General features: G+C 40.5%; 58 protein-coding genes and 6 pseudogenes (1 of these 64 running past the window's edge). 40 read left to right on the top strand and 24 right to left on the bottom strand.

Going from position 1 to position 57,671, the window contains the following annotated elements; all coding sequences use genetic code 11:
• Together V7K56_RS21655 and V7K56_RS21650 are read right to left on the bottom strand one after the other, a co-directional pair.
• On the bottom strand, positions 1-131 hold the 5' end (the start) of the coding sequence (locus V7K56_RS21655) for an ArnT family glycosyltransferase (RefSeq protein ID WP_334913428.1). The gene continues 1,843 nt to the left of window position 1, outside the view; 131 of the gene's 1,974 nt are visible here — the first part of the coding sequence; its start codon is at positions 129-131; the stop codon falls past the left edge of the window.
• Positions 132-342: 211 nt separating this feature from the next.
• A complete protein-coding gene (locus V7K56_RS21650; RefSeq protein ID WP_334913426.1) occupies positions 343-981 on the bottom strand; it encodes a hypothetical protein in 639 nt (212 codons plus the stop codon).
• Between the two features lie 409 nt (positions 982-1,390).
• Here V7K56_RS21650 and V7K56_RS21645 point away from each other — a divergent pair, with 409 nt between their 5' ends.
• From V7K56_RS21645 to V7K56_RS21635, 3 genes are all read left to right on the top strand, one after another.
• Positions 1,391-1,723 (top strand): DUF565 domain-containing protein, encoded by a 333-nt coding sequence (locus V7K56_RS21645; protein ID WP_334913424.1) that lies wholly within the window; start codon positions 1,391-1,393, stop codon positions 1,721-1,723.
• Between the two features lie 15 nt (positions 1,724-1,738).
• Complete coding sequence (locus tag V7K56_RS21640; protein ID WP_334913422.1) at positions 1,739-2,782, top strand: glycerate kinase; 1,044 nt, start codon at positions 1,739-1,741, stop codon at positions 2,780-2,782.
• A gap of 79 nt (positions 2,783-2,861) precedes the next feature.
• Complete coding sequence (locus V7K56_RS21635) at positions 2,862-4,025, top strand: GUN4 domain-containing protein (RefSeq protein WP_334913420.1); 1,164 nt, start codon at positions 2,862-2,864, stop codon at positions 4,023-4,025.
• Positions 4,026-4,099: 74 nt separating this feature from the next.
• Here V7K56_RS21635 and V7K56_RS21630 read toward each other — a convergent pair whose 3' ends face one another.
• From V7K56_RS21630 to V7K56_RS21605, 6 genes and pseudogenes are all read right to left on the bottom strand, one after another.
• The gene (locus V7K56_RS21630) at positions 4,100-4,288 is read right to left on the bottom strand and encodes a hypothetical protein (protein ID WP_334913418.1); all 189 of its coding nucleotides are present in this window, start codon (positions 4,286-4,288) and stop codon (positions 4,100-4,102) included.
• 36 nt (positions 4,289-4,324) lie between these two features.
• The gene (locus V7K56_RS21625) at positions 4,325-4,948 is read right to left on the bottom strand and encodes a Uma2 family endonuclease (RefSeq protein ID WP_334913415.1); all 624 of its coding nucleotides are present in this window, start codon (positions 4,946-4,948) and stop codon (positions 4,325-4,327) included.
• Between the two features lie 44 nt (positions 4,949-4,992).
• Complete coding sequence (locus tag V7K56_RS21620) at positions 4,993-5,628, bottom strand: restriction endonuclease subunit R (protein WP_334913413.1); 636 nt, start codon at positions 5,626-5,628, stop codon at positions 4,993-4,995.
• Between the two features lie 52 nt (positions 5,629-5,680).
• The gene (locus tag V7K56_RS21615; protein WP_334913411.1) at positions 5,681-6,016 is read right to left on the bottom strand and encodes a XisI protein; all 336 of its coding nucleotides are present in this window, start codon (positions 6,014-6,016) and stop codon (positions 5,681-5,683) included.
• Positions 6,004-6,419: pseudogene (locus V7K56_RS21610) on the bottom strand (XisH family protein). Before V7K56_RS21610 ends, V7K56_RS21615 begins: the two are co-directional and overlap by 13 nt.
• 159 nt (positions 6,420-6,578) lie before the next feature.
• Positions 6,579-8,096 carry an ABC transporter permease subunit gene (locus V7K56_RS21605; protein WP_334913409.1) on the bottom strand — a complete coding sequence of 506 codons (1,518 nt, stop codon included), beginning with the start codon at positions 8,094-8,096 and terminating at the stop codon, positions 6,579-6,581.
• 88 nt (positions 8,097-8,184) lie between these two features.
• Between V7K56_RS21605 and V7K56_RS21600 the strand changes: the two genes are divergently transcribed.
• On the top strand, positions 8,185-8,940 hold the full coding sequence (locus tag V7K56_RS21600; RefSeq protein ID WP_334913407.1) for an amino acid ABC transporter ATP-binding protein: 756 nt from the start codon (positions 8,185-8,187) through the stop codon (positions 8,938-8,940).
• Positions 8,941-9,039: 99 nt separating this feature from the next.
• On the opposite strand, the gene V7K56_RS21595 is transcribed toward V7K56_RS21600, so the two are convergent.
• Positions 9,040-9,240 (bottom strand): hypothetical protein, encoded by a 201-nt coding sequence (locus V7K56_RS21595; protein WP_094348136.1) that lies wholly within the window; start codon positions 9,238-9,240, stop codon positions 9,040-9,042.
• Positions 9,241-9,517: 277 nt separating this feature from the next.
• Complete coding sequence (gene lipB, locus V7K56_RS21590; RefSeq protein WP_334913405.1) at positions 9,518-10,201, bottom strand: lipoyl(octanoyl) transferase LipB; 684 nt, start codon at positions 10,199-10,201, stop codon at positions 9,518-9,520.
• A gap of 626 nt (positions 10,202-10,827) precedes the next feature.
• On the opposite strand from lipB, the gene hpf reads away from it, so the two are divergent.
• Positions 10,828-11,475 carry a ribosome hibernation-promoting factor, HPF/YfiA family gene (gene hpf / locus V7K56_RS21585; protein ID WP_334913403.1) on the top strand — a complete coding sequence of 216 codons (648 nt, stop codon included), beginning with the start codon at positions 10,828-10,830 and terminating at the stop codon, positions 11,473-11,475.
• A 299-nt stretch (positions 11,476-11,774) separates the two neighbouring features.
• On the opposite strand, the gene V7K56_RS21580 is transcribed toward hpf, so the two are convergent.
• Positions 11,775-11,996: a hypothetical protein gene (locus V7K56_RS21580; protein WP_334913401.1), complete on the bottom strand. Its 222-nt coding sequence runs from the start codon at positions 11,994-11,996 to the stop codon at positions 11,775-11,777.
• A gap of 77 nt (positions 11,997-12,073) precedes the next feature.
• On the opposite strand from V7K56_RS21580, the gene V7K56_RS21575 reads away from it, so the two are divergent.
• A complete protein-coding gene (locus V7K56_RS21575) occupies positions 12,074-12,265 on the top strand; it encodes a hypothetical protein (RefSeq protein WP_292860261.1) in 192 nt (63 codons plus the stop codon).
• 41 nt (positions 12,266-12,306) lie between these two features.
• On the opposite strand, the gene V7K56_RS21570 is transcribed toward V7K56_RS21575, so the two are convergent.
• The 3 genes and pseudogenes from V7K56_RS21570 to V7K56_RS21560 all read right to left on the bottom strand — a co-directional run bounded on the left by V7K56_RS21570 (position 12,307) and on the right by V7K56_RS21560 (position 13,813).
• Positions 12,307-13,161 carry a sulfurtransferase gene (locus tag V7K56_RS21570; protein WP_334913399.1) on the bottom strand — a complete coding sequence of 285 codons (855 nt, stop codon included), beginning with the start codon at positions 13,159-13,161 and terminating at the stop codon, positions 12,307-12,309.
• Between the two features lie 175 nt (positions 13,162-13,336).
• Positions 13,337-13,589, bottom strand: a pseudogene (locus V7K56_RS21565) (Ni/Fe hydrogenase subunit alpha); the annotation flags it as partial.
• Positions 13,586-13,813, bottom strand: a complete 228-nt coding sequence (locus V7K56_RS21560; RefSeq protein WP_334913507.1) for a hypothetical protein — start codon at positions 13,811-13,813, stop codon at positions 13,586-13,588. The gene V7K56_RS21560 and the pseudogene V7K56_RS21565, both read right to left, overlap by 4 nt.
• 103 nt (positions 13,814-13,916) lie before the next feature.
• Here V7K56_RS21560 and V7K56_RS21555 point away from each other — a divergent pair, with 103 nt between their 5' ends.
• The 9 genes and pseudogenes from V7K56_RS21555 to V7K56_RS21520 all read left to right on the top strand — a co-directional run bounded on the left by V7K56_RS21555 (position 13,917) and on the right by V7K56_RS21520 (position 20,613).
• Positions 13,917-14,594, top strand: a complete 678-nt coding sequence (locus V7K56_RS21555; RefSeq protein WP_334913397.1) for a DUF305 domain-containing protein — start codon at positions 13,917-13,919, stop codon at positions 14,592-14,594.
• Between the two features lie 9 nt (positions 14,595-14,603).
• Positions 14,604-14,660, top strand: a pseudogene (locus V7K56_RS37185) (chaplin family protein); the annotation flags it as partial.
• A 151-nt stretch (positions 14,661-14,811) separates the two neighbouring features.
• Complete coding sequence (locus V7K56_RS21550; protein WP_334913395.1) at positions 14,812-15,135, top strand: MauE/DoxX family redox-associated membrane protein; 324 nt, start codon at positions 14,812-14,814, stop codon at positions 15,133-15,135.
• A gap of 74 nt (positions 15,136-15,209) precedes the next feature.
• On the top strand, positions 15,210-15,374 hold the full coding sequence (locus V7K56_RS21545) for a hypothetical protein (protein WP_334913393.1): 165 nt from the start codon (positions 15,210-15,212) through the stop codon (positions 15,372-15,374).
• 117 nt (positions 15,375-15,491) lie between these two features.
• Positions 15,492-16,127, top strand: a complete 636-nt coding sequence (locus V7K56_RS21540; RefSeq protein WP_334913391.1) for a hypothetical protein — start codon at positions 15,492-15,494, stop codon at positions 16,125-16,127.
• A 392-nt stretch (positions 16,128-16,519) separates the two neighbouring features.
• Positions 16,520-17,461, top strand: a complete 942-nt coding sequence (locus tag V7K56_RS21535; protein ID WP_334913389.1) for a fatty acid desaturase family protein — start codon at positions 16,520-16,522, stop codon at positions 17,459-17,461.
• Complete coding sequence (locus V7K56_RS21530; RefSeq protein ID WP_334913387.1) at positions 17,458-18,474, top strand: alpha/beta fold hydrolase; 1,017 nt, start codon at positions 17,458-17,460, stop codon at positions 18,472-18,474. The genes V7K56_RS21535 and V7K56_RS21530 overlap by 4 nt, the downstream gene beginning before the upstream one ends.
• Positions 18,475-18,529: 55 nt before the next feature.
• Positions 18,530-19,840, top strand: coding sequence for a type III glutamate--ammonia ligase (glnT, locus tag V7K56_RS21525; RefSeq protein WP_334913385.1), 1,311 nt, complete (start codon positions 18,530-18,532; stop codon positions 19,838-19,840).
• 392 nt (positions 19,841-20,232) lie between these two features.
• On the top strand, positions 20,233-20,613 hold the full coding sequence (locus tag V7K56_RS21520; protein ID WP_334913383.1) for a hypothetical protein: 381 nt from the start codon (positions 20,233-20,235) through the stop codon (positions 20,611-20,613).
• Positions 20,614-20,858: 245 nt separating this feature from the next.
• On the opposite strand, the gene V7K56_RS21515 is transcribed toward V7K56_RS21520, so the two are convergent.
• From V7K56_RS21515 to V7K56_RS21500, 4 genes are all read right to left on the bottom strand, one after another.
• The gene (locus V7K56_RS21515; RefSeq protein WP_334913381.1) at positions 20,859-22,430 is read right to left on the bottom strand and encodes a TrbI/VirB10 family protein; all 1,572 of its coding nucleotides are present in this window, start codon (positions 22,428-22,430) and stop codon (positions 20,859-20,861) included.
• 530 nt (positions 22,431-22,960) lie between these two features.
• The gene (locus V7K56_RS21510) at positions 22,961-23,710 is read right to left on the bottom strand and encodes an SDR family NAD(P)-dependent oxidoreductase (RefSeq protein WP_334913379.1); all 750 of its coding nucleotides are present in this window, start codon (positions 23,708-23,710) and stop codon (positions 22,961-22,963) included.
• Positions 23,711-23,768: 58 nt separating this feature from the next.
• The gene (locus V7K56_RS21505; RefSeq protein WP_334913503.1) at positions 23,769-23,996 is read right to left on the bottom strand and encodes a hypothetical protein; all 228 of its coding nucleotides are present in this window, start codon (positions 23,994-23,996) and stop codon (positions 23,769-23,771) included.
• Positions 23,997-24,061: 65 nt separating this feature from the next.
• A complete protein-coding gene (locus V7K56_RS21500; protein ID WP_334913377.1) occupies positions 24,062-24,460 on the bottom strand; it encodes an SDR family oxidoreductase in 399 nt (132 codons plus the stop codon).
• 42 nt (positions 24,461-24,502) lie between these two features.
• Between V7K56_RS21500 and V7K56_RS21495 the strand changes: the two are divergent.
• From V7K56_RS21495 to V7K56_RS21410, 18 genes and pseudogenes are all read left to right on the top strand, one after another.
• Positions 24,503-24,772 (top strand): annotated as a pseudogene (locus V7K56_RS21495) (4-alpha-glucanotransferase); the annotation flags it as partial.
• Positions 24,773-25,303: 531 nt separating this feature from the next.
• Positions 25,304-25,873, top strand: a complete 570-nt coding sequence (locus V7K56_RS21490) for a hypothetical protein (RefSeq protein WP_334913501.1) — start codon at positions 25,304-25,306, stop codon at positions 25,871-25,873.
• 92 nt (positions 25,874-25,965) lie between these two features.
• Positions 25,966-26,595, top strand: coding sequence for a DJ-1/PfpI family protein (locus V7K56_RS21485; protein WP_334913375.1), 630 nt, complete (start codon positions 25,966-25,968; stop codon positions 26,593-26,595).
• A 56-nt stretch (positions 26,596-26,651) separates the two neighbouring features.
• Positions 26,652-27,392, top strand: a complete 741-nt coding sequence (locus tag V7K56_RS21480; RefSeq protein WP_334913373.1) for a VOC family protein — start codon at positions 26,652-26,654, stop codon at positions 27,390-27,392.
• Between the two features lie 414 nt (positions 27,393-27,806).
• Positions 27,807-29,405: a GMC oxidoreductase gene (locus V7K56_RS21475; protein ID WP_334913371.1), complete on the top strand. Its 1,599-nt coding sequence runs from the start codon at positions 27,807-27,809 to the stop codon at positions 29,403-29,405.
• Between the two features lie 204 nt (positions 29,406-29,609).
• The gene (locus V7K56_RS21470) at positions 29,610-30,221 is read left to right on the top strand and encodes an FMN-dependent NADH-azoreductase (RefSeq protein ID WP_334913369.1); all 612 of its coding nucleotides are present in this window, start codon (positions 29,610-29,612) and stop codon (positions 30,219-30,221) included.
• A 103-nt stretch (positions 30,222-30,324) separates the two neighbouring features.
• Complete coding sequence (locus tag V7K56_RS21465) at positions 30,325-31,224, top strand: hypothetical protein (RefSeq protein WP_334913367.1); 900 nt, start codon at positions 30,325-30,327, stop codon at positions 31,222-31,224.
• A 608-nt stretch (positions 31,225-31,832) separates the two neighbouring features.
• On the top strand, positions 31,833-32,516 hold the full coding sequence (locus V7K56_RS21460) for a DJ-1/PfpI family protein (protein ID WP_334913365.1): 684 nt from the start codon (positions 31,833-31,835) through the stop codon (positions 32,514-32,516).
• Between the two features lie 37 nt (positions 32,517-32,553).
• On the top strand, positions 32,554-33,381 hold the full coding sequence (locus V7K56_RS21455; protein ID WP_334913363.1) for a type 1 glutamine amidotransferase domain-containing protein: 828 nt from the start codon (positions 32,554-32,556) through the stop codon (positions 33,379-33,381).
• Between the two features lie 32 nt (positions 33,382-33,413).
• Positions 33,414-35,123, top strand: a complete 1,710-nt coding sequence (locus V7K56_RS21450; protein ID WP_334913361.1) for a thiamine pyrophosphate-binding protein — start codon at positions 33,414-33,416, stop codon at positions 35,121-35,123.
• 38 nt (positions 35,124-35,161) lie between these two features.
• Positions 35,162-35,611 carry a hypothetical protein gene (locus V7K56_RS21445; protein ID WP_334913359.1) on the top strand — a complete coding sequence of 150 codons (450 nt, stop codon included), beginning with the start codon at positions 35,162-35,164 and terminating at the stop codon, positions 35,609-35,611.
• A 122-nt stretch (positions 35,612-35,733) separates the two neighbouring features.
• A complete protein-coding gene (locus V7K56_RS21440; RefSeq protein WP_334913357.1) occupies positions 35,734-36,108 on the top strand; it encodes a nuclear transport factor 2 family protein in 375 nt (124 codons plus the stop codon).
• A 285-nt stretch (positions 36,109-36,393) separates the two neighbouring features.
• The gene (locus V7K56_RS21435) at positions 36,394-37,215 is read left to right on the top strand and encodes a nuclear transport factor 2 family protein (protein WP_334913355.1); all 822 of its coding nucleotides are present in this window, start codon (positions 36,394-36,396) and stop codon (positions 37,213-37,215) included.
• Between the two features lie 62 nt (positions 37,216-37,277).
• The gene (locus tag V7K56_RS21430) at positions 37,278-37,691 is read left to right on the top strand and encodes a VOC family protein (RefSeq protein ID WP_334913353.1); all 414 of its coding nucleotides are present in this window, start codon (positions 37,278-37,280) and stop codon (positions 37,689-37,691) included.
• A 408-nt stretch (positions 37,692-38,099) separates the two neighbouring features.
• Positions 38,100-38,555, top strand: a complete 456-nt coding sequence (locus V7K56_RS21425; protein WP_334913351.1) for an aquaporin — start codon at positions 38,100-38,102, stop codon at positions 38,553-38,555.
• On the top strand, positions 38,552-38,914 hold the full coding sequence (locus V7K56_RS21420; protein WP_334913349.1) for an aquaporin: 363 nt from the start codon (positions 38,552-38,554) through the stop codon (positions 38,912-38,914). Before V7K56_RS21425 ends, V7K56_RS21420 begins: the two co-directional genes overlap by 4 nt.
• Positions 38,915-39,369: 455 nt before the next feature.
• A complete protein-coding gene (locus V7K56_RS21415) occupies positions 39,370-40,143 on the top strand; it encodes a glucose 1-dehydrogenase (protein WP_334913347.1) in 774 nt (257 codons plus the stop codon).
• Positions 40,144-40,482: 339 nt separating this feature from the next.
• Positions 40,483-43,143, top strand: a complete 2,661-nt coding sequence (locus tag V7K56_RS21410; RefSeq protein ID WP_334913345.1) for an MGH1-like glycoside hydrolase domain-containing protein — start codon at positions 40,483-40,485, stop codon at positions 43,141-43,143.
• 15 nt (positions 43,144-43,158) lie between these two features.
• Here V7K56_RS21410 and V7K56_RS21405 read toward each other — a convergent pair whose 3' ends face one another.
• The gene (locus V7K56_RS21405) at positions 43,159-43,584 is read right to left on the bottom strand and encodes an IS66 family transposase (RefSeq protein WP_334913343.1); all 426 of its coding nucleotides are present in this window, start codon (positions 43,582-43,584) and stop codon (positions 43,159-43,161) included.
• A 490-nt stretch (positions 43,585-44,074) separates the two neighbouring features.
• Here V7K56_RS21405 and glgX point away from each other — a divergent pair, with 490 nt between their 5' ends.
• The 5 genes from glgX (at position 44,075) to V7K56_RS21380 (ending at position 53,010) form a co-directional block, all read left to right on the top strand.
• Entirely contained in the window at positions 44,075-46,195 is a 2,121-nt protein-coding gene (gene glgX, locus V7K56_RS21400; RefSeq protein WP_334913341.1) for a glycogen debranching protein GlgX, read from the top strand.
• A gap of 37 nt (positions 46,196-46,232) precedes the next feature.
• Positions 46,233-48,404 (top strand): AGE family epimerase/isomerase, encoded by a 2,172-nt coding sequence (locus tag V7K56_RS21395; RefSeq protein WP_334913339.1) that lies wholly within the window; start codon positions 46,233-46,235, stop codon positions 48,402-48,404.
• 289 nt (positions 48,405-48,693) lie between these two features.
• Positions 48,694-50,355, top strand: a complete 1,662-nt coding sequence (locus tag V7K56_RS21390) for an FAD-dependent oxidoreductase (RefSeq protein WP_334913337.1) — start codon at positions 48,694-48,696, stop codon at positions 50,353-50,355.
• Between the two features lie 2 nt (positions 50,356-50,357).
• Positions 50,358-51,779, top strand: coding sequence for an ATP-binding protein (locus V7K56_RS21385; protein ID WP_334913335.1), 1,422 nt, complete (start codon positions 50,358-50,360; stop codon positions 51,777-51,779).
• A gap of 55 nt (positions 51,780-51,834) precedes the next feature.
• Entirely contained in the window at positions 51,835-53,010 is a 1,176-nt protein-coding gene (locus tag V7K56_RS21380; RefSeq protein WP_334913333.1) for a low temperature requirement protein A, read from the top strand.
• On the opposite strand, the gene V7K56_RS21375 is transcribed toward V7K56_RS21380, so the two are convergent.
• Together V7K56_RS21375 and V7K56_RS21370 are read right to left on the bottom strand one after the other, a co-directional pair.
• Positions 52,997-53,497: a hypothetical protein gene (locus tag V7K56_RS21375; RefSeq protein WP_442940133.1), complete on the bottom strand. Its 501-nt coding sequence runs from the start codon at positions 53,495-53,497 to the stop codon at positions 52,997-52,999. The genes V7K56_RS21380 and V7K56_RS21375 overlap by 14 nt on opposite strands.
• A gap of 31 nt (positions 53,498-53,528) precedes the next feature.
• Positions 53,529-53,693: a hypothetical protein gene (locus V7K56_RS21370; RefSeq protein WP_334913331.1), complete on the bottom strand. Its 165-nt coding sequence runs from the start codon at positions 53,691-53,693 to the stop codon at positions 53,529-53,531.
• Between the two features lie 261 nt (positions 53,694-53,954).
• Here V7K56_RS21370 and V7K56_RS21365 point away from each other — a divergent pair, with 261 nt between their 5' ends.
• The gene (locus tag V7K56_RS21365; RefSeq protein ID WP_334913499.1) at positions 53,955-54,794 is read left to right on the top strand and encodes a filamentous hemagglutinin N-terminal domain-containing protein; all 840 of its coding nucleotides are present in this window, start codon (positions 53,955-53,957) and stop codon (positions 54,792-54,794) included.
• Positions 54,784-55,278 (top strand): hypothetical protein, encoded by a 495-nt coding sequence (locus tag V7K56_RS21360; protein WP_334913329.1) that lies wholly within the window; start codon positions 54,784-54,786, stop codon positions 55,276-55,278. Before V7K56_RS21365 ends, V7K56_RS21360 begins: the two co-directional genes overlap by 11 nt.
• A 32-nt stretch (positions 55,279-55,310) precedes the next feature.
• Here V7K56_RS21360 and V7K56_RS21355 read toward each other — a convergent pair.
• From V7K56_RS21355 to V7K56_RS21345, 3 genes and pseudogenes are all read right to left on the bottom strand, one after another.
• Positions 55,311-55,418 (bottom strand): annotated as a pseudogene (locus tag V7K56_RS21355) (IS5/IS1182 family transposase); the annotation flags it as partial.
• 37 nt (positions 55,419-55,455) lie between these two features.
• Positions 55,456-55,599: pseudogene (locus V7K56_RS21350) on the bottom strand (IS701 family transposase); the annotation flags it as partial.
• Positions 55,600-56,024: 425 nt separating this feature from the next.
• Complete coding sequence (locus V7K56_RS21345) at positions 56,025-56,525, bottom strand: helix-turn-helix domain-containing protein (RefSeq protein WP_334913327.1); 501 nt, start codon at positions 56,523-56,525, stop codon at positions 56,025-56,027.
• Between the last annotated feature and the right edge of the window lie 1,146 nt (positions 56,526-57,671).

The following is a 57,671-nucleotide window of genomic DNA, read 5'->3' as shown; positions in this document are numbered from 1 at the left end:
TTCCACCCAAAAGCCACCCAGGCAACTACCATCAACCACAAAATCGACACAGTTACACTCAGGGCTGGATTTTTTGCTATTTTGTTGAACCACCGATCAACAGTGTGCTTAACACTCAATTTCATTCTCATTTAGTCAATAGTCAACAATCACTAATCAATAGTCGTTGGTTATCTATCTTTTGTTCTTGAAAGTTTTTAATTCAACGATTTTCCTCTATCCATTACTTAACGCTTTACCAACTATCGGGTAAGAATGTAAAAATAAAGCTTTGAGCAAACGCTAAACAATGCCCACCTACTACATTTGCTTCCGTACTCAATATTTACCACTTAGCAATATTTATTGACTCAGCACAAGTTGCCATTCTCTATTTTGGGAATTCCACTTAGGTAATTGAGTTTCGCCAATAATATAAGGGCCCCAGTAACGACGGGAACCATCTTGTGCAAAAGCAACTAAAACATCTCCCTTCTCTAGCTTTAAATTATTCTGAGGTAGGGATAGAACCAGTCCCTTCTCACTACCTTCTTCGGGAGCAAAATCCCAATGTGCCGGTACATCGTAGTGAGTTTGTTTTTTACTAGATCCTTTTGCTACTGACTGTCGTGCCAGTAGAACCAGCCGCACAGGCTGATTTGTTTGATTGCTCATTCGCAAAGTCCCTTGATCTTTGGCAATGCTTGCTGATTTATCACGCTCTGCCAAGACAGGATAAGTATTCTCTTTACTGCTATGTTCTACTTGATTGGTTGGGGTAGGTGCTGGAGTAGATAGATTAGCAGAAATACTTTTTTCAGGTACAACTGAGGTTGTCTGCCACTCTTGAGTTTCTGTTGGCAGTTGTGAAGATGTATCTGGGTTTGTATCTGGATTGGTGGACTCAAAAGATACACTCACTCCAAAACATCCCATCAGAGCAACAAGCAGTCCCAAGCACAAAGCTGTAATACCGACGTTACGATACACTGAGGATTTCATATTGATAGTTATTAGAAATAAATATTTTGTCTAGGCTTGACCAAATAGTAGCCTATTATTCCAAAAGGTAATCTTGGGAGATGCTACGGGTAGCTTACTTCCGTATATAAATACAAGTCAGCAAATCCGTATAACGAACTAACTCCTTTAAAAAGGGGAATTTTGAATCATTTTCCCATTTTTTAAGGCTTGAACGTGGGGATCAAACTAAATATTTATTGTTTCCAAACACCCTCTAAGAAACTGTGCTTCTGAAGAAGATGATAGAATAGTCAAATTTGAATAAATACTGAAATTCCAGTAGATATCTATAATATTAACAAACAAGCTGATGCTAAAACCAATATCCTCCTTACCCTAATAATAAATATATTTCAAGATATCTTGACTTTACCCAAAAGTCCCTTTAATGCAAAACACTCGTCTCAATAACTTGTTCGATGCCATTGCTACACGCTTTGGGCAATGGTTTTTAAATCCTTGGCGACGACTATCGTTGCTGATAATTAGTTTTTTGTTAGGTTTTTTTCTGGGAAACGCAGTTTCCACTACATCTGGACAACAAGGTGTATTGGATATTCTGGTAGCTGGTTTTTTGGTACTGTTGACAGAAATTACTAGCAGAATATTTTATAGTCGCAGCTTTTTGGAGCGGCGATCGCTCTTGGTAGACTCACTAAATCTCCTCAAAGTTGGTTTCATCTACAGCCTGTTTCTTGAAGCTTTTAAGCTGGGATCGTAATCAGATGGAGAATTTATGAATTTGTGGCTGAGTGTTTTGGCAACCAATGGGGTGGGGGAAACTTGGAAGCAGGAAGCAAGAGAAGCAGCGCTGGCAGATCGGTTAAAGGCAAAAGCTTTTGGCATCACACCGGAAAATGTTGATGAAACGATCGAAAGACGATCGCATTTACTAAAATCTGTTTTTCCAGCTTTTAGCGAATTCTGTCAAGCTACTCTCCAAGTACAACCCCAGGAAATGTTACAGGTATTGTGGGATTTGTGGCTGCCTTTGGGGATCAAACTAGCATCGCAACGCCAACAGTTGGGACGCCCCCTGATTCAAGGAATATTGGGAGTACAAGGCACTGGTAAAACCACAATGTCAAAGGTTCTGATTTTGATTCTCGACCATTTGGGATATAAGACTATAAGTTTATCTTTGGATGACTTATATAAAACTTACAGCGATCGCTTACTCCTAACGCAGCAAGATCCCCGCTTAATTTGGCGCGGCCCACCAGGAACCCACGACGTAAACTTAGGCTTAAATATACTAGATCAAATCCGCCAGTTGCAAAGCCCAGTGATGCTTCCTCGCTTTGATAAATCTGCTTTTGGAGGTGCTGGCGATCGCACTACTTCCGAAATGGTGACGGATGTAGATATTGTACTATTTGAAGGTTGGTTTGTGGGTGTGCGACCAATCGACCCAGATGTATTTGATACTGCGCCATCGCCAATTGTCACAGATGAAGATAGAGCATTTGCCCGTGATATGAATCTTCGCCTCCACGATTATTTACCACTGTGGGAGCGATTGGACAGCTTAATTGTGCTTTATCCCACCGATTACCGCTGTTCTTTGGAGTGGCGCAAACAGGCGGAACAGCAGATGATTGCTGCGGGGAAATCAGGAATGAGCGATGCAGAAATAGAGCAATTTGTCAACTATTTTTGGCGATCGCTTCACCCGGAATTATTCATCACGCCGTTGGTAAGAGATGCGACAGCGGTTGATTTAGTGATTGAGATTAATCCCGATCATAGTTTTGGTCAAGTGTATTGCGATCGCACTTAGGGCGTTAGTTCTCAAGCAAATCAGTTAAAAACACTATAATTTGCTTAAAGCGTGATTTATCCTACTCCTTAGAACAAAAATGCCAGAGGTATCGTTAAAGCTTTTCTTTTCCTACTCTCATAAAGACGAAGCTCTACGGGATGAACTAGCTAAACACCTGACTATATTAGAATGGCAGAGCGTGATTTCAAGCTGGCACGATCGCAAGATACTACCTGGAGAGGAGTGGGATCACCAAATTAATGATAATCTAAACACCGCCGACATCATTTTGTTGCTCATCAGTTCAGATTTTCTTTTTTCTAAATATTGCTGGGATGTCGAAGTTAAGAAGGCGATAGAACGTCACCATGCTGGACAGGCTTGTGTTATCCCGGTTATTCTGCGAAATGTTGATTGGAATGGCGCACCATTTGGAAAACTTCAAGCTTTGCCTAAGAATGCTGAACCTGTGGTGTCAAGGCATTGGCACAATCAAGATGAAGCCTTCACAGATGTAGCTAGAGGAATTCGGGCGGCTGCTGAGAAGCTAAAGAAGGAAAAAGAGGAACAGCAAAAACAGGAAGCAGAAAGGCTACTACTACGGGAACAACAAGAAGAAGCAGATAGGTTACGAAGACAGGAAGCAGAAAGACTGCGAAGACAACAAGAACAAGAAGAAGCAGATAGGCTGCAAAGACAACGGGAAAAAGAAGAAGCAGATAGGCTGCAAAGACAACGGGAAAAAGAAGAAGTTGATAAGCTGCAACTAGAACAGCAATTTACTGCTAATGATCTTCCGTCTGACAAAGGTGTAGACTATACGCAGTTACGCGATTTACTTAAAGCTGGGAATTGGAAGGAAGCGGATAGAGAAACTCTGGTTGTTATGCTCAAAGCCACTGGTAGAGAAGAAGAAGGCTACCTTAATTCTGAATCGATTGATAACTTTCCTTGCACTGACTTACGCACCATTGACCAACTGTGGGTAAGATGCAGCAATGGACACTTTGGGTTTAGTGTGCAAAAGCAAATTTGGGAAAGCGTGGCAAAAAACGATGAAAAGTTTGGCGATCACGTTGGATGGCGAAAAGGAATGTTTTTTAATAAATACTGGCTATCTTACTCAGACCTGACCTTCACAAAAAATTCTCCGCAGGGACATTTGCCCGCCGCCTGGGATCGCCTCTTACCGATTACGGGATATATTAATTTTATGTTTGAGAAGCGCGATCAATCTCTTTTCTCGCGTCGAGACTTGTAAACTGTAACATATAAGGCTTACAGGAAATTGTGAAGATTAACAAACAAGTCATTTCACACGAAGTATTGCGGTTTCTACGTTTTCGTCACCTGGCACTGTGGCAAAAAAACGTCTTCAAGTTGTGCTTGTAGTACAATGCTAGCTTTTTGGGTGTCATAGCAATTAGCAAAGATAAATTTGCCTGCTACTTTTTCTATTTCATGATTACTTGCTTCCCATTCATCCCAAGGTAGTCTCATATTAATTTGTAATTCGTAATTCATAATTTAGACAAGTTGTAAAAAGTTCTTTTGCTAATTTTAACTACTTGGGAAACCTCCAGCTTGAAAAATCTGTTCGGCGATTAAATTTAATTCTGGAAAAGTAGGCGAGATGATGGCATCGGTATCTCTAAATTGAGTAACTTGGTATTCACCATCGATTAATTGATAAATAGACATAGTAGGCTGTTTGGGGTTGCCAGTAAACTTTTTAGCGCCTAAACCAAGATAATCTACAATCCAATATTCAGGAATTGCAATACCCTCATACTTACCTTGTTTTGTGTAATAGTCATCATCCCAATTAGTACTAACTACCTCAACTACCAAGGGAATTGATGCCGGATATGATACAGTTGATTCTTTTTTCCATAACGGCTCATTCACTAAATTAAGACGATTTAATATCAACACATCTGGGGAATAAGCAGATACCGAACTAACAGGTTTTATCAGCACAGTTTTGGGAATTATATAAGGTAAATTTAATCGGTCAAATTCCACTGTTAGTTTTCTAGCGATAAAACCAACAACATCTTCATGGTCACCAGTTGGTTGGGGCATTTCAACAATTACGCCATCATGTAATTCGTATCTTCCGCCTTGAGGACGCCAAGCTGCAAAATCTTCAAAGCTTACTAGTTTGGGTATGGCTTGAGTCATAAATTTTTACCTTGGCTTGTATGTTATTTTAATCATCAATGCTTTTAAAGCTGACAAATTGCTTTTAAAACTTGTAACAACTGGGTTGAACGCTCTCTTTCCATTAAATTTAATTCTGGTAACAGATAATAAATAGGGGGATTTCCTTGCTCGATATAGACAAACTGATAACTTCTACCATTAGTCGTTAATCCCCAAACTGATTTTTGATTATCTAAATTTTTATAAGCGTATGTGAGTAGCTGAGGTAAACCTGTTGATATATCAATCTGACTATTTTTAGATTCAATTAACAGTACCCAAAAATATGTTTGAAGTTTTGTATGTTTAGCCTTACTAACAGCTAAAATATCAAATCTTCCTTTAATTTTGATATCTTCATCTTCAACTTCAATATCAACAATATTCTCCTCTAAAACAATCTCGATAGGATAGCGATAAAAACCAGCTAATCTTAATAAAGGGGCAACTGCAAGAAATTTTACCTGACCTTCAGAAACTTTGCCTGCTGTAAGGTAGCGTCGAAAGTCATTTCTAATTTGCAGAATTTCCTGCTGTTCTGCTTCCGTGAGAGATTCCAGAGATAAGTAGTTAGAAAATGAGTCACTGTATTGTTCTTGAAAGCCAAACAGACGATTAACTTCTTCTAAGGATAAATTACAAGCGTTGAGAATTGTCATACATTTTTGCTTGATTCAAGCGAAAAAAATTTGTCAATCAATCAATCAGATATTAACCCACAGCAAAATCTGTAAACTGTCTTTTATAAGGTGAGTGAAATCCTAAGACAATGTCTTGTTTAGGAACACCTAAAGCAACTAATTCATTACCAATGTTAGCTTCTGTTCCATTATGTTGAATCCAAAATTTCTCATTTTTAATATCTAAATGTAATACACAACCATATACACGTCGCTTGTTTTTCCAACCCACATATACTAATTGATAGTGGTCATGTTCGGTATCAAAGATAGTCTGTGCTTCCACTTGACTATCTGATTTTTCATATTGACTATATACTGTTAATAGCTGCTTAATGTGCTTTCTATATTTCTCTAAGTTAGCCATCTGATAATCACCTCATTTTCGATGTCATAAATTAGCAAATATAATTTATTTTGTTGAATTATCATCTGAGGAAATGGTAGTTAAAAAAAAGTTTCGTAGGTATCTGAAGAACCGCTAAATATAAAATGCGTTCTGGTTGTTCTTGGGAAAGTGCAAACCGATAGTTAATAAATTGTCCAAGTGCAGTATGAAATTCGGAAATAGTTGATTGTCCAAGAAAACTCTTAACCTCTACAGCTATTTTTTGCCCTTCTCTCTCAGCTGCAATAATCTTTTCTGCTCCTAAATCAATATATAACTCAATCAAACCCCACTCTATACGTAAAGGATCATCTGTAATAGTCCAGCTATCTTTTTGTAAGTCTAATTTTACAATGTCGTGAAATTTATCTTTTGCTGACATAACATAATTTGTTCGCTCTATTGAGCATTCTATATACATATTACCTACCTTCTCAAGTCATGGAACTTGATATGCCAAATTAGTTAACAAAGTAAAGTACCAACTTCATCTCATCGGTTCAGGTGCATTAGCCTACGTATAACACACCCTAATGAGTTATTAGGTATCATATTTCCTCTGTCCTTTAACCGGATTCATCCACATTTCTAAGCGACTAAACGCTTGAGAAGAAAGTAGCGTCAAACATAAATAAACCACCGCTACACCTGCGTAAATTTCAAAAGCGCGATAGTTATCGGCAACAATTAACTGTCCTTTACGTAGTAATTCTTCAAATCCAATCACAGAAACTAAGCTAGTATCTTTCAATAAACTGATAAACTCATTACCCAAAGGTGGAATCATCCGCCGAAAAGCTTGGGGAAAAATTACATAACTCATAGTTTGCACAGAACTCAAACCTAATGATTTTGCTGCTTCTGCTTGTCCTGGTTCAATTGATTGAATTCCAGCACGTACAACTTCGGCAATGTATGCAGCGCTATTCAAACTTAAGGCAATTACCCCAGCACTTAGACGATCAAAAGAAAATGTCAAACCAAATTCTTGTAAAATTGCTGGTAAACCAAAGTAAATCATAAAAATTTGCACCAGCAAAGGCGTTCCTCGAAAAAAATCTACATACGCCCTCGCCAACCAACGCACAGGTGCAATATGCGACAGGCGAACAATACCAATTAAAGAACCGCCAATTAAACCAAATACTACAGAAAGTATCGTTAATTGCAACGTTACCAATGCACCTTGCAATAGACTTGGAAAAGCCTGCAATATTACGCTAATTGAAGTTAATATTTTAGGTGTACCAGCGTTAGTTTGATTCTCAAATGGAGATTTAGCTGGTAGTGATGGTGGTTCAGCTTTAAACCATTTTTGATAAATTTGGGCATAAGTGCGATTTTTCAGCACCCGATCCAAGCCATCATTTATCAATGTCAAATTCGGCGATTTTTTAGCCGTAGCAATTCCATAAAACTCCTCCGTCAGCAATTTCTGTACTACTTTAATTCCCTGAAGATTACCTGTATTAATAGCATATATAGTCACAGGTGCATCATTAATTACTGCGTCTACATTACCGTTGAGTAATTCTTGCAAAGCTAAAGGTGCAGAATCAAAACTGCGAATTTGTACCCCAGGAATACTTTTAGCCTTTGCAGCCCCAGTTGTACCAACTTGTACAGCAATTTTTTTATTTTTGAGACTGTCAAAACCAGTAATATCTTGATTGTCTGCACGAATGGCGATCGCTAACCCAGCCTTAAAATAAGGACGGGAAAAAGAAATCGTTTTCGCCCTCTCCTCAGTAATCGTAATCGAACTAATGGCCGCATCTACCGTTTTAGCTTGCAAAGCTGGGATAATACCATCAAAAGGCAGACTTTGAAAATTCACTTTAAAGTTAGCAGAAGAAGCGATCGCATTCATCAAATCAATGGAAAAACCCTGCAACTCGCCACCTTTTCCTTGAAACTCAAAAGGTGGAAACGCCGGTTCCGTAGCAACCCGCAAAGTTTTACCCGCGCTAGAGTTCACAGCACAGCTAATCAGTAATAGACAACTAAAACCTACGAAGACACATAAATACAGCCAGCGCCCAAAATCAAATTTAACCATATTATTTTCTCTTCCCCTCTGCGCTCTCTGCGCCTCTGCGGTTCGTTAAAAACCTTACAATCAACTTTAGAACAGCTTGACATAAGTAATGAACAATACCATCCCCGCAATTATTTTTGACAGTATCGAAAAAAACTTTGGTTCCCTGAAAGTTCTCAAAGGAATCACCGGCGAAATCAACCGGGGAGAAGTTGTTGCAGTTATCGGTTCCTCCGGGTGTGGTAAAAGTACCCTACTACGCTGCTTCAACCGCCTAGAAACCATTGACAAAGGGCGTTTAATCATCAACGGAATCAACTTATCCCGACCCACTGTCAACTATAGCCAACTGCGGCAACTAAGAACACAAGTAGGCATGGTTTTTCAACAGTTCAACCTGTTTCCCCATCTCAGCGTCTTAGAAAATATGACACTTGCACCGCGTAAAGTTTTAGGTAAAACACCAAAAGAAAGCGCCCAAGTAGCGAGATTATATTTAGAAAAAGTTGGTTTATCTGACAAAGCCTCTGCTTATCCCGAACAACTTTCTGGTGGAGAAAAGCAACGAGTAGCGATCGCTCGTAGTTTATGTATGAATCCCCAAATCATGCTATTTGACGAACCCACCAGCGCCCTAGATCCCGAACTCGTTGGCGAAGTTCTGCAAGTAATGCAGCAATTAGCTACAGAAGGGATGACAATGGTAGTTGTTACCCATGAAATGCAATTTGCACGGGAAGTAGCCCATCAAGTGATATTTTTAGACAAAGGTATTGTCACAGAACAAGGCCTAGCCTATGAAGTGCTGACCAATCCTCAAAGCGATCGCCTACGTATTTTCCTAAGTCGCCTCAAAGTTAGATAGTTAAAATCCCCAGAAAGTTAGGAGTTATAAATTAAAGGCTTCTTTTGCACTCATCACGGGCTAAACGCCCCGAAGAGAGCTAACATCACTCAGCACTACTTAAAGGTACTCGCGCAAGAAATCAAAGGGATCATCCTCCCAACATGGTTCAGGTATTAGCCAAAACAAACTACCGCTGATGTCGGCTTCAATTTCATCACCGTCGTCTCTATCAAATAGTTCTATCAAAGCTGTCCAATCACGTTCTCTCAGAGACGTTATCGATGGGGCATATACCTGGAGATTATTTGAGTAATTCACGCGCAAAGTTGTGGTTGACAGCCGTAAAAAGTTAGTATAGAAATTTAAAAATAATCAAATTCTAGTTTTGACAACCGCAGTTATACCAATTCAAAATTCAAAAAGTCTGATTTAATCTGGCTTTTCAGGTTTGTATCTATCACATTGTTTTTTCAAATAGGTATTAAATAGTTGTTTTTATACTATTAAATATGGACTACTCTCATAAGTGTCTCACAATTTAAATAGGACTGCTATAGTATTTATTACATATTACAAGCTGAATTTACTCAAGCCATCAAAATCCTTGAGGCTGAGATTCTACTAATTCCACGCCAAAGACTTCCGCAAAAGATTGTGCTATGTAAAAACGCACTTCTTGGCAAGTGATATCTGGAATCCATTCAACTAAACTGCCTACAGGTTTATCAGAAATACCACAGGGTACAATGCGCTCAAAGCCTGTCATGTCTGGACAAACATTTAACGCAAAGCCGTGCATAGTAATCCAACGGCTGACTTTAATACCAATAGCTGCAACTTTTCGCCCTTGCAACCAAACGCCAGTAAAAGCCGGAATTCTTTCTCCTTGCAATCCATAAATTGCCAATACGCGAATTATTACTTCTTCGAGTTGCCGCAAGTACCAATGGAGGTCTTTACGATAACGTTGCAGATTTAAAATTGCATAGCCCACCAATTGACCAGGACAATGGTAAGTAACCTCGCCGCCTCGTTCAACTCGATGCACATCGTATTGACCTTTATCAATCTCAAATTTGAGAAAGTCTGAGTTGCTTCCTTGTCCCAGAGTGTAGACAGGTGGATGTTCTAGCAAAATTAATACGTCATCTAGACTGGGGTCGTGGATGCGCTCAGTGAGGAGCGATCGCTGCCATCCATGAGATTCCAAGTAAGGCATTAATCCTTGGTTATATAGCAAACAAATGTTTTTATGTGATTTATTATTACTATGGATCATGCCAAAATTCAACTGTATAAAGAACTAAATATATTTCAAGTTAGAAGATTAGAATCAAAAATTGTCAAGCTTTGCAAAGGATTTTAAAGGAAAGTCAAGGGAAGATGCATTAGAAAAAACAAAGTGCTAGCTTGAATAGATAACCTCAATAGGTTTTAGGAGGAATTCTTTGCAATAAGCATTATGCCAAGACAATAAGGAAAATGTTGAATGTACTGGCTGATGACTTTAATATCATTGTTTGCTATGCAAACAAAATCAAACTTCCACAAAGCCTTGTATTCTTTAACAACAGCAAGCAAACCTCAATCGAACACAGAAGGAGCAAATATCAACAGTTCTGTAAGCATTCCTTTAAAGGAAAAGGTAGTCATAGAAGCTACAATCAGATTTTCTCAACTCTTGAGTGCTAATTGGATATACAATTAGACATCAGCGCAAAGATGAGGAGGTAAATCAAGGTATACTTGACAATTCCTCCGATGCAGCAAACTGAAAGACAGCTTAACAGCAGTAGATACAATATAGTTCATAATTTGTTTTGGCGGGAGTAATAAACGTTACCGCAATTTCTTTTCATACAAAGCAAATTCACAGATCTAAAATATTCAGCGGGAGAGTATTACATGAAGCTTGTCATCCACGGCAAAAATATTGAAATCACCGATGCGATTCGTGAGTATGTACATCAAAAAATTGAAAAAGCAGTTAGTCACTTTCAAAGCATTACAAATGAAGTGGATGTGCATCTTAGTGTCGCCCGGAATCCCCGAATTAATCCAAGACAAGCGGCTGAAGTAACTATTTATGCTAATGGTAGCGTTATTCGTGCTGAAGAAAGCAGCGAAAGTCTATATGCCAGCATTGACTTAGTTGCAGATAAAATTGCCCGTCAACTGCGGAAATATAAAGAACGGCGTCAAGACCACAAAACTCATCCTCAACCAACAGAAGTAGTTATTCCAGAGTCGATAGTAACAGATTTAATTGGCGATCGCACCGCCGAATTGCCCAACGAAGTCGTCCGCACCAAATATTTTTCTATGCCGCCGATGACCGTTACAGAAGCTTTAGAACAACTGCAACTCGTGGGACACGACTTTTATATGTTCCACAATTGTGAAACTGGAGAGATTAATGTAATTTACGAACGTAACCACGGCGGTTATGGTGTTATCCATCCCCGCAATGGTAACGGACATACTAACGGCAAAAATGGCAAGGCAAACCACACTAATATAGTCATGTCGGAAAAGTCGCATTCGAGTAAATAGGGAGATGAGGGGAGTAGGGGAGAAGTTGCAGTAAATCTTTCCCCTCTCCACCTCTTGCCTCCAGAAATTAGCTATACGCAAGCGTTGGAGTAATGTGAAAATTTGCAGTTCGGCTGCTGGATCGTCGTGGTATTTAAATAGTTGATATTGTCGCCCAGTAATCACAGCAAATTCATCCATAACTTTCTGGGTGATGTCTGCACATGCTAGAGAGTAAGGATTGACAGTTTCTCTAGCTTGGAAGTAGACATTATAGTTTTGTGTTTATCGAAACAGATTTATCAAGGGATACAGAGGGCTTACACGGCTAGCGATCGCGGCTCGATTGTATGTCCAGCAATGACACTATAAGAGTTAGGTAAAAGTAATTGTACTTGCACCTGAAAATTTTCGGACGCTAAACAAGCATCAATAAATACTGATTTATCAGTATTTGCCAACGCTTCAGCAAGTTTGGGGAAAGTTGGTGGACAGCAATGAATTTCACGTTTGATAGCTGCAATGCCATCATCACTACGCAACTCATTACCGTAACCAATTGCGATGAATAAGTGGGTTTTGTCAACATATATCAGATGATGTTAAGGAGGTAACTATCATGCAAAAAGAATATATGGAAATTTTAGAATCATTAATTAATCAATTAACATTATCCGCAATATTAGAAATGTTAGAGCGAATATGTCACAAAAAAGCGGAAAATCTAAGAACTCATTGGCAAGATGAGACTTCAGCAAAGCTTTGGGATAAAGCTGCTAGACAGATAGAACAAATAAATGTTGATGTTTGAATCTACTATTATTCTTAACCCAAGCGTATTGCTTTATCCGCTCATTGCATGATGCTATCAATTGGTAGTGCAAAATCACGAGACCATTCATTCCAAGATCCAAAATAATTTCTAGCAGAAATTCCCGCCTCTTCAAGGGCTATTAATGTATTCGCAGCCCTTGATCCCTTAAAGCAGTAAATATATACAATAGACTCGGAAGTAATACCTACTGACTGACAAATTTTTCGGATTTCATCTGGCGATCGGAACATGGGAATTTCCAATTCAGAATTCATGAGATGATGCCATTCTAACCATACTGCATTAGGGATTCTACCTTTGCGAGGACAAAAATCAGGATGGTAAGGAGAAGAACTCAATCCAAGCCATTCGTGGCGATCGCGCACATCTAATTTAATAATTGCTGGATTTTCAATTGCTTGCAACATCTCAGTGGTAGTCACCATTATGTCAGCGTTGGGATGCAATCTAAATATGCTGCTTTCACGCTGCGGTACTTCATCGGTAGTAAGTAATCCTGCCTTAAGCCATGCTCTATATCCTCCGTGTAAAATAGATACTTGAGTGCAACCCAAATATTTCAGTAAAAAAGCTGCTCGACAAGATTGACCATAACCTTTATTTAAAGCATCTTCATAAACAATTAACTGTTCTGCACCAGATATTCCTACCCTGCTCATGATTTCTGCAAAATACTCTTGCAATTCCTTCAATCCTGCTGGAGAGGAATTCTCTAAAAGATAGGTGAAAAAATCTCTAATATTTATGGATTGAGAAATATGAGAAATAGCATAATCTTCTTGACTTCGCGTATCGATAATGACAGTTTTTGATGAGTTTTCTGCTAACAGTGACGTGACTTCTTGAGGAGAAATGAGGAGTTTTGTATTCACGCTTTCATGCTTCTGTTATCGTGCCATTAGGCATTATCGCCCTTGATATATTTACATTTTGGAATGCAAATTACAGAAGAATGAAGATTAAATGTTACGAAATAACTTTTATAGCTGTGTTGTTTTTAAGAAAAAATTCCAAATTCCAAATCCAGAATTCTAAATTCTAAGTAAATTACTCTCGCCAAACCTCATTAACAACACTCCCATCTCCCCAACTAATTGAATGTACAAAAGCATTTGTCCTGCCGCATGAGTTGAACAACTCAAACAAGGGTCAAAAGCTCGAATTACCCCTCAACTCGGTTTAAAATCTCTTCAGGAATTTCTGAGCTGTGAATAAAATGTCGGGCAATTTGAGCTACTGTGCGATTTATCACTAAATTATTTTGACCTGTGGCAATTACTAAATTTACTTTCTGAATTAACCTTTATCCATTCCTAACAATAAATCTGGGGCGCTAAGGTGGAAGAAACTCAAGGCGTGAAATTGAATAATTTGTCTCAAATTCATTAAATGGTGCAGTTTTTCGGCAGCTTTACGAATTGTAACTGCAAGAATGCGATCGCCTGCTTTGGCAGAAGTTAATAAATGACTATTGCTAGCTTCTGACAATGTAGGTATTGGTGACAACATAGAAATGAGAAACAAGATCCCGACTTCGTAAAAATTATTGGGGATCTTTAGATTTCATCTTAATTTTATTAGATTATTAGTTAAATCGTTAGAATTAGAAAACTGTTAGGTACGATTTATGCAACTGCTATTTTTAAGGAACGGCTTTTTGGCGTTAACTTTTACTGCGATCGCTTCAGGCGGTGGGTTAATTACAGGCTGTGCTAATACTGTTTCCCAGAACCAAAGCCAAGCGCCAAAGGAAACCGCCACCAATGTTAACGACAAGCAGATGATGAATCACAGCATGGGAATGGATTTAGGCCCAGCCGATGCTAATTTAGATTTACGATTTATCGACGCTATGATACCGCACCATCAAGGGGCTGTGGAAATGGCTAAAGAAGCTGAGGTGAAATCAAAACGTCCTGAAATCAAAAAACTAGCAGACAATATTATCAAATCGCAAAAACAAGAAATCACTCAGATGAAGCAGTGGCGACAAGCTTGGTATCCCAAGGCGGGAGATAAACCAATGGCTTATGACAGTCAAATGGGTCATACGATGGAAATGTCATCTAACCAAATGAAAACTATGATGATGAGTCAAGACTTAGGTGCAGCCGATGCTGAATTTGATCTACGCTTTATCAATGCGATGATTCCTCACCACGAAGCGGCTGTAACAATGGGGCAAGATGCCTTAAATAAGTCTAAGCGCCCTGAAATCAAGAAATTAGCCCAAGAAATTGTTAAAGCCCAAGAGATAGAGATTAAACAAATGCAACAGTGGCGAAAAACTTGGTATAACAAGTGATACTGATTTGTAAATGTGATTGGTCTACTTAACCCGGCTTTTGGGAATACTTGTGTAAATGCGTAATGATTTGCGCTCTTACGATTAAATGGTGATTGCAACCATTATTATGTATTCAATTTCTATTATAAGTTCTTTAGTGGTTGGCAGTGTATTTCTGGTGACTGGTATTGTCAAAACACTCGCACCCACAAGATTTATTATCCACATCAGTTAATTGCGGTTATTTTCGCAAAAAGTGAATGTAGGTGCAGCGATCGCTTTTACAATTCTAGAGTGCGTCCTTGGGATAGCCTTGATTTTGCGGCTGTTTTCCCAGTGGCTGTTTCTCAGTACAATTGTTTTGCTATTAATCCTATCGAGTTTAACTTACTGGAGTATCTTGACCAAACGTACAGATGATTGTGGTTGCTACAACGGTATAATTGATATCAGTCCCAAACAAAGTTTACTCCTCAATGTTCTCTACATTACTTTGATGGGGTTAACTTGGTTTTATCCCGTTGCCGATATTTTAGTCTACTTTCATGCTTGGTTTTGAACCGAAGGCTCATGGAAGTATCTTGCAAAAATCCCAGATACGTGGGACAAGTAGGTTAGAGTTGGGTAGCATCTATGACCTACGAACAGGTAAAGAGCCTGAAGTCAGAAAACTTTAAACGCTTGTGTGGTGTACGTCCAAATACTTTTAGCAAGATGGTAGAGGTAGTGCGCTCACAAGAGCGAACAAAACAGAAAACAGGACGACCAGGTAAATTAAGCTTAGTTATCTTGGTATGAACTACCTTTAGCTCAAGCGAAGCTAGCTAGAGAGTTTCTACATCCTCTAGTTCATTGACAGCAAAGTTACTTTGAGATTTTTGTCTGCATCAAAGACCTCGGCAGCCGCCCGCTGATTTGAGACGTTATGCAGATGTTCCCAGAGGTATATGTATGGACAAAGATCAACTAAAGCGGGTTTTGACGGAGCGGATGGCAATCGGTCCTGGTCAGCCGTGGTTTGAGTCCTTAGTAGACCCCATCGACTGGTTCGTTCCTCCTGACTTCACATTCAGCCAGATTTTTTTTACACAACAAACCGCTTCTGCACTGGTGCGCGCGCTGGATGTATATGCGAATCCCTGTTGCCTTTGTACGCCTCGGCTTGCAGCCGAATGGTATCGACGAGGGCGCTGGGTGACGCTTCTAGACATCGACCCAAAGTTTGCCGAATTTGCGGAGTTTCTCCCTTATGATTTGCGGGAGCCGCAGCCGATTAACCGGGAATTTGATGTGATTATTGTTGATCCCCCGTTCTTCATCCCTGAGCCAGTGTATCAGGCGATCAATGTTCTGACTGGGGATCGGCGACCGGATCTGTTCTTGGTGTTTGCCGTCGAACACGAAGCCAAACTGCTGCAACTTTTTGCCGAGTATCGACTGCAACCAACAGATTTCAATCTGCGGCATAACAATGTAAAAGCCAGTCACCAGCCTTTGTTTCGGTTGTACGGTAGTCAGCCCAATTTGCTCTATAATCAGAACGAAAATTGACCGACTTAAGTGAAAGTCCTGGCAAGGCGATCGCTCAAACGGAGCGATCGCCTTAGCGAAACAGAGCCGACTTCAAAAACTAAAGGCGAATGGCACGCAAGTCACAACCGTATAGTAACCTAAGTTGCTAGTTATCAAAAAGTGCCTTTACTTAAGTACAACATTTTATTTTTTGCCACTCGACAAATCATATCCTTTTCGCCAACACAAGCAACGTCAACTAGTGGGTAGTTCTATGGGGCAACGATACGACCTCAACTTTCAAGAGCTATGATCAGGGATAGTTTGCACAGCAATACAGTTGAGTTAAAGATTGTTTGTAGAAATTTTATCCACGTAGAGACTAGCAATTGCAAGGTCTCTACATAGGTTATTGGTCAGGCAAATCAATTATGGCTAAATTATTAAATCGTCAAGCTGGTCAGCAGCACAACCCCCGTCAGATTCTCAGTGTACAGGAATTAAGTGCTTTAAACAATCGCTCCAACTCTAAAGGGCTAGTTCAACTGGCTTTGCATCTAACTATTATGGGATGCAGTGGTTACCTGTGGGCGACAAATTTGGGCATTTGGTCGCTGGCAATACCAGCACTAGCGATTTATGGTTTTAGTATTGCTTCGATGTTTGCACCTATGCACGAATGCGTTCATAGAACTGCATTTGCTTTTCGTCGTTTAAATGATACTGTTGCTTGGTGTGCAGGTTTGCTCTCATTTTATAACAGCACTTTCTTCCGTTATTATCACAAATGGCATCACCTCTACACTCGCGTTCCCGATAAAGATCCAGAATTAACGGACCCGAAACCAAGCAACTTAGGTAAATACTTATTAATAATTAGCGGTTTACCCTGGTGGTTAGGAAAAATTCGTGGGCATTTTCGGATTGCATTCGGTCAACTTGACGATTGTCCATTTATCCCAGAATCAGCACAAGCTAATGTTATTCGCTCTATTAGATGGCAATTAGCTGTTTATGCAGCTGCGATCGCTGTTTCAATTGCAGTCGGTCAGCCTTGGTTTATACTTTATTGGCTACTACCGTTGATTGTCGGTCAGCCGATTCTACGTTTTATTCTATTAGCGGAACATACAGGTTGCACTCTTGACGCTAATCGGCTGACGAATACGCGGACAACATTAACACTCTGGCCTGTGCGAATTTTCATGTGGAATATGCCATTTCATGCCGAGCATCATTTATACCCATCAATTCCGTTCCACGCCCTAGCTGATGCCCATAAGCAGTTGAGTTTGCACTTTGCTCACATTGAACCAGGTTATATAAAAGTTAACAGGGATATTGTAACTAAATCGGGACAATCAGCAATATGACAAAATCGCCAAGTTTTCTAACGCTAGAAAACTTTAGGCTTGAGTGTGGTGCAACTCTATCCGAAGCGAGGTTAGTGTATCAAACTTACGGCAAACTCGCAAGTGATCGCACTAATGCCATTCTCTACCCAACTTCTTACGGAGCGCAACATTGCGACATTGACTGGTTGATTCGTGCCGATAGTATTCTCGACCCCAGCCGTTGGTTTATTATCATTCCCAATATGTTTGGTAATGGACTTTCGAGTTCGCCCAGCAACTGCCAAGATTGTGGTCTTAGCGAACAAGGCTTTTGGTTTAGCCATGTAGATAATGTTCGCGCTCAAGAGCAATTGTTACGAGAAGTATTTGGGATTGAACATCTGGCACTAATTTACGGCTGGTCAATGGGCGCACAGCAAGCATATCACTGGGGAGTATTGTATGGCGATCGCGTTACTCGAATTGCAGCGCTGTGCGGTACAGCTCGTACCACCGACCATAATCGAATTTTTTTGCAAAGTCTGCGAACAGCGCTGACAGCTGACCCTACTTGGAATGGTAACAGATTTGAAGCTATTCCAGAGCGGGGATATAGAGCTTTTGCACGGATTTATGCTAGTTGGGCTGCTTCTCAAGCATTTTATCGCCAGGGAATTTACTACAGGCTGGGCTATACATCCTTAGAAGACTACTTACTACGTGCTTGGGAGTCTAACTACAGAAAGCGTGACCCGCATAATCTGCTGGCAATGATTGATACTTGGTTACACTGCGATGTCAGCGATAACTTCATCTACCAAAGCGATTATAAAAAGGCTATGGGTGCAATTAAAGCCAAAACGCTGGTAATGCCATCCACAACAGATTTATACTTTACTCCGGAAGATTGTGCTGCGGAAGCAGCGCTGATTCCTGAAGCTAAATATTTACCAATTCCTTCTTTTTGGGGTCATAGAGCAGGTAATCCCTACCAAAATCCTACTGATGAAGACTTCATCCGAGTTGCAATACAGAAATTGCTGGAAGAATAACGAAATATAGTTTTGGTATGGTTCGATTTGGAATTTTTAATTGGAGCAAAGCAACTTGACTAACTCACTTTCTGAAATTGCCCGCCAAAAAAGTATCCGTTATTTTTTAATTTCATTCACAGATTTGTTTGGGGTACAACGAGCAAAACTTGTGCCTGCTGCAAGCATTGATAGCATGGCAGCTAATGGTGCAGGATTTGCCGGATTTGCGGCTTGGCTAGATATGACTCCAGCAGACCCAGATATTTTAGCGATACCTGACCCGATTAGTCTATTTCAATTACCTTGGGAGACTGAAGTTGCCTGGATGCCTGCGGATCTCTACACTATGAATGGACAACCCATAGAACAAACCCCCAGACTTGTATTAAAGCGCGTCCTCAAACAAGCCCTTGAGTTAGGCTATAGCGTTTGCACAGGAGTAGAATGTGAGTTTTTTCTGCTTTCACCAGATGGTAACAGTATATCTGATTTGCGCGGTCGCCAAAGCAAACCCTGCTACGATCAACAAGCCCTGATGCGCCGCTATGAAGTAATTCGCGAAATCTGCGATGCCATGTTGACATTTGGTTGGGGTGCTTACCAAAACGACCATGAAGACGCAAACGGTCAGTTTGAGATGAATTGGATGTATGCCGATGCCCTTGTCACCGCAGACCGTCATGCCTTCTTTAAATATATGGTCAAAACAATTGCCGAAAAGCACGGGTTGCGTGCTACCTTCATGCCCAAGCCTTTCCCCCATTTGACTGGTAACGGTTGCCACACTCATTTGTCTATTTGGGATGCAGCAGGTAAAGTAAATCTCTTTCACCAAGAGCAAGGAGAACTCGGACTTTCGCCTTTAGCTTACCAGTTCATTGCAGGCGTGTTGCATTCTGCCGAGGCGCTGTGTGCTTTTTCCAATCCTACAATCAATTCCTACAAACGAATTAACGCACCAGTGACTACTTCTGGGGCAACTTGGGCCCCTAGCACCATTACCTACAGTGGCAATAACCGCACTCATGCTATCCGCATTCCTGATGCTGGACGCTTTGAGTTTCGTCTTGCTGACGGTGCGGCTAATCCCTACCTACTACCTGCTGCACTCATCGCCGCCGGACTGGATGGAATTGTCCAAAAGCGCAATTCTGAGCCACGTTATGACAATAATAGCTATACAGATCCGCTTCCCCTTGGTCAGGTAAAACAGCTGCCGACAAACTTATTAGATGCATTACGCTGCTTAAAAGCAGACACAGTTCTACCCCAAAGCCTTGGAGAACGATTAACAGCAGCTTATTTAAAATTGAAGCACCAACAATGGAATGAATACAGTACCTGCATCACTCCTTGGGAACTGGAAAATACGTTAGATTGCTAACTATAGAGATTTAATTGAAAGCGATATACACCAAGCGCAAGTAGATTATGGAAAATTTAACCTTCAGCTACAAGCTCAATGTTTTTCTGCTCTTGCGGTGTCGTAATTGTTTCTCATCTCCCCCATGCTTGCACCTGACTTGGATTTCTAGAATGATGTAATAAACTGTACAGATGTTAGCACTCATATACTCCAACCAACCGCGCTTGCTCAATCACATGGTCAGCGATCACATTCTAAAAATATCGATGAAGTCGAGTTGAGAAGTCGCTCTAAATGCATATTTATATTCAGTCATTAGAGATAACTCATTTTATTAGTACATATATATTATATAAAGAGGAATGTATTTAAATCTGTCTCGACAATTGAAATAAAGGAACCGACAGCAAATGGCAATTGAAGAACTACGAAAAAACGACATGATGGCACACCTGCTTGATTCTCTTGACGCAGGTCAAGATATTGGTCATTACGGAAGGTTAGTATTTGCAATGGTGGCGCGTCATTTTTTAAGTGAATCTGAATTAATTGATTATCTTCAAAAAGACAAAAACTTCAGCTCTGAACAAGCGCGTTCAATGTATCTACAAGTGCAGGGTAAAGATTATAATCCCCCTCGACGAGAACGCGTTCTTCAATGGCAATCACAGCAAGATTTTATCATTTGCCCTAATGCCGATGACCCAGATGCTTGTAATGTCTACAAAGACTTACAGTTCCCTGAGGAAACTTATGAACATATTTCTGAATACCACGAGCAAAAAGCTTGATACATTACCCCATCTACTCCACCCATTGGGGCGCATCGACAAGCAGTTGAGCAAATTTGCCTGGGTAAACGTCCTCGAACTCCAGCATTACGCCCCACCTTTCATCAATTGTAAGGGTACTAAGTAATTCTTGACGCGATCGCATGATGAAATTGGAGTGCTTGTTTAACGTCGTAATTATAGGAGTTTGAGATGTTTATTGTTGATAATAAAGTAAGAGCCGATTCGTAAAGAAAATCTAAAATCTAAAACTGCATGGCTTGATTGATATATATTTCAATATCTTTACCTGCGTGCAAAAACCAAATATTAGTACGTTGCATCCTTATTTGAGAGATAGCCTGTTGATTTCGCTGGGAAATTTGGGGAACTATAGTGTTTATCCCGCCTTCTACCAAACCTGCTAAGATGTTGCCTCTAGAGTTATTAGTGGTATATTCTGTGCTGTTGCTAGTTATAGTAATTTGGGAATCAGTACGATTGTATAACTCTCCTGCTTTACCAGCAGCACCTAAGAAAAATACTCCTACATCCATCCCAGCAATGGATGATCCTTGATTGGGAAATTGGTTTGCTATTAAAGGTTTACCTTGGGGAGCGCGAATAATCATAGCATTTTGCGGTAAGCTTTTTTCTGTAAGGATGCGATTATTTTGCACAATGACTTTCACTACATCCAGCTTTAGTAAACCCTGTTGGTAAATAGAACGAACTTCAGTTAATAACTCTGTGTTAGCAGGTAAAGCGGTCGCACCATCTACAGATTTTAATGGTTGTTTTAAACGCACAACAAATACGTTTTTGTTTCCGTCTTGATTTTTGTTACTCTTTGCTTTAGTAGTTTCCCCAAATATAGCTGTTGCTAATATAGCTTTAGCGGTAGTTCCCACTGCTACCAATTTTGAATTTGGTGATTGTACTTGGCTCGCCATATAAGTTGTCCGTGATTGGATTCGGTTAGCATGAAAATTCGGTATCTGTCGCGCCACTTGTGTATTTTGTTTATCTGCATAATTAGTAATTCTACTATTTGGTTTACCAGTAAAATTTACCTGACCATAGCTACCTAGCTTTGCTAACCTTGTCCATTCTTTGATTGGGTTTGGTGTGGGTGGTGGAGTAAAATTAACCACTGATTGAGTGTCTGGCTTTACAGATGACAGCTGTAAAGGTTGAGGTACTCGTTTAACTGTGGCTATCCCAGACCGAGAAACTCTTTGTATAGGTGTTGGTGTTCTTTGCAGTTTAATTGGCTGTTTATTTCTATCACCTGACGATTCTACATTTAAAGTGACTACAAGCTGATGAGGTTTTAATTTTTTACTTTCAAGGTTTTGTTGTGTGGCTTTGATCAATTCTGCTTGTTCAGTCAGGGCTAATTTAGTTTTCAGAACTTCTATTTCTCCTTCTAGCCCTTGAGGACTGGATGCAGGAGTTAGTTGCGATCGCTCTTGTGAGACAACAATATTATTTTTTGGCTTTTGACTGCTAGTGCTCATCAGCTGGGATAAAAACCCGCTCACCAACAAAACTATAGCTAAGGTAGCAGTTCCCCCCACTAAGCCTAATTTAGCAAAAGGGTTAGATGAGAGGGATTGTTTAGTTTGAACTTCTTGTGCTTCCGAAACTGACTGCTCTAAAGTAGTAAAATCTTTTAAAGCTAGGGCTTCAACAGCAGGAAATTCTTCTCCAAAGCCAACCAACCTCACCATTCGTAATTCCCAATCTAAAGAGTCTACTTCTAGTGGAGGTTCATCCGAGGTTAGAGTATATAGATTTTGTGCAGAAGTTTTTGAAGAAATTGAATATTGAGTCATTGTATAACTGAGTTTTCATTTTTTTAATAATTCTTATTCTCAAACTTATAATTTTTTTATATTAATATTTTAAAATTCACTTTATTAACTTACATAATCATCTACTAATCCTATTTATTTTTATAAAATCGCAAGGTTTAGATACGTGAATTATCTAATAAGTAGGGAATCTCGTTGTTCGCGAATTTTTTTGAATTTCTATACTTGATTGAGCAAACTATATTTTATATATAGCCGTAGTCACACAGGTTAGAACATAAGGATGGAGTGAATGCTAGAGTTAGCAATAGTTTTACCTCCTGCCTCCTGCCCTCTGCCTCCTGCTATACAAGGTTTTAATATTATCAGTTAGCTGAATTTGATATTTTGTGAACAAAACACATTTGAATCAAGTTTTTGTTTGGAGTATTACTAATGCTTAAAAGCCTGCTTCCGGCAGGCTTTATTTACATACATCTAAACTTCAAGATTAAGTATTAATTCGGGCTTGATATTATTCCCTATTAACTCACATTATCCTGAAGTAACTGTTACCAAGGCAAAGGAAAGGGTCCACCAAACTTTCTCATCTCTGCAAAAAAGCCCCCTTGAGAACCTCCATCTGGTAGTGTAGCTAAATAAACAGCTGTTTCTGCACCTTCTTCTGCGGTCAAGGGCGCATCTGCTCCTCCAATATCAGTTTTCATCCATCCAGGAGAATAGTTATTGACTAAAATATTAGTGCCCTGCAACTCCTTTGCCAATAGAGAAGCCACTCCATTTAAACCAATTTTTGACAGCCGATATGAGGGAGCAAGGGGATAAAAATCATTACTGATAAAATTCAAGGATGCCATTTCAGTGGATACATTAACAATGCACCCATAATTACGCTCTTTCATCAGAGGAATTAGTGCTTGAGACACACGCAAAGGACCAACAGTATTAACTGTAAATGTTGAGATAACTGTATCTAATTTAGCAGTAAGAAGACTGCTTTCTTCAGGTTCTTTTGCAGGGTTTACTCCTGCATTATTAACTAAGATGTCTACTCGCCCATACTGTTTGCGTAATGCAGCTACAAAGTCTTCAACACTTCTGTCATCAGTGACATCAAGAGGTAAATAGTCTATTTCCTGACCTTGCAGGACCAATTTTTCGCGAGCTTCCAATCCTTTTGCTTTATCGCGGCCAGTTATAATCACTTGAATATTGTCAAGATTTGCTAATTTTTTAGCAATCTCAAAACCAAGACCTTTGTAGCTTCCTGTAATCACTGCAACTCTTTTTTCTGTACTCATGATCGTATCCTTTGTATCCTTTTACAAGAGTGTAAATTAAGACATACTTGCCATAACTTTATACTGGTTCAGCGGCTGGAACTAGCAAAAGCCGGGGAATCAGGACGTTACCTGGCTGTTCTAAAATGAAACGAACGCAATGGGCGATGTCTGCTGATTGCAGTACACCTCCGGAATAGACGAAATTCTTTTGTTCCTCACCCCACTTCTCGTATAAGCCTGTATCCACAGTACCTGGAGCGATACTTGATACACGAATGTCGGTTCCTGCGAGTTCTACGCGCAGAGAATCCGTAAAGGCCTCAATGGCAGATTTAGTACCGCAGTAAGCGCCTAATTAGGGGGTTGTTTTTAGCCCAGCATACTTGAAGTATTGATTAAAAATCCCCTGCCGGACTGCTTAAAGTGTTTCAATGCTGTGTAAGCTATTCTATAAGCAGATTCCACATTGACTCTAACCATCTGGCAGATGGCTTCGATATCAACAGCTTCAATCGGACCTACAGTCATCACGCCTGCATTGTTGAAAACCACGTCAAGTTGACCAAAAGTTTGGATAGCAAAATCTACCAATTTTTGTGGCAATTCGGGGTTTGTAATCTCACCAGAAACGACTTTGGCGTTTTGTAGTTTAGAGGCTAGGTGTTCAAGTTTATCTTGCGATCGCGCTGTGAGTACTAGATTGGCACCTGCTGCGTCTAACTCCTTGGCAACTGCCTCGCCGATCCTACCACTAATACGGGTACTCATGATAATGACACGACAGTTGGCTGGTTCAAGCAATTATTACCCACACAAAGAGAACAAGTCTTGCGTTATTTGGGTTGTAATAGTAAGTCTAGAATCCACTGGGATTTGATTCGATTGGCACTGAGTTCTGTAGCTAATCAGGCGATTATTCCTCTACAGGACGTTTTGGGATTGGCCAGCGAAGCTCGGATAAATTTTCCTGGCAAAACTGTAGGTAGTTGGCGTTGGCGATATCAGTCCGCAGCTTTAACGCCAGAGGTTGGCGATCGCCTCAGAACAATGACTGAAACTGATGAAAGGGCAAGCGAATAATTCGTAATTGAGCGTCAAGCATCAGTGAGAGGTTAAGGGTATAGAGCTTTTATCAATAAGTAATACTACTTAAAATTATACTGAAAATCGGGTTAGTCAACAGAATTTTTGGGCTAACGATCACGTCATATTTAAAAGATTCCTTCTTGCCTCAAAATCCAGTACTCCAGTATAAAAATTAATTTTATACTCAATATTTTGCCCAGGCTTCAGTATGATTACTAGTTGACAAGAATGATTTTGTCTTAACCTCTCACGAATTACGTTCGCGTAGTATCTTTTAGAGAAGGAGCGTCATTATCAATTACCACTGAACCAAAAAGTTTTTCTTCAAAAAGTGATCGCACTTTCAGAAAAACTTTTTGGTTTACTAATTAAAAACTTACATCTTTAATAAATCAAAAAAATGCAACCTTGATCCGAAATTTCAACCCTTTAAACAGCACGTCATTTCATTCATACTGTAATTCAAGTGGGAATTCTAGTATGAATGTTTCTCGAAATTGGCTTCAAAATACTACAATGATTAATATGAAAACCCGAACTAATTACTACAAAGATTTGTCAGCTGATTATTCAAAACCAGAACTCGTTACTTCTGATGTAGCGAAAAAACTCATCAATGATGCCGAAAACTATGTGGCAAAAAAAGAAAAGATATTACCACAAATAGACTCTTATTACACATTGCAACAAATTGAACAAGAGAATAAGGAGTGGTGGCCTACTCATTGCGAAGCATTAAGGCAAGGAAGAGGTGATATATTAACCCATGAATATCGTAATGACCTCGTTTATTTATGCCAAGATGGTCCTTATTACGGCTTAGAACAACAAAAATTACGAGAGCAACATTGGTGGGCATTAATTGCTCAACCAGGAGTAATTATGTGCTGGCCAATCGTTATATTTCATGGAGAATTTACCTACTTTGAATGGAAGTGTGTAGACGATGAAACCAACGAAACTATTGCTAAGGGAAATGTAACCTGGGTTCGACGTGGTCATAGAGGTGCTTGTTACCTCAAAACTGAGCAACTAACTTTCTACCGTGATGTTTTTGCCCCAGAGAAACTGCTGAATTTGATAACCACAACTTAATAATATAAAAGAGTATAAAGCACACAGAATGTGGTTGTGAAGCTCGAAAATAGTTTGAGAGAGATGAGTAATTAAGAAGGTAGCAGAGCGTGATGGTTAATTATAAAGGTAAAATTGGTGTACTCATTGAAGAGCATTTTGATCAAACAGAATATCGAAAGTTTAACGAGTACTTCCCTAAACAAGGTTATGAAGTAGATTATATTTCTCATTTGTGGGGTAATCCACAATTAAAATTCGGCTCAAATCCTGATAATGATGAAGTCGAAGAACATATCATTGTAACTACAGAAGTCAACAACATCGACCCATCTGACTATAAAGGCATCATTCTAATTGGTGCTTATGCTATGGATCGTCTAAGATATCAAGTTTCTGTAAATAAAGGACAGAAAAATCAAGCTCCGGCAGTTATATTTCTTAGAAAAGCTTTACAAACATCAGGTTTGAAAATAGGAACAATCTGTCATAGTTTGTGGCTATTATGCGCTGATTCAGATTTAATTAAAGGTCGCAAAGTTACTTGTGCTCATAACATTATTTGTGATGTTGAGAATGCTGGTGGTGAAGTTATATATGACCAGGATGTGACTGTTGAATTAGTTGTAGATGGTAACCTGATTTCAGGCAAACATCCTGGAGTCGTGGATAAATTTCTAGAAGTTTTTATAGCGGAGATTGAAAAGCAGGAAAAAATGCAGAAAGTAGGAGAGGGAAAGTAATCATTAAATAATATGTATCAGAGTACAGTTAATATCTAGAAAAAAAAGAGGTAATTATGCAAGGTAAGCAAAAGGTTACATCTGGCTTCGGTAACTTGTTGAAAGGTGTCAATCATATTGGGGTAACAGTTGAGAACATAGAAAAATCCCTCGAATTTTATACTGAAGTGTTAGGAGGAAGACTAATTGTTAAAGGAACTGGTCTTTCGGGTGATACCATACACAACACTCTCCTTCAGAAAGAGGAGCTTGATGCACTTCAATTAGGTATTGAGTATCCAAAAACTATTGGTATCCCTAACCTAAGAAATGGTGAGAATAATCTAAATGTTTATTTTGTTCAATTTGATAACGTTGTAATTGAACTCCTTCATTATACTGATGCTTCATCTGGTAAAACCTTTACAGCGAAAAATCCTAATTCTAGCCCTGCCTTTGTTAATTCGATGCACATAGCTTTTCATCTGCAAGATAACATTGATGTAAATGATTTTGCACGAAAATTTGAAGAGGAGTGTCAACAGCGTGGGCTAAATAATGTTCGTTTTAATAGAACAATTCGAGTCCCTTCAGAAGATGAAAGAAAAAGCAGTGATCTGAAGTATAATTCTTGCAAATTTATAGATACTTCCGACAATTCTGTTGGCGATTTTGATGGATGGACGCTGCTTTATTTTAAAGGCCCTAATGGAGAACAACTAGAATTTAACCAAGTGACTAGAAAAGCTAAAGTCCTTTTTGAAAATGCCAAAGAAGATTTCAATAAAGCAAAATTATCAGAATTAATTATTTGTTGATGAGCTAGTAATACAAGTCTAGTTAATTAGTGTTGATTAAAATGCTACTTGAGACCATCAGTAATAACAGGTAACTTATTTAGTACTCACGCCTTTTAACTCGATCTTAACAGTTTGTATAACGTTGTTCGGCTTTCTCTACTCTCAGAAAAAGTTAAATCGTCACAAGTTTAGGTATTTGCGATTGCACACTGAGATTTTTAAATACTATTTGACTGGACTTGATATTATGGTGCTGCATAAATGCATGAGGAATTGGTGGTTGAAACTATTGAAATTTGTTCTAAATTGGGCGAAATCATCCCATGATTCAGTAACGCCGATATTATGAATGGATACCTTACAAACATTCTCTAAGAAAACGCCATTCGCTATTGAGGTTTAAGAATTAGTTAATCATAAGGAATGATATCTATGGTTTATAAGTTTTCTGGACGGCGTCGCTTTCTTCAAACTACTGCTTTATTCTCTGCTAGTTTAGCAGCCTCAATAGCTCGTACTCGTTTTGTTAGTGCTAGTGATGAGTCTGTAGAAGCTATAGTTGTCGGTAGTGGTTTTGGTGGGGCGGTTGCAGCTCTGCGTTTAGGGAAAGCCGGTATCAAAACGTTAGTGCTAGAGCGAGGTCGTCGTTGGCCTATTACATCTGCTCAAAATACTTTTGCTACTTACCGTAATCCTGATGGTCGTTCCGCTTGGCTCAATCCCACAACAGTGGTATACGACCCAGTACCCATAGATGTATATACAGGAATTTTAGAACGTCTAGATGAAAATGGAATTTCTGTTTTGTGTGGCGCTGGAGTTGGAGGCGGGTCGTTAGTCTACAATGGTATGATGTATCAGCCCTCTCGTGAACTATTTTATCGCGTTTTTCCTCATTCAATTGACTATGATGAGTTAGATAAAATTTACTTTCCTCGTGTTCGTTCAATCGTGAAGTTAGCCCTGCTACCTCAAGATATCTTAGCTACTAGTTACTATCTATCAACACGAATATTTCTTGAGCAAGCAACTGTTGCAGGATTACCTAATCGGTTGATAGACATGGCACTTGACTGGAATATAATTCGTCAAGAAATAAATGGAGAAAAAGTGCCTTCTGCTATCATTGGTGAAGACTGGACTGGTCTCAATAGTGGAGCTAAAAATAGTTTAGATAAGAACTACTTACCTCAAGCAGAACAGACTGGAAATGTAGAAATTATGCCTCTACATATAGTCACAGAAATTACAGAAGTTACTGGTCATGGTTATCGTGTTTTCTGCAATCAGATTAATGAGTCTGGACAAATTATTAATAGCAAATCTATTACCTGTCGCTATTTGTTCCTTGCAGCTGGTTCAATGGGAACTTCTAAACTTTTGGTAAAGGCTAAAGCAACAGGTACACTGTCTAGGTTAAACAACTATGTTGGTCAAGGTTGGGCAGGAAATGGAGACAATCTTGGTAGTCGTTCAGGTTTAGCAAAACCTACAAATCCTGGTCAAGGTGGGACTGGTTCTGGTCTTATTGAACACTTCGATAATCCTCTCGGACCAATCTCCCTTGAATCTTATGCAACATGGAATGCTCCTGACGGAACTTTAACATCTCTTGGTATGGTGATACCTGAAACATCAGGTAGTTTTGAATATAATTGGGCTACAGATTCAGTTAAGCTAAATTGGCCTAGTGAATCTTTAGCAGTAAAAAAAATCCTACATACAGCAGCGTTCACCTACAATATTCTTGACCGGAAAAATGCCAACTCTACCCACCATCCTCAGACAGAAACTATTTTAGGTATGCAGCGGCCTAAATCCAAAGCGAGTGCAGCTACGACTCCTCATCCATTGGGAGGAGCGGTACTAGGAAAAGTTTGTGATCTTTATGGACGGGTAATTAATTATCAAGGGCTTTATATCGTCGATGGTTCTCTCATTCCTGGCTCTTCAGCATGTGCAAATCCTGCCTTTACCATTGCAGCCTTAGCAGAACGCTGTATGGATCGAATTATTGCAGATATTTCTTAACCTACTAATTTTCATGTCCCGTAAACGTGCACCTCAGTTGCTTAGGAAAGGTTATATAGGAATCGTACTTGAATCTTGCTAAGTATACTGAGAAATAAACCTTTGTATGGCAAGCCTATAACCAATTTGGTTTTTCAGAAATCAAATATGAGTTTTATAGCAGATCTGAATTAATTATTATTTACAACCAAAAGAGATTGATTAATGGTACATATTCTCCACATTGACTCTAGCCCTCGTGCTGAACGCTCTCATTCACGGACGCTCTCGTATGAGTTCATCACAGCTTGGAAAACTGCTCATCCTCAGGATACCGTCACCTATCGAGATTTAGGCCATCACCCAGTTCCTCATGTAGATGAATCATGGATTGCCGCTGCCTATACGCCACCAGAAGCACGCACGCCTGAACTCAATGAAGTGCTCAAGACCTCTGACAGTTTGGTAGATGAGTTGTTAGCGGCTGATTGTTATGTCTTCGCCATCCCGATGCACAACTTTAATGTGCCGTCTACATTCAAGGCTTACATTGATCAAATAGTTCGAGTTAGGCGCACCTTTACAATGGATGGTAAAGGATTAGTTGAGGGCAAAAAGATGCTAATCATTACTGCCCGAGGTTTCAGTTATCAACAAGATTCAAAATGGGCTACTTATGATTTTCAAGAGCCTTTCCTGCGTGCCATTTTTGGGTTTATTGGCATAACAGATATTAGGTTTATCAATGCTGAAGGTATTAACTTGGGCGAAGACTCTCGTACTCAGTCTTTGGCTAGGGCTGGTGTAGCGATAAAGGACATACTAGCCAGTTGGTAATCAAGGACTGAAATAGCTTTTAGTATTCCGTTGCAAAAACGGCATTATCAACTGATACCGAGTTGCTATCAAAGGTAGTACCTATGATTGCGAGCGAAACAAAGTGAAGCGAAGCAATCTCCTTTACGATAAATTACTACAACAGAACGTAACTTGGTATGACAATGCCCTTTCCCTAATCACCAATTTAAAAAGATTCTCATACTCTATGTTTATCTCTAAAATTCTGAAGCATTCAATTGTGAGAGTAGTAATAGTTAGCCTGAGTAGTTTATCAAGTCTTTATGGCGCTCGTCTATGTCATGCTGCAGTCATCAACGGGAGTTTTGAGACCGGCGATTTTAGTGGATACAGCACAATAGGTGACACTAGTATTCAAAAGGCTAATTTTGGAACCGATTTAGTAGAGGGAGATAATCATGCTCTCCTATCAACTACATCGGTTGATGGTGCTCTTTTTAATATCTCAGGAATTGACTCAGTTCCTATTTCAAACTTAGAACCCTTTTTAGGTTTAGCATCTGGAAGCCTAAGTAGTCTTGGAAATGGCGATGCTATAAATGCTTCCGCCATCAAACAAACATTCACAGCACAAGCTGGCGAGACTGTTTCTTTTCGTTATAATTTTTTGACAGATGAGGATAAAGCAAGCCCTAATTTTAATGATTTTGCCTTCGCCGTGCTTGAGCCATCCACAACCAATCAGCCATCTATAATCAAACTGGCTGACACATTCTCAAGTTTCAATCCTTCTTCTTTCTTCAGACAAGAAACTGGATATAAGACTTTTTCTACCTTAATACCAACCTCTGGAATATTTACATTGGGATTAGGGGTTGTAAATGTAAGTGACAACGGAAACCCCTCTGGACTATTGGTTGACGAAATACGATCCACTATCGCCGCCCCCAAACCCGTTCCGGAACCTTCTTATACGTTAGGTCTACTAGCGTTCATTTCTTTAAGTACGGTTTCGCGGCTATTGTATAAGGTTATGAATTGATCCTAATACGTGCAAAATTTTTCAAGTTTGGAATGTTTCATGCTGACAGGTAACAATTGGTTGTTCTTCTGTTACTCCTTTCTCGCCATCAAAATACCTAAACTTTTTTTACAAACCGTCAAGGAAGAGATGACAAATAAATAGGTAATCTTGTCGCGGGAAGGGAGTAGCTTCTGCCACTTGGGAGACTGTATTCAATCAGACTCCTTTTTTTTACCTTAACTCTTTAGTCTAGTTACCGGTGCGAAACTCAGAAGGCTCATTCTATAAAGCCTAAAAACCTTGGTTTTAGTTCCTGGAAACATCTTAAATCCGTATCCTTATTTTTTGGAAATTTAGTTTCGCACCGAAAACTAGTCTAAACTCAAATTATTTGTTGAGCCGTCATTATCAAAAAATCCAACCTTGGAGCGGAAAATTAACCATTGTGACTTTGTTTTTTATTTGTTATTTTTTATAAAGGTCAGTAAACATATAATAAAAATTATCTGTAATAATTAACCTTTGTAGTTATATTTTTCAATTTTAATTTTATCGTTAAAGGCTTAAGAGAAAGTTACGTATATTCCAAATTAAAAATTGAGCTATCCTAAAAATATTGAACCAGTATGATACCTAGATCCCTTGGTGGAAAAAAAATCGCAATTCTTGTAGAAAGTGAGTTCATCCCTGAAGAAATTGAAGCATATCAAAAACGCTTCTCAGAACTTAAAGCAACGGTACATCTGATGTCCCGCCTCTGGGACAATCCCAGCGTTCGCTTCTTTAGTAATGAAGATACGGGCAATACAACTCGAACAATAGATGTAAACATTGATTTTCAAAACGTAGATGTTAACGACTACGCAGCTGTAATTATGTCTGCTAATTATACTAGCGTGCGTCTGCGTTACTTTGAGCCACCAATAGGTCAGCCAGTCAATACCGAACAAGTTCGCACTTCACCGGCTGTACAGTTTTATGCTAAGGCAATGGCAAATCCTAGAATTATTAAAGGCGCACTTTGCCACGGTCTGTGGATACTGACACCGATACCTGAGTTACTCAAAGGTCGAAAAGTTATCTGTCATGAAGTAGTTCTTGCAGATATTATCAATGCTGGCGCAGTTTACACAACATCACCTACAGGTGTTGTGGTGGACGGCGACCTGATTACTGGTCGCTCAAAACACGAGGTTGAACCATTCATTGATGCGATTACCGAACAAATCCAACAAATATCTATTGGTACCAATCGTTTCTCAACCAGAAGGCCTACCGCCTCTGTTTCAACACTTAGAGCTGTAAGCTAACTATCGAAAATAAATTCATTACTAGGAGACAATCATTGTGAAGAAGATTCTAATAATTTTATCTGAATATGGTTATTGGGGTGAAGAACTAATAGGCCCCCTAGAAACTTTTGATGCTGCGGGATATCAAGTTGACTTTGCAACTCCAACAGGGAAAAGACCAGTAGCCCTTCCTCCGAGCATGGACCCTACTTATATCGACCCACCTTTAGGTCGGACAGTTGTATCCGAAGAGATGGCTGAAAAAGTCAAGCAGTTGGAAGATCCTAGTAATCCACGATTGGACAACCCAATCATCCTGTCACAATGGTTGCCCGATCGCCCTTACTGGAGTGCAGAAAAATTTCTTCGAGAAATGGAAGTATACAACAATGCGCTCGACAAAATACAGCCGGATTTGGAACAATACGATGCTCTTTTAATAGTGGGTGGTAGTGGCCCAATCGTTGATTTAGTCAATAACCATCGGGTTCACGACCTGATCCTCAGCTTTTACAAAAAGGGTAAGGCGATCGCAGCAGAATGCTACGGTGTAACTTGTCTGGCCTTTGCTCGTGACCTAGCAGACCGCAAAAGCATTATTTGGGGTAAGCACGTTACAGGTCATTGCAAAGAATATGATTACAAAGATGGCACAGGATTTGTCGGGGCTGATATTAATATGGGACCGCCTCCCTATCCTCTGGAGTATATTCTCCAAGATGCCACAGGCCCAGATGGAGCATATCACGGTAATTTTGGGAAAGAAATCTCTGTGATTGTCGATTATCCATTTGTTACAGGTCGGTCTACCGCAGATTCTTATACGACTGGTCAGAAGTTGGTGGAAGTTTTAGATAAAGGACTGAGGCGGTACGGATGGTAAGCTTGACTAAACAGAGCAATAAAAAGCCTTTGATGGCTAACAGAAATGGCCGCTTTGCAATCATCGAACAACTTCTGGCAGATGGTATACGCTATATGTTTGGCAACCCTGGCACAGTTGAGCAGGGGTTCCTAGATGCGTTAAAGGACTATTATCCAGAATTTGAGTATATCTTTGCATTGCAAGAGACAATAGCAGTAGGTGCAGGCGATGGCTATGCCCGCGCCACCAAAAAGCCTACTATTGTGCAACTCCATAGCGGAGTCGGTTTAGGAAATGGCATAGGAATGATTTACCAGGCCATGCGCGGTCATGCACCATTGGTGGTACTAGCTGGCGAAGCTGGTATCCGATACGATGCTATGGATGCCCAAATGGCAGCAGATTTGGTCAGCATCGCCAAGCCTGTAACAAAATGGGCAACTAGGGTCGTAGATCCTTCTTCTTTATTACGTGTGCTACGCCGAGCCATCAAAATAGCTGCCACGCCGCCTATGGGGCCGGTATTCGTCTCCCTACCGATGGATATCCTTGATGCTCCTAATGATGAAGAGATTGTTCAGACTTCTTTTCCAGTAACACGGGTTGCCCCTGAACCCGACCAACTGGCAACAGCAGCAACTTTATTGGCCGCCGCTAAACATCCCCTGATTATTATGGGCGATGGTGTAGCTTTTTCCGATGCCCAGGCTGAATTGACAGATGTAGCCGAACTCATCGGCGCACAAGTCTGGGGAGCAGATTCATCGGAAGCGAACATGAGTGCTACACATCCTCTGTTCGGAGGGCTGCTGGGTCACATGTTTGGCGATGATAGCCGTCGCGTTACATCACAAGCAGACGTGATATTGATTACTGGAACCTACGTTTTTCCAGAGGTATTTCCGGCGCTGTCTGGAGCTTTTGCTCCGTCAGCCAAAGTAATTCACATTGACTTGAATACCTATGAAATAGCGAAGAACTTTCCGGTGGATCTTGGACTACTTGGCGATCCAAAAACTACCCTTAGCAAACTAAGCACCATTCTTGAGTCAACAATGACACCTGAACAGAAGCAAGAAGCTTCTCTTAGGGCTACTCGGATAGCTGAAGACAAGAAGCAGGAATCGGCTGCTCGATTTGAAGCTGACAAGGCGGTTCGGGATTCAGTACCTCTGCATATGACTCGTTTTGCAGAGGAATTAGCTGACCATTTGCCAGCAGATGCAATTATTTTTGATGAAGCCATTACCAATTCTCCGGAACTTTGTCGCTATATACCACCGACAAAACTGGGACACTATTTCCAAACACGAGGCGGGTCGCTAGGTGTGGGTATTCCCGGAGCGATTGGTGTCAAGCTGGCTCATCCAGATAAAACTGTGGTCGGGTTCACGGGTGATGGCGGCAGTATGTATACTATCCAAGCCCTCTGGACTGCGGCGCACCACAATATAGATGCCAAATTTGTGATCTGCAATAATCATAGCTATCAAATCCTGAAGCTCAACATTTTACACTATTGGGGTGAGCAGCAAATCCCAGAACACGACTACCCATCTTCTTTTAACCTGTGCAACCCCAATATCGATTTCGCTGAGTTAGCAAGGTCTTTGGGAGTTGAGGCTATTCGAGTAGAGAAGCCAGATGGGATTGCCTCAGCTATCCAAAAAGCATTGAATCATAATGGTCCATTTTTGATTGATTTGGTACTGACAAATGAAATTGTAGGTACAAAGATTGGCGTCAAGTGTGGGCAATAGTAAGCTGAACTTTTTACTTATTAACAAGGAGAAAAATCATGACACTAACTAACGTAGCACCGCTAACAGCTGCAGAAATTAACCAACTGGCAGTAGATTGGTACTTAAAATTAGATGTTCACGCTCCCCTGGAAGAATATATTCCCTTTCTAGCTGAAGAAAATCTAGAAATGCGCTTTCCTGAAGCTACAGTTTATGGTTTTGATGGCTTTAAAGATTGGTACGATCGCGTTATCCGGATTTTCTTTGATGAAGTGCATACCTTAAAACAAGTCAGCGTTCAGCTTTCAGGAGAAGAGGCGAATGTTCAAGTCATCGTTAAATGGGAAGCTAGCGTATGGAATCCACCAGCAGCCAAAAGTCAACGCATTGTTTTAGACGCTTATCAAACTTGGATCGTCAAGCGATCGCCTAATACGGGTAAGCCAGTAGTTGCAACCTACATTGTCGATTCACTTAGTTATTATGAAGGGTCTGCACGTCTTTAAAAGTGCAGATATCCACGAACAAATGAAGTTTTGGGGTGCAAATGACAACTACCAAAAATAATTATGTGTAGTTAATAGCGCTCCATACTCATAATTCCATAACAATTACAGGAGATATAAAAATGACGGTTTCAACAATTTCACCCGGACGCCAATTTTTTGACAAACATATTGAGACTATTTCTGCCGGAAAAATCGATGAAATGGTGGATAGGGATTATGCAGAAGATGCTGTATTAATCACCTTCTTTAATGGCTTTGATAATACACCTGCACCCATTACAGTTAATGGTCGTGAAAATATTAAAAAATTCTTTCACGACTACCTGAAAACAATTGAATATATTGATATCGAATCCCTCGACTTCACAGAAGCAGAAAATGCTATTTTTTTCCAAGCAAAATTCAACTGTAAACTTGGTCAAGTATCAGTTGGAGATGCCTGGACTATCCGTAATGGACAAATTGCTTATCACTTTGGTTTTTGGGTTTCTTAAAATAAGGCTAATTCCTGAGACTCGTGCTTGTTTGTAGTTTACAACTAACGCCAACTACAAACGAGTTAATTTAAGCGACTTCGTTTCTCAAAAATATCCCACTGTTCACAATCAACAGGAGCCAGTGTGTTGGGCGGCTCTGCCGACTTGAAGCAACTGGCGTTCATCAGTCAGCAACTTCAAACGGGATAATTTATTTCTTGAGTTGCCTAAGTACGACTCGATTTTATTTCCCATCCTCACGATAACTTCTTTCAGTCTGAATACCATACATAGAGGATTAGTATGAGTACACCAATAGAACAATTGCTTGTATCTCCCATCAGCAAGCTTTACAAAGAGCATATCGGCTTCATTAAAGCGAAGAATGTTGATGGTTTACTCAACCAATATAGCGATGATGCTTTACTTATTAGTACCTTAACTGAAAATCGCCAGCCACTCTACGTGCAAGGTCGTCAAGCACTCAAAGAGTTTTTTGAAGGTCGTATTTTCGGTTTAGAAGATTTTGAAATCAGTCTTAACCAGTGGGCTGAAACCGAAAACACGCTGATGATGGTGGAGGAGCTAAAAACCACAAGTAAGACTGGGGAAGTCGGTAGTGTAGAGTTTTACGATAACTGGTTTTTGCAAGATGGAAAAATCGCAATTCACTTTGCTGGTGTAATCCAGTATCCAGATAAAACTTATGCAAATGCAGGAACAGTTAAAACAGAAGTACCCACATCTCCATTAGGCAAGTTTTATAAAGAGCATATTGGCTTCATTAAAGCCAAGAATGTTGATGGTTTACTCAACCAATATACTGAAGATGTCCTGCTTATTAGCACTTTAACCGAAAATCGCAAGCCGCTTTACGTGCGCGGTCGTCAAGCGCTTAGAGAGTTTTTTGAAAGTCGCATCTTCAGTCTAGAAGATTTTGAGGTCAAGCTTGACCAGTGGGCTGAAACTGAGAACACGCTGATGATAGTCGAAAGCCTGAAAACCAGAAGCGTCAATGGCGATGTTGGCGAGGTGAGTTTCTATGATAACTGGGTGCTGCGCAATCGCCAAATCGCCGTTCACTTTGCTGGTGTAATTCAGTACCCCGATGGCTCATACGCGTAACTAAGTTCACTTTTTTTGTGTCAGTAAGGACTGAAGTAATGGCTTTACTAAAAGTTTCTCAAATGGCAATCAGCTGCAAAGATCCGATTGCAACTGAAAAGTTCTACACGAAATATTTCGGTTTTAAGCGAGCAAGGGTTGCACCAATTGGCAATAATGAACAGATTGTCTTTCTGAAGTTGGGTGATATGTACCTTGAACTTTTCCAAGCCAAGGGAGAAACCCCTGTCGCTTTAGCTACCCAAGATGGGCCCACCTATCCGGCTTGGCGTCATTTTGGTTTCCAGGTTGATGATGTTGATGCTAAACTGGCTGAAATCGGCAAGGATGCAAAAGTAACCCTTGGCCCACTCAACTTTGATAGCTTTATTCCTGGGTGGCGCACCGTTTGGGTATCCGACCCAGATGGCAATATCGTTGAGATCAGCCAGGGATACGTCGATCAGGATAATCCACCACCATTGCAGGTAAATTGAGGATAATTTCAACTTAACTATATACAGCATTCCTCAATAGGAGATGAACAAGTTCACAATCAAAATCCTTGTCCACCAGGGCAAACGCATCTAAAGTATAAGAATCCTTTAATAGCAAGGGTTTTGACGTTTTTAAATTTAGCCTCTTTTTTCGTCAATATCCTTATCCAACAAGGGTTTCAGAAATACAGTGCGTTCGCTCTGCCTTGTCCACTAGCTAATTTTTGTAGGACTTACACAAGATATTCTCTAAAACTCTTATTACTTCGTGTCCTTTGCGTTCTTATGGTGCGTCTGCACTTGCGTTCGCAGTTTGTTTTTTGATAATTTTGCGTAAGTCTTACTTTGTTCAAAATCTAAATTGAATTGCTGTATAAAGTTTAATTGTTGAGCGACAGAAATAAACTTATGAATACTTTCATAAATTGGAAAACCCTTAACTGGTCTGAATATGGTGCAGAGTTGGTGGGAACTGCTTTCAATCTCTTGGTTGGATTTAGTATCATTACCTTCAATTTTGGCAAAGGCTTGCCTATGGAGCATCTCATCCCGGCAGTGAGTCCTCGTTTATTAATTAATGGTCTCTTTTTTGCTGGAAGCGGTGCATTATTTAGTATTTCTCCTTTAGGAAAACTGAGTGGTTCGCACCTCAACCCTTGCTTATCATTTGCGTTTTGGTTGCAAGGTAAAATGCATAAACAGGATTTAATTGGATATATTTTTAGTCAATTTATTGGTGCAATTATTGGCACATCTTTAGCATTAGCTTTGTGGGGGAATTATCTGATCAGCGTCAATTATTGTATCACTTCACCAGGAATAAATTATCCTTTGTGGTATGTATTTATAGCTGAATTTTTATGACATTTTTGTTAGTGCTGTCTATCTTTATCTTTTTGAGTCATCATCATTTATTACGCTGGACACCTGTAATGGTGTGGCTTTTAGTTGCAACTATGGTTTGGTTGGGAGCGCCCATTTCTGGAACCAGTTTGAATACAGCACGCAGCTTTGGCCCTGCTTTATTAGCATGGTCTTGGCAAAACCAGTGGCTTTATTATATTGCATCTCCACTTGGAGCATTAGTTGGCGTAAAAGTTTTTCAACTTATATCTATGGGAGAACGCGAAGTTTTGACAGGCAAACTTTTTCATGTTCCCAATTACCGTTGTATTTTTAAAAATGTTAAAGTACCACATCTTAAAAGGCATGAGCAGATTTAACCCGAAACTAACAAAGTTAGCTTGCAGGATTTGAACAGCAAAAAATTTGGCACTTTACTTATTATTTAACTTTTAGTAAAGAATAATCTATGAGTTTTATTTTTAGCAAAATCGCCAAGAACAAAGCTAAAATGATGTGATATGCAAAGCATCTACCAAAAGCGATCGCGCAATTTTTCACTACATCTGAGTCTTACCAACGGTAGAGTATTTTCATCTTACCAAAGTGATATAAGAGGAGCGATAATAAATCAACACTCAGGAATCAGAAGTTCTAATTTGTATATTAATTTATCAAATATTTTTCTGATTGTTGAACTGGTTTAATTCTTGGAATTTGTGAGGAGTAAAAGCTCTGCTACAGAGTTTTCTCTGAATTCTGACTCCTATTCTTATAGTTTAGAATCATTTATAAACCCTAGAAAACATCAAAATACTTTAGAAGGAGAAAGTCAATGAAGAAACTAGAAGGTAAGGTAGCTTTAGTAACTGGTAGCAGCGGCGGAATTGGTCAAGCTATTGCTGTACATCTTGCTCAACAAGGTGCAAATGTTGTAATTGACTACCGTTCTCATCCTGAAGGCGCTCAAGAAACTCTGTCTAAAGTAGAAGCAGCTGGTAGCAAAGGCTTAACTATTAAAGCTGACTTGAGTGTAATTAGCGATATCCGCCAACTTATAGACCAAGGTATTCAATACTTTGGCAAGCTAGATATTCTCGTGAATAATGCTGGAATCGACGGTCGAAATGCTGACTTCTGGGACATCAGCGAAGCCGACTATGACGCAGTAATCGATCTCAACCTCAAAGGCACATTTTTCGCCACTCAAGCCATAGTACAGTACTTCATCGAAACCAAGCGAACTGGTAAAATCATCAATATTAGCTCCACCCATGAGGAAATAGCATTCCCCCATTTCACTGGCTACTGTGTTAGCAAGGGTGGTGTAAAGATGATGATGCGTAACTTAGCAGTTGAACTTGGCCCTCTGGGAATAACAATTAACAACGTAGCCCCAGGAGCAATTGAGACACCAATCAATAGTAAGCTGTTAAATGACCCCGAAAAATTGGGAGCGTTGTTGAAAAATATTCCTTTAGGTCGTTTAGGTAAGCCAGAGGATATCGCACCTATAGTCGGCTTCTTAGCCTCAGCCGATGCTGACTACATTACAGGGGCAACCTTTTATGTAGATGGAGGACTCAGCCGAAACTATCATGAGCAGTAGGTAGTTTGTGTTGGCTCTACTCTACCGTTATAGAGTTGAATAGCAGGCTTGTTTAGTTCATTTGTTGAGGCAAGTAGGGGAAACTGTACTGAAGCCGCCGATCAGAACTCTATTACTACCTAAGTGAGATCAAACGGCTCTGTATGACCCCTGTTTTGTCACTCTGGGGAGAAAATATTACCCTTATCTTCAGATTTAGACATCATCAAGAATTGAGCGATCGCATCTCCATTTTTTGATTGAAATTGCCTTGTTGCAAAAAAACGTAAAAACAAAAGTTTGAGATTCTTCTAGAACAGCCTTGTGCTAAAGATTTTTAATTCCAAATCCAAAATTCCTATGACTCAAGAAGAAGCAAGATTAGCAGCAGACCGCGAGCGCACAGCCTACTGGAAACGATGGGGTTCGTACCTGAGTGAACGACAATGGGGAACAGTACGGGAAGACTATAGCGCTGATGGTAACGCCTGGGAATTTTTTCCCCACGACCATGCTCGCTCCCGTGCCTATCGCTGGGGAGAGGATGGGATTGCAGGAATTTCTGATAATCATCAGCGACTATGTTTTGCGATCGCTCTGTGGAATGGTGAAGATGCAATTCTCAAAGAGAGGCTTTTCGGTCTCACAGGGAATCAAGGGAATCACGGGGAAGATGTTAAAGAATATTACTTCTACCTGGATAACACCCCTACTCACTCCTACATGAAATATCTTTATAAATATCCCCAAGCTGCTTTCCCATACAACCAGCTGGTAGAAGAAAATCGACGCAGAGATCGCCTTGCCCCAGAGTTTGAATTAATCAACACAGGTATATTTGACCAAGACCGCTATTTTGATGTATTCGTTGAGTACGCCAAGGCCTCACCCGACGATATTTTGATTCAAATTACTGCAATTAATCGAGGTCCAGAAGCAAAAACGCTGCATTTGTTACCAACGCTTTGGTTCCGCAATACCTGGTCTTGGACTGATAATCAACAAGAAAAGCCGTGGCTGAAAATTAGCCAATCTAACTCTGACCTCAGTACCATTGAAGCTTATCACCCCTGTTTAGAAACCCGATGGCTGTACTGTAATGGAACTCCAGAACTACTTTTTACAGAAAATGAGACTAATAATCAAAGATTATTTGGGGTTAATAATGCTTCAGCATACGTTAAAGATGGAATAAATAATTATGTGGTAAATGGGCAAAAAACAGCTGTTAATCCCAATCGGATTGGCACTAAATTTGCAGCTCGTTACCAATTAGAAATCGGTGCAGGCGAAACTAAAACAGTGCAGCTGCGATTAAGTGACACGCAAAATTTAATTGCCCCATTTGGGAGTGAATTTGATACTATTTGGCAACAGCGCCAGCGCGAGGCAGATGAATTTTATCAGCGGATTTGTCCGTTGCCGATGTTAGAGGACAGGCAGAATGTCCAGCGACAGGCATTTGCTGGCATGTTGTGGAGTAAACAATTTTACTATTATGTAGCTGAACAATGGCTAAAAGGCGATCCGGCTGGGCCGCCGCCGCCAGCATCGCGACTGGGCGGCAGAAACCATGAATGGTTTCATGTATTTAACGACGATATACTTTCCATGCCGGACAAATGGGAATATCCTTGGTTTGCAGCTTGGGATTTAGCTTTTCATGTAATTCCGCTCTCGATGATCGATCCCGACTTCGCCAAATTGCAACTGAGTCGCTTGACACGAGAATGGTATATGCATCCTAACGGTCAGCTACCAGCTTATGAATGGGCTTTCGGTGATGTCAATCCGCCCGTTCATGCTTGGGCAACATGGCAGGTTTATCAGATTGAGCAAAAAATCTATGGTCGTGCGGATAAAAAATTTCTGGAGAGTATCTTCCAGAAATTACTGTTAAACTTTACTTGGTGGGTTAACCGGAAAGATTTTGAGGGTAAAAATATCTTTCAGGGTGGCTTTCTAGGTATGGATAATATTGGTGTCTTCGACCGTAGCGTTCAACTACCAACTGGTGGATATCTGCAACAAGCTGATGGTACAAGTTGGATGGCGATGTATTCTCTAAATATGTTAACGATCGCCTTAGAGTTAGCAAAAGAAAATTCTACCTACGAAGACATCGCCAGCAAGTTTTTCGAGCATTTCTTGTACATTGCTGATGCCATGAACGGCGTTGGTGATGCTGAAATAGCATTATGGGATGAAAGCGATGGCTTTTACTACGATGCCCTACATTCACCTAATGGTAATCAATTCCCAATGAAAGTGCGATCGCTGGTGGGGTTAATTCCATTGTGTGCCGTGAGCATTTTAGAACCAGAAACCTTAGAGCGACTCCCAGGCTTTAAGCAAAGGACGCAATGGTTTTTGAAAAATCGCCCCGACCTGACTCGAAATATCGCTTGTATGCAGAAACAAGGTGTTGGTGAGCGCCGACTGCTAGCGATAGTTTATGCAGATAAACTCCGTCGCATCTTAGAAAAGATGTTAGACGCAACAGAATTCTTTGGCGCTTATGGTATTCGCTCTGTTTCTAAAGTTCATGCATCCGCTCCTTACGTTTTGACGGTAGATAATCAGGAGTATCGAGTCGATTATGAACCTGCCGAGTCTACCACAGGAATGTTTGGCGGTAATTCTAACTGGCGTGGACCAATTTGGTTTCCGATTAATTATCTACTCCTAGAATCACTGCAAAAGTTTTATCACTACTTCGGCGATGATTTCAAAGTTGAGTGTCCCACAGGTTCAGGTCAAATGATGACGCTCGAGGAAGTATCAATTGAATTAGCTCAAAGGCTGATCCAAATTTTTCTGGCAGATAGTTCTGGTAGACGACCTTTTTATGGTGGAATAGAAAAATTCCAAACTGACCCGAATTGGCACGATCTGATTTTGTTCAATGAATATTTTCATGGAGATAATGGCGCTGGTATTGGTGCTAGTCATCAAACTGGTTGGACAGGTTTAATTGCCAAATTAATTCAGCAATGTGCAGAACAGGTATTGTCAGATTAATATAAGGATTCAGGTCTAAAATTGCGGAAGTAAAGAAGGGCGAGATTGAGAATTAATAGAGTCAGCCAGTAGTGCTTGTGCAAAAAAAACAATTACAGACCTATCTTGACGGCGACAAGTCTGCATCACCGTCAACAAATTGGCAGTATGTTGAAACCGCTCCATCGAACGGGAACCACCACTGACCTTACGTTTTGTCACAGCCAAACGTAGCGATTGTTCAGCTAAGTTGTTATCTGGAGGAACTTCAGGGTTATTGAGGAAATACCACCATTGAGAGGCTTTATCCCGCAAAGAGCGTAAAAGGTTTCCGGCTTTTGCCCCTGTTTTGTGTAATTGCTCAATCACGATCGCCTGCCTGATGATGATTTCTACCAGTTCATCCTTCAGCAACTGGTTTAGCTTGTCTCTATCTTGTTCTGCTGGCAGGTTTTTGTTCATTATTGCGATACTCTACCCTTTAGATCCCTTTTGTCAATCCCCTACCACCTGAATCCTTACGTTTAATCTTTTAAAGAGGAATAGTTAAAAATATTTTTATTTATCTAATTTTTATTATCAAAAAAATATAAACATATCTCTAAAGTTCAACCCTTGTAGCTTTATAAAAAACTTATTAAAGTAGTTAATATAAGCTATTAGTAGGAAATTAAATCACCGAAAAAAGTAGATTTAATTTTTCTGATTTAGTTGAAAAAGTTTAATTTAGCAAATACTCAAGATTAATGAGTATAAAGTTTTGAGATGCTAATACAAACAATTAGCCTTATCAAGGGCAAAATTGTAGTCAAAAACAATGGAGCTTTTAAGACTTTTAGCCATTAATAAATTGCTAAAAAACTCATCATTAAACACCAGTAATAGTTTTATGAATGGCTAAAGGTGTGCTAAATATCCCACTAGTAAAATGCTGTAAGGACAAGAAGCAAAAATGACCTTAACTACAGATAGACATCAGCTTGAACCAACAAAATTAGAGTACCAAGTAGAATCAGGATGTTCGCATCCTTTCGGTGCAGTGCCAGACAAAGATGGAGTAAACTTTTCCATTTTTTCAGAACATGCTACTTCTGTCGAACTCTTATTGTTCGATCAAGATGATGCTTTGCAACCAACACAAATTATTCAGTTAAACCCAAAGCTGAATAAAACCTTTCACTTTTGGCATGTCTATGTCAGAGGGTTAAAACCGGGTGTTCACTATGCTTACCGAGTTAATGGTAATCCAGATTTACACCAGGGAGGACACCGCTTTAATAAAAATAAGGTACTGCTCGATCCCTACGCTAAAGGAAACACTAACACTCTTTGGCAGCGTAACGATGCTTTAGGGTCAAAAGACAACTTAACTACTTCTATGCGTAGTGTAGTTATAGATATATCAGATTATGATTGGGAAGGCGATCGCCCCCTCAATCGTTCAATGAGTGATACCATTATTTACGAGGTACACGTTGGCGGATTTACTAGGTCAGCCTCTTCTGGCTGTAAATATCCCGGTACTTTTTCCGGAATTATCGAGAAAATTCCTTACCTCAAAGAGTTAGGAATCACAGCTGTTGAACTCTTGCCAATATTTGACTTTGATGAAAAGAACATTCTCCGAGAAGTCAACGGTAAGGAACTAAAAGACTATTGGGGATACAACCCGCACAGCTACTTTGCTCCTGAAGCTTCATATTGTGCTTATCCTGATGTCGGAAATCATATTAGAGAGTTCCGAGATCTGGTCAAGGTTTTACACAAAGAAGGGATTGAAGTCATTCTAGATGTAGTATTTAACCACACCGACGAAGGTAACCATGAAGGCCCAACCATCAGCTTCAAAGGCCTTTTTAATAGCATCTTTTATCACCAAGTTCCTTGGGATAAACAGTACTACATGGATTACTCCGGGTGTGGCAATACCGTCAACTGCAACCACCCCATAGTAGAAAAATTAATTGTAGATTGCCTGGAATTTTGGGTCAAAGAGATGCATGTCGATGGTTTTCGCTTTGATGAAGCCTCTATCCTATCTCGCAGCCCTGATGGAGTACCAATGACCCATCCACCAGTGATTTGGCACATTGAAACATCCGAAACACTAGCTGACACCAAAATCATTGCCGAGGCTTGGGATGCCGGTGGACTTTATCAAATTGGCGACTTTCCTGGATATCGTTGGGCAGAATGGAACGGACGTTTTCGAGACGACATCCGGCGCTTTGTCAAAGGAGATCCTGGAATAGTTGGGGCAGTTGCTTGGCGAATTGCTGGAAGTGCTGACCTTTATGAATCGAGTAGACATTTACCGATTAACAGCATCAACTTCATTAGCTGTCATGATGGGTTCACCCTCAATGATTTAGTTTCGTACAACGACAAGCATAATGAAGCAAATGGTGAAAACAATCAAGATGGCATCAATGACAATTTAAGTTGGAATTGTGGGGTTGAAGGAGAAACTGACAATCCAGAAATTGATGCATTACGTCGGCGACAGATTAAGAATTTCGCAGCCATTCTCATGCTCTCTCAAGGTGTACCCATGCTTGTGGCTGGTGATGAAGTCAGACGTACTCAAAAAGGTAACAACAACGCCTATTGTCAAGATAACGAAATTAGTTGGTTAGACTGGAATCTTGCCCAGAAGAATGCTGATATTTTCAGGTTCTTCAAACTGATGATTAATTTCCGCAAGTGCTACTGTCACTCTGCCTTACGTCGTAATAATTTTTTCACTGGTGAAGTTAACGAACAGGGTTTAACAGATATTGCTTGGCATGGTTGCAAGTTATTTAAACCAGGTTGGCACGACTCTCATGCTAGAGTTCTCGCATTTACTCTCGGCGGCTTTGAAGGAGAAGCAGATATTCATGTCATGCTCAACATGTACTGGCAGGATCTGGAGTTTGAAATTCCTTCTATTAAAGGTAGAAAATGGTGCAGAGTAGTAGATACAGCGTTTCCTTCTCCAATGGATATTGTAGAACCAGGGGAAGAAACTGTAGTTTCGGATAATGTCTATTCTGTTAAAGAGCGTAGTGTTGTTGTTCTGATTTCTAAATAGTTTCCAGTTAATCAATTTCCAATTCGGAGTTAATTCAATGAGTAATCTAGGCTTTTCGTTTTCGGATTTAATTGCTGGGTATGTTACCGCTTTTGATTCAAGTAAGGGAGATTCTGGTAGTTTTGATCTCAAAACCTCAGATGGGAGAAAATTTGAAGTAGCATTGACTTCAATGACATATGCTGAATTAGTACGCAATTTAGATGAGCCTTTCTTTGATTGCACTAGCCGAATAAGTTCAATGCTCGTTCCAAATTGCTATCTTTTCGTGTATGGCATTTTTTATCCTGAGGCAGGTGAGCATAAGTTTGAAGCTAAACACATAGTTTTTCTGGGTAGAACCGAAAATGAGTATCTTTTTGAAAGACCAGATTGGTGGATAAAGCAAATACGAAGCCTTGGTGATTTTTACCTCAACGCCCAGTTTGAAGATGGCGAAATTGATTATCGAAAATATCGCACTGGTATTGGCTTAGTTGGTTCTAAGGAAGATAGTAATCGTCAGGAAACTGACACCATTTCTCGTCTAGTTTACGGTTTTGCCACAGCCTACATGGTGACTGGGGACGATCGCTATCTTGAGGCTGCCGAAAAAGGTACTGAATACCTGCGCCAACACATGCGTTTTCTAGATGAAGGCGAGGAAATTTGCTATTGGTATCATGCTGTTGATGTGAACCCAAATGGCAGCGAGCAGAAAATATTTTCCTCAGAATTTGGGGATGATTATGACGCTATTCCAGCTTATGAGCAAATTTATGCGCTGGCTGGGCCCACCCAAACCTATCGGATAACGGGCGATCCAAGTATTATCAAAGATATTGAGTTGACGATTAATCTGTTTAACAAGTATTTCTTGGACAAGACAGAGAAAGGAGGATTTTTCTCCCATATCGATCCAATTACTCTTAGCTCCGACTCTCCGACTCTAGGCCACAATCGCGGCAAGAAGAACTGGAACTCGGTAGGTGACCATGCCCCAGCTTATTTGATCAATCTTTGGCTGGCGACTGGCAAGGAAGAATATGCAAATTTCCTTGAGTACACCTTCGACACCATTGAAAAGCGGTTCCCGGATTATGACCATAGCCCATTTGTTCAAGAACGTTTTTATGAGGATTGGAGCCACGATACAACTTGGGGATGGCAGCAGAATCGAGCAGTTGTAGGTCATAACCTGAAAATTGCTTGGAACTTAATGCGGATGAACCATCTCAAACCAAAAGAAAACTATGTGACTTTGGCAGAAAAGATTGCACAAATCATGCCAGCAGTCGGTAGCGACCAACAGCGTGGAGGGTGGTACGATGTGGTTGAACGTACCTTAAAACCAGGACAAGAGGTACACCGCTTTGTTTGGCATAACCGGAAGGCTTGGTGGCAGCAGGAACAAGCTATCTTAGCCTACCTGATTCTGACTGGCTCACTTGATAAACCTGAATATCAACGCCATGCACGTGAAGCGGCAGCTTTCTATAATGCTTGGTTTCTTGATTACCTGGCTGGGGGTATCTACTTCAATGTTCTGTCAAATGGAATTCCCTACTTATTAGGAACGGAGCGAGGCAAGGGGAGCCACTCAATGAGCGGTTACCACTCCTTTGAACTAGCTTACCTAGCTTGCGTTTATACCAATCTGCTGATTACTAAACAGCCAATGGATTTGTACTTCAAACCAAAGCCAGGTGGTTTTAAAGACAACATTCTGCGAGTTGCGCCAGATATTTTGCCACCAGGCAGTGTGCGGATTGCCGATGTATGGATCAATGGGCAAAAGTATACTGATTTTGATGCTGCAAGCCTAACGGTCAAATTACCAGCTACTCAAGAAGAACTGAAAGTTAAAGTGAAGCTTCTTCCCACTCAAGTATCTTTCGACGCAACACTGTTGGAAGTCAGTAATGGTACTGCCAAAATTTCTTTAACTGGATTACTAGATGCTAGTGCTGTGATCCGTTTTCAAGAAGCAATGACTAAAGCAACTCAACAGCCAATCAATCGTCTGGTCTTATTACTACAAGACCTAGAATGTATTACTACTGCTGGTCTGCGAGCCTTGATTTTTACTAAGCAAAAACTGGGTTCTAATATTGACCTCTATATAGTCGGCGCACCGGAGAACGTGAAACAATTCCTCGTTACGAGTGCATTTTGTGATAGCGTCACTGTGTTGGATGAATATGAAACTGTTGAGATGGCGAGTGTGTAAGTTGCCTTGAAAGACATTTTAGTAGTCCTAATTGGATAAAAGATACATGATTCCAACAAGGGAACTGCGGTTTATCTAAAGCTATTAGGACTACGTACAGTTTGGTCAAGGAAAGTTATTTGTTGAAAGGATTAAATGGAACAGGGAGAGTGGGGAGTGGTGGGAAAGTTTTTCTTTTCCTACACCTTAGTCTCCCTTCTAAAATTAAAGTATTAACATATACTTTAAATTTTCAAGCTTTTCTACTTAGCTAAATAATTACAAACCTCATTATTAGAAAGGAGCTATTTTGGTTAATCCTGTACTACTTACTGTTGACGATGACCCCGGAGTTTTACGAGTAATAGAGCGAGATCTCCGACAGGAGTATGGCGATCGCTTTCGGGTACTACGAGCCGATTCAGGTGCAAATGCTTTAAGAGTATTGCAACAGGTAAAACTACGTAACGAGACAGTTGCACTCTGTTTAGTAGATCAGCGGATGCCACAAATGTCAGGCGTGCAGTTCCTTGAACAGGCTATGCAAATTTTCCCGTCTGCAAAACGAGTCTTATTAACTGCTTATGCAGACACCGATGCTGCTGTCTCAGCTATTAATACAGCCAAGATTGATTACTATCTTCTCAAACCTTGGGAGCCGCCACAAGACCTTCTGTACCCAGTTCTTAGCGATTTACTAGACGATTGGGTTTCTTCATACCGCCCAATCTTTGAAGGTATCCGCGTTATTGGCTCCCGTTGGTCGCCCAAGAGTCATCACATTAAGGACTTTTTGGCCCGCAATTATGTGCCTTATCAGTGGTTGGACATTGAGATAGAGGAAGAAGCGCGTCAATGGATTACTTATACTCAATGCAATACTGGGGATTTGCCACTAGTAATATGTCCTGACGGTTCGTATCTGACACAGCCAAACCACGCTGAAATTGCAGAAAAAATCGGGTTGAAGATGCAAGCTCAAATGCCCTTTTACGATTTGGCGATCATCGGGGCTGGCCCGTCTGGTTTGGCAGCAGCAGTCTATGGAGCGTCTGAAGGTCTACGCACAGTGTTGATTGAAAAAGAGGCTCCGGGGGGACAAGCAGGGACAAGTTCCCGGATCGAGAACTATTTAGGCTTTCCCCAAGGAATTCGTGGATCGGAATTAGCTCGCCGCGCTGTTACTCAAGCTAGACGATTCGGGGTAGAAATACTCTCGCCTCAAGAGGTAATTGATATTCGCTTGCAAGATTCTTGTCGGATCATCAAGCTCAAAGATGGGACACAATTAAGCTGTCATGCATTGCTGATTGCCACAGGTGTCTCATATCGCAAGCTTGATGTGCCTGGAATTGAAAATCTGACTGGAGCAGGTGTCTACTACGGTGCGGCAATGACCGAAGCACTCTGCTGTGAAAATGAAAATGTTTATATAGTTGGCGGAGCTAACTCAGCTGGGCAAGCTGCGGTGTACATTTCTAAGTATGCTCGCCATGTGACTATGTTGGTACGCGGCAACTCACTGGCTACAAGTATGTCAAAGTACTTGATAGACCGAATCTTAGCAACAGACAATATCACAGTACGGTTTCACTCCCACATCGTTCAAGTTCACGGCCAGACTAACCTAGAGGCAATTACGATCGCTAACACTAAAACCCACGAACAGGAAACTGTTCCTACAAAGATGCTGTTCATTTTAATCGGTGCAAAGCCGCACACTGATTGGTTAGCTGAGATTGTGGAGAGAGACGAACAAGGGTTTATCTTAACTGGGTCGAGCCTGATACCCAATAAACGATGTTCAAAGGCATGGAAACTGGATCGCCAACCCTTCCTGCTTGAATCCAGCGTACCAGGCATCTTTGTAGCTGGAGATGTACGTAACGGGTCTGTGAAGCGAGTTGCTTCTGGTGTTGGAGAAGGTGCGATCGCTATTCAGTTCATCCATCAATATCTAAGTAAGGTATGATTATGTTTGATGCTTTGCGCCAAGTGTCGCTTTTTGCACAATTGACAGACAAGCAATTCCAATGGTTGTCCGAACGCGCCAGTGAACTATGGCTGGTTCCAGGAGAATACATAGCTTTTGAGGGAGAACCACTAGACAATTTCTACGCACTGATAGAAGGTGAAATCGAGTTTACCAAAAAGGTCGGTAATGCAGAAAGACAGGTAATAAGTTTTGGTGCTCAAACATATACAGGTCATGAGTTGATTCTATTAGATGCTCCTTACCATCTGGTCAACGTGCGTGCTGTGAAAGCAAGCTATATGTTGAAATGGGACACAGATGTTTTCTGGGAAATGTTTACAACCTGTCCGTTAATTACACGTGACCTTTTAATCGTCACGGCGCAACGGGTGCAAATGTTGGAGTCTATGTCACAACACCACCAAAAGCTAATTGCCCTTGGTACTTTAGCAGCTGGCCTGGCTCACGAGTTGAACAACCCAGCAACAGCCGTCGTCCGAAGTGCAAAGCATTTGCACCTCATCTTTCAACAATTGCCATACCTTGGACTCAAACTCAATCACAGGCAGATGACAAAAGAACAACTGCTGTTTCTTGACAATTTGCTGCACACAGTAATTGCACATGCCGAAACACCCTGTGAGTTAGATGATTTACTAGCCCAGAGCGATCGCGAGCAAGAGGTGACAGCCTGGCTGGATTTACACAACGTGCCTGATGGCTGGAAAATTGCTTCTTCCTTAGTCCGGGGAGGACTGGATACTCAACGCTTGGATAGGATCGTGGAGCATTTACCCATAGAATCACTTGCTGAAGTTCTAGCTTGGCTCGAAGCCACACTTACAGGAATTGAGCTGTTGGACGAAATTGACCAAAGCTCGGGGTGCATCTCCGAACTAGTCAAAGCGATTAAAGAGTACTCTTATATGGATCAGGCTCCGATGCAGGAGGTAGATATACATCAGGGACTTGAAAGTACGCTAACTATTCTTGGTCATAAGCTCAAAGGCGGCATTACTGTAACGCGCAATTATGACCGCAGCCTACCTCTAATCTCGGTCTATGGTAGCGAACTCAACCAGGTATGGACGAACCTGATTGATAATGCGATCGATGCAATGAGTGGACAAGGACAAATCAGGATTCGCACAGTGCAAAAAAATAAGTGTGTACTAGTAGAAATTGCCAACAACGGTCCAGTCATTCCGCCAGAGATCCAAGAGCGGATATTCGAGCCGTTCTTTACCACTAAGGGGGTGGGTCAGGGAACAGGTTTAGGTCTAGTCATTAGTTACCGAATTGTTGAAAAGCATAAAGGCGAGATCCGCTTGTTCTCCGAACCAGGAAACACGCGTTTTCAGGTTATTCTGCCCATATCTTTGGCCGAAACAACATCTGAATGCATGAATACCCATTTGTAACACTTAATAATACAAGTATGCAGTTTATAAACAGTTGCTCCCAGGAGTGTATGGGATGAACAAATGGTTGAAATCTCCTGAGTTACGTATTAGTGAAGATAACGAAGAAGAACGGCATGCGACATGGTTAGAACTCTTTTTCGATCTATTTTTTGTGGTTGCGATTTCGGAGCTTGCTCACAATCTCAATCGGGATGTCTCATTATCGGGCTTCCTTGGCTTTCTGCTGCTGTTTGTGCCGATTTGGTGGTCTTGGATTGGCGCTACGTTCTACGCCAATCTATTTGATACTGATGATTTGGGACACCGACTTCTGACTGCATTACAAATGCTTGCAGTGGCAGCACTAGCAGTGAACGTACACGACGGGTTAGGTAAAAGTTCAGTTGGTTTCGCCCTTTCCTACGCTGTTGTTCGGGTGTTGCTCGTCGTCGAGTTCTTACGTGCTGGAAGACATCTAGTTACAGCACGACCACTCACGACCCGAATCGCCAGCAGTTCTGGACTAGGGGCATTGATTTGGCTGGTGTCAGTATTTGTACCATTGCCACTACGATTTGGGTTTTGGATTTTAGCACTGACGGTAGAATTTGGAATAATATCGACAGCAGGAAAATCTGTGCATGTGGAACTGGCTCCCCATGCTTCACACTTGCCTGAGCGTTTTGGCTTATTTACCTTGATTGTGCTGGGCGAGACAGTCTTAGCAGTAGTTAATGGTGTCGCGCAGCAGCAGTGGAACTTCTCATCAGCATATACTGCCGTGTTTGGGTTGAGTATTGCTTTTAGTTTGTGGTGGCTGTATTTTGACAACCTTGGTGGCTCAGCAATCCAGGCTGCTCGTGCCTGCCGCCACATAGGAGCTTATCAGACTTGGGTCTATATGCACTTACCGTTGGTAATTGGTATTGCCGCTACCGGAGTTGGGGTAGAGCACGCCTTGGCAAGTAATACAGGTTTAGTACTGGCGTCTGTTGAGCGCTGGCTAATTTGTGCTAGCTTGGCGCTGTGCTTCTTTACACTTGGAATCATTTATCTTACTGGTGTGAGTACCCAAACCAGACTAAGCTGCAAAGTTCGGGCGGGGTATCGCTTTGTAGCAGCAGCTATTATTTTGATTCTTGCTGTAGTTGGCAGTGGTTTGTCAGCTATGGAGTTGATTGGGCTTATAGCTGCGGTTGGTGCTGTTCAAATTATCCTCGACCTGCGTCAGGTTACTAGTTTTTTATAAATGATTCCGAGAGATACTGTCGTCGGCTAGCCGAATGCCTAATAGTAGGCAAAATTTGTGATCTATTTGTTGTCAAATCTTTAAGAGGCAAATTTTGACAACAATTTGTTGTCAAATTCTCATAGACATCAGCTGCTGCAATCAAATAATTCGATTTTTGACAGCTATGCCCAAAGTGATCGCGACAATATTCCTCAAATGTGCGATGGGTTGAACGGTACAGTCTGCGATCGCGCAATTCTGCCAACGCTCTACCTGCTTCAAAAAACGCTTTTTCCACACGGCGCTCTAGGTAAAGGCGATCGCGCTGTTCTTCCTCTGTCAACTCTAGAATTTCAACAGCAGTAACCGTAATTGTTGCTGAAGCGGGATCTACTTGCTGGGAAATATCCTTGTTTGCAAAGCTAGTTGCTGAAGTTGAATCGGTAGATGCGACAGAAGTGGCTTTTTTGCGTTTAGAAGCTGGTTTAGAAGGTGGTTTAGCCATTATTCCACGCTTTTAGCTCAGTGGCATTTGCTCATAAATTGTAACGGCTGCTAGACAGAGCGGAGTTAATCACGGCGTAATTATTCTCATTACAGGCGATCGCAGTTGTCAAGTGATGCCTACGGCGGGCTACGCCTACGCCTCTCACCAGATTCTCAACAATCTCCATTAAATCAATCCAACCAACAATATCCATTCCCCAACACTGGGGCTACCCTCGCTTTGCCTTGGAACAGCGTACACAACAAACAGGTTAATATTCCTTGCGTGAGTACTACCATCAACTCAAAGCTCACCAAAATAATCGTTTTGAGTCGCAAAAGTAAAATTTAAGGCAAGGCGACCAAAAAATGACATCGCTTTCTTCTCAGCCTGTATCTACTATTTAATTTTAGTGTATATGTACTATACAAAAGTACTATTGCTGATATTTGCTGCTTGATTCTTCCAGAGTACACTGAGCGATCGCATAGAAGGCGGTGCTATTCGCGGTGCTAACCTTTTCCATAGTTTTCAGGAATTCAATGTCAGAGATGGACGAGGAGCTTATTTCAACAATCCGGCTGGGATTGAGAGTATTTTCAGCCGAGTCACGGGGAACAACGCCTCAAATATTAATGGGAAACTCGGCGTACTGGGTAATGCTAATTTATTCTTACTCAACCCCAACGGAATTCTTTTTGGGCCCAATGCATCGTTAGATCCAAATGGTTCATTTTTAGGTAGTACAGCGAATGCTTTAAAGTTTGGAGATGGGAAAGAGTTTAGTGCAACGAATCCTACAACCCCGCCATTACTATCTGTGTCGGTGCCTTTGGGAGTGCAATTTAACCAAGGACAACCAAGTGCGATCGCTAATTTTGGGAACCTCTCAACAAGGCAAAACCTAACGCTGTTAGGAGGTACAGTAGCTAGCACAGGGCAGTTGTCAGCACCAGAAGGACAGATTGCTGTTGCAGCAGTGCCAAATGGTAGTGTTCTCAACCTGAGTTCAACAGGACAACTACTAAATATTGCTGCCCCATCATCAGGAGTGCCTGAAAATTTATCATCCTCTTTAGCTGAGTTAATACAAAACAGTAATCTACCAGGGCTGACAGTAAACAGCAACGAACAGGTAGAGTTTGTGGGTTCAGGCTTATCTGTAGTAGATGGTGATGTCGTAGCCAAGAACGTTATAGCTAAGACTGCAACACTCACAGCGCATCACAATTTAACTTTGGTAGAGAGTCAGATAGGTACGACTGGAGATTTGAATCTGTTAGCAGGGGATACAGTGCGGGTGCTTGGATATTAGAGCAGGTGTAGATGTAAATGCGATCGTGGGTACTCCAATTGAAGGCAATCTCATTCAAGTACTTAAACTTACAGGAATACCGAATAGTAATGAAATTGCCAATCTTACTAGAAGTGACAATGGGCCAACAAGCGCGAACATCAAAATAGGAAGTATTGTTAGCAGACGAGTTAATGGTCAAATTTTTTTAACTAATCAATACAAGCAAAATACCCGTTTAGCTCAAGGTTCAATTGAAATCACAGAAGCAGAAAGAGTACCTAATCTAGAACCATATTCAGTTTATGCCCCAGGTAATGCAGTCACGATGGATTATAGAGGTAGTGTCCGAATTAATCAAGGTATTAATACTGGCAGACCAACAGATAAAAGTGGAGATATAAAAATACTTAGCGTAAGAAATATTAATATCTCTAGAGGAAATAACATCTTTAATGCTGGGTTAGTTGCTGTAGCGAATGATAACCAAGTAAATAATACTTAGAGGATGTTTTAAAAGTCCAAGTAAGTCAAAATTTATGCGAGTCGTCGAACCATGATACGTATCATCGCAATATAAATAAAAGTCTCGGAAGTTTGTGGTAGGCGTTCATAATCTTTACTCAAACGTCGACACCAGTTAAGCGTTTTCTTACAATAGCCCCCCACTTTTAAAACATCCTCTAATAAATTGGCTACTTTCACGATATAAGCTATCAGCCAATACTAATTCAATATTAAACCCTGATTCAATTAGCTCTGTAATCATTTCTGACGCTAACTCTATTTGAGTTTTATATTTATCCTCTGCTTTTAGCTTCCTTTTTTTTATTTAGAATACCCGGAAAGTGACAGAAGAGGGATAATCCTCTTCTGTCACTCTCCGAAAACATTTGCCATTTGTGAATTCTAGAGCTTTTATCTACCAGGCGTAGGCGTAGCCCGCCGCAGGCATCGCTCGATTATTTCCTAATAACAAATACAAAACCTATTTTTTTCTAATAGGAAAGCCTGTATTGACTGATTGATAGAGCTTTCAGAGATTAGCTACTCGGAAAGTGACAGAAGAGGTATAACCCAAATTCTTGTTGTGGTAATGCCCACAAACCTTCCTGTTCTGGTCGATACTTAATTCTGTAACGCTCACAAAAGCTATTTTGACTAAATGGCTGAAATCAAGATTTTTCGGAAAAGCTTTGTACTGCAAGAGTTATAGATTATTCTTTCATGAGAGTGATGAAAGAGCGCTAATCAATACGATTCGCAAGTTGAAACTAAGGTTATGTGTATCAAACCATTGTCTATTTTTGCAACCGAACCATTTTCACTTTTTAACATAAGTACTTCATTAGCAACAGTACTCTTATTAAAAATTGCAGCAATCTCTTGGATACAGGCTTGCAACCGTTGAGCTTCTGCAAAAGTTACAGTTGTGGGTTCCTGGTTAATTAATTCGCTTGAGCTTGCCTTTTGTGGGACTCTTTGCCAACATGGGATGCTCTTGCTCCGATGTTCCCTTCGCCATGTTTGCGGGGTTGTATTGTGGAGCCGGAGAAATTGGCGACCGAAATGGCGTCTATCTAGATAGCCAACAGCTTCAGCAATCTGCTCTACCGACTGATCTGTTTCGATAAGTAGACGGCGTGCTTCTACCATACGACGCTCAACAATCCAACAGAGCACGGTTTTTCCAGTCTCTCGCCGTACAAGGTCGGTGAGGTAAGCAGGGGATCGACCGACCGCCTTAGCCACCTCTCTAAGGCTAATTGAATTATGATAATTTGTCTCAATAAATCGAAAAACATGGCTTAACAAAGGTTGGGACTGAAATAAAAAGTTTTCAAGATTTGTCAGTATCGTCGTATTAATAGCGATGTTAACGTTATAAGAGCTAATGTCATTTAATAAGTAATTAGAGTCCATCATATTACCTCATTCATTGTATTAAACCACTTGAATTTCAGATGCTCTGAATTAAATTAGAGCCTAAATATTTCTACATTTATGTCAATTATTAGTTAAATTAAGAGACCAATTCGTTTAAAAGTAGACTTTTCTTTTATCCATTTATAAAGTCGTAATGATAATTAATTTGGTAGATTTCTGATGACTATAGATTCATAAATGTAAAATTAAGTACATAAAAAACTAAGTTATGTAAAATAAGTAAATCCGGATAATAATTTTACTGGCATAGTTATAAAATGGGTAATCGTTTAAGTATCTTCCTGATTATTATGACATTATTATTGATTTAAATTTGTTAAAAAACTCATATAAAACTTCATATAAAACTCATAATTATCATCAGTAATATAATTAATTTGTAAGAGGATATTTAAAATTTGAAGTTGCTCAAAAATTATGTAATTCGTCGAACCATAATACGTTTTGTTTAAGTCCCGATAGGTGAGTTAGCACCGACATAGAGCTTGCTGAGAGGATGTCTGAGAAGTCAAAAATGTCATGCTGAACGTAGCGCCAGCGAAGTGAAGCATTTCACAAATTAACGAAAAATCGAGATTCTTCGTTCCGCTTCGCTTCACTTAGAATGACAAAATATACCTTGCCAAAACTTTTCAGACATCCTCTGAGCTCGACTTTATCCCTTTTTGGCGCAACGGCAACGCTATCGCTGAAACCTTTGTGAGAAGGTAGTTTTACTTTTTTAACTTCATCGATAATCTGTGACGTGGAAAAAGTATTTGCCAAAAAACTAGGATTTTTGCCGGGTAAAGAAAACCGAGTTCTTAATTTTGGATAAAGTCGAGCTAAGGTTTATCCCTCAAATATTTGATGGAGTGAAGTTGTCGGGTAGGTCAGAGATATTTCTACCTCTTTCCCCCCTCAAAACCGTGCGTACAAGTTTCCAAGTACACGGCTTAAGCAAGTCATGTA

It is taken from the genome of Nostoc sp., assembly GCF_036917535.1.
In the GTDB taxonomy this organism is placed as follows: domain Bacteria; phylum Cyanobacteriota; class Cyanobacteriia; order Cyanobacteriales; family Nostocaceae; genus Nostoc.
The sequence above is the reverse complement of the archived record's forward strand: the minus strand, read 5'-3'. Positions and strand labels throughout refer to the sequence as shown.

Bases quoted from the DNA above. Each gene is read 5' to 3' on its own strand.
- V7K56_RS21650 (WP_334913426.1), bottom strand. From the start codon at position 981: ATGAAATCCTCAGTGTATCGTAACGTCGGTATTACAGCTTTGTGCTTG.
- V7K56_RS21645 (WP_334913424.1), top strand. From the start codon at position 1,391: ATGCAAAACACTCGTCTCAATAACTTGTTCGATGCCATTGCTACACGC.
- V7K56_RS21640 (WP_334913422.1), top strand. From the start codon at position 1,739: ATGAATTTGTGGCTGAGTGTTTTGGCAACCAATGGGGTGGGGGAAACT.
- V7K56_RS21635 (WP_334913420.1), top strand. From the start codon at position 2,862: ATGCCAGAGGTATCGTTAAAGCTTTTCTTTTCCTACTCTCATAAAGAC.
- V7K56_RS21630 (WP_334913418.1), bottom strand. From the start codon at position 4,288: ATGAATTACGAATTACAAATTAATATGAGACTACCTTGGGATGAATGG.
- V7K56_RS21625 (WP_334913415.1), bottom strand. From the start codon at position 4,948: ATGACTCAAGCCATACCCAAACTAGTAAGCTTTGAAGATTTTGCAGCT.
- V7K56_RS21620 (WP_334913413.1), bottom strand. From the start codon at position 5,628: ATGACAATTCTCAACGCTTGTAATTTATCCTTAGAAGAAGTTAATCGT.
- V7K56_RS21615 (WP_334913411.1), bottom strand. From the start codon at position 6,016: ATGGCTAACTTAGAGAAATATAGAAAGCACATTAAGCAGCTATTAACA.
- V7K56_RS21605 (WP_334913409.1), bottom strand. From the start codon at position 8,096: ATGGTTAAATTTGATTTTGGGCGCTGGCTGTATTTATGTGTCTTCGTA.
- V7K56_RS21600 (WP_334913407.1), top strand. From the start codon at position 8,185: ATGAACAATACCATCCCCGCAATTATTTTTGACAGTATCGAAAAAAAC.
- lipB (WP_334913405.1), bottom strand. From the start codon at position 10,201: ATGATCCATAGTAATAATAAATCACATAAAAACATTTGTTTGCTATAT.
- hpf (WP_334913403.1), top strand. From the start codon at position 10,828: ATGAAGCTTGTCATCCACGGCAAAAATATTGAAATCACCGATGCGATT.
- V7K56_RS21575 (WP_292860261.1), top strand. From the start codon at position 12,074: ATGCAAAAAGAATATATGGAAATTTTAGAATCATTAATTAATCAATTA.
- V7K56_RS21555 (WP_334913397.1), top strand. From the start codon at position 13,917: ATGCAACTGCTATTTTTAAGGAACGGCTTTTTGGCGTTAACTTTTACT.
- V7K56_RS21545 (WP_334913393.1), top strand. From the start codon at position 15,210: ATGACCTACGAACAGGTAAAGAGCCTGAAGTCAGAAAACTTTAAACGC.
- V7K56_RS21535 (WP_334913389.1), top strand. From the start codon at position 16,520: ATGGCTAAATTATTAAATCGTCAAGCTGGTCAGCAGCACAACCCCCGT.
- V7K56_RS21530 (WP_334913387.1), top strand. From the start codon at position 17,458: ATGACAAAATCGCCAAGTTTTCTAACGCTAGAAAACTTTAGGCTTGAG.
- V7K56_RS21520 (WP_334913383.1), top strand. From the start codon at position 20,233: ATGGCAATTGAAGAACTACGAAAAAACGACATGATGGCACACCTGCTT.
- V7K56_RS21515 (WP_334913381.1), bottom strand. From the start codon at position 22,430: ATGACTCAATATTCAATTTCTTCAAAAACTTCTGCACAAAATCTATAT.
- V7K56_RS21510 (WP_334913379.1), bottom strand. From the start codon at position 23,710: ATGAGTACAGAAAAAAGAGTTGCAGTGATTACAGGAAGCTACAAAGGT.
- V7K56_RS21500 (WP_334913377.1), bottom strand. From the start codon at position 24,460: ATGAGTACCCGTATTAGTGGTAGGATCGGCGAGGCAGTTGCCAAGGAG.
- V7K56_RS21490 (WP_334913501.1), top strand. From the start codon at position 25,304: ATGAAAACCCGAACTAATTACTACAAAGATTTGTCAGCTGATTATTCA.
- V7K56_RS21485 (WP_334913375.1), top strand. From the start codon at position 25,966: ATGGTTAATTATAAAGGTAAAATTGGTGTACTCATTGAAGAGCATTTT.
- V7K56_RS21480 (WP_334913373.1), top strand. From the start codon at position 26,652: ATGCAAGGTAAGCAAAAGGTTACATCTGGCTTCGGTAACTTGTTGAAA.
- V7K56_RS21475 (WP_334913371.1), top strand. From the start codon at position 27,807: ATGGTTTATAAGTTTTCTGGACGGCGTCGCTTTCTTCAAACTACTGCT.
- V7K56_RS21470 (WP_334913369.1), top strand. From the start codon at position 29,610: ATGGTACATATTCTCCACATTGACTCTAGCCCTCGTGCTGAACGCTCT.
- V7K56_RS21460 (WP_334913365.1), top strand. From the start codon at position 31,833: ATGATACCTAGATCCCTTGGTGGAAAAAAAATCGCAATTCTTGTAGAA.
- V7K56_RS21450 (WP_334913361.1), top strand. From the start codon at position 33,414: ATGGCTAACAGAAATGGCCGCTTTGCAATCATCGAACAACTTCTGGCA.
- V7K56_RS21445 (WP_334913359.1), top strand. From the start codon at position 35,162: ATGACACTAACTAACGTAGCACCGCTAACAGCTGCAGAAATTAACCAA.
- V7K56_RS21440 (WP_334913357.1), top strand. From the start codon at position 35,734: ATGACGGTTTCAACAATTTCACCCGGACGCCAATTTTTTGACAAACAT.
- V7K56_RS21435 (WP_334913355.1), top strand. From the start codon at position 36,394: ATGAGTACACCAATAGAACAATTGCTTGTATCTCCCATCAGCAAGCTT.
- V7K56_RS21430 (WP_334913353.1), top strand. From the start codon at position 37,278: ATGGCAATCAGCTGCAAAGATCCGATTGCAACTGAAAAGTTCTACACG.
- V7K56_RS21425 (WP_334913351.1), top strand. From the start codon at position 38,100: ATGAATACTTTCATAAATTGGAAAACCCTTAACTGGTCTGAATATGGT.
- V7K56_RS21420 (WP_334913349.1), top strand. From the start codon at position 38,552: ATGACATTTTTGTTAGTGCTGTCTATCTTTATCTTTTTGAGTCATCAT.
- V7K56_RS21415 (WP_334913347.1), top strand. From the start codon at position 39,370: ATGAAGAAACTAGAAGGTAAGGTAGCTTTAGTAACTGGTAGCAGCGGC.
- V7K56_RS21410 (WP_334913345.1), top strand. From the start codon at position 40,483: ATGACTCAAGAAGAAGCAAGATTAGCAGCAGACCGCGAGCGCACAGCC.
- V7K56_RS21405 (WP_334913343.1), bottom strand. From the start codon at position 43,584: ATGAACAAAAACCTGCCAGCAGAACAAGATAGAGACAAGCTAAACCAG.
- glgX (WP_334913341.1), top strand. From the start codon at position 44,075: ATGACCTTAACTACAGATAGACATCAGCTTGAACCAACAAAATTAGAG.
- V7K56_RS21395 (WP_334913339.1), top strand. From the start codon at position 46,233: ATGAGTAATCTAGGCTTTTCGTTTTCGGATTTAATTGCTGGGTATGTT.
- V7K56_RS21385 (WP_334913335.1), top strand. From the start codon at position 50,358: ATGTTTGATGCTTTGCGCCAAGTGTCGCTTTTTGCACAATTGACAGAC.
- V7K56_RS21380 (WP_334913333.1), top strand. From the start codon at position 51,835: ATGAACAAATGGTTGAAATCTCCTGAGTTACGTATTAGTGAAGATAAC.
- V7K56_RS21375 (WP_442940133.1), bottom strand. From the start codon at position 53,497: ATGGCTAAACCACCTTCTAAACCAGCTTCTAAACGCAAAAAAGCCACT.
- V7K56_RS21370 (WP_334913331.1), bottom strand. From the start codon at position 53,693: ATGGATATTGTTGGTTGGATTGATTTAATGGAGATTGTTGAGAATCTG.